This window comes from Alcaligenes sp. PF14, from assembly GCF_037150615.1.
Lineage (GTDB): Bacteria > Pseudomonadota > Gammaproteobacteria > Burkholderiales > Burkholderiaceae_B > Alcaligenes > Alcaligenes phenolicus.
Genome location: NZ_JBAGRS010000008.1, coordinates 1 through 57671, shown reverse-complemented (window position 1 = coordinate 57671; position 57671 = coordinate 1). Strand labels below are relative to the sequence as shown.

Annotated in this window: 50 protein-coding genes (1 of these 50 running past the window's edge); 14 read left to right on the top strand and 36 right to left on the bottom strand. The window is 56.6% G+C overall.

What is annotated here, in order from left to right:
- From WFM49_RS16515 to holB, 3 genes are all read right to left on the bottom strand, one after another.
- On the bottom strand, positions 1-493 hold the 5' portion of the coding sequence (locus tag WFM49_RS16515) for an ankyrin repeat domain-containing protein (protein ID WP_336974365.1). The gene continues 404 nt to the left of window position 1, outside the view; 493 of the gene's 897 nt are visible here — the first part of the coding sequence; it begins with the start codon at positions 491-493; its stop codon lies off the left edge, out of view.
- A 349-nt stretch (positions 494-842) separates the two neighbouring features.
- Positions 843-1613, bottom strand: coding sequence for a TatD family hydrolase (locus WFM49_RS16510; RefSeq protein ID WP_035271697.1), 771 nt, complete (start codon positions 1611-1613; stop codon positions 843-845).
- A 17-nt stretch (positions 1614-1630) separates the two neighbouring features.
- Positions 1631-2680 (bottom strand): DNA polymerase III subunit delta', encoded by a 1050-nt coding sequence (gene holB, locus WFM49_RS16505; RefSeq protein ID WP_060185098.1) that lies wholly within the window; start codon positions 2678-2680, stop codon positions 1631-1633.
- 136 nt (positions 2681-2816) lie between these two features.
- Here holB and WFM49_RS16500 point away from each other — a divergent pair, with 136 nt between their 5' ends.
- Positions 2817-3626 (top strand): deoxynucleotide monophosphate kinase family protein, encoded by an 810-nt coding sequence (locus WFM49_RS16500; protein WP_035271701.1) that lies wholly within the window; start codon positions 2817-2819, stop codon positions 3624-3626.
- Between the two features lie 88 nt (positions 3627-3714).
- On the opposite strand, the gene mltG is transcribed toward WFM49_RS16500, so the two are convergent.
- The gene (gene mltG / locus WFM49_RS16495; protein ID WP_060185099.1) at positions 3715-4722 is read right to left on the bottom strand and encodes an endolytic transglycosylase MltG; all 1008 of its coding nucleotides are present in this window, start codon (positions 4720-4722) and stop codon (positions 3715-3717) included.
- A gap of 268 nt (positions 4723-4990) precedes the next feature.
- On the opposite strand from mltG, the gene ygfZ reads away from it, so the two are divergent.
- Positions 4991-5842, top strand: coding sequence for a CAF17-like 4Fe-4S cluster assembly/insertion protein YgfZ (ygfZ, locus tag WFM49_RS16490; protein ID WP_230940537.1), 852 nt, complete (start codon positions 4991-4993; stop codon positions 5840-5842).
- Here the strand turns inward: ygfZ and mmsB are convergent.
- The 5 genes from mmsB to WFM49_RS16465 form a co-directional block, all read right to left on the bottom strand.
- Positions 5817-6713, bottom strand: coding sequence for a 3-hydroxyisobutyrate dehydrogenase (gene mmsB / locus WFM49_RS16485; RefSeq protein WP_083053492.1), 897 nt, complete (start codon positions 6711-6713; stop codon positions 5817-5819). The two genes, ygfZ and mmsB, sit on opposite strands and share 26 nt — an antisense overlap.
- 58 nt (positions 6714-6771) lie before the next feature.
- Positions 6772-7899, bottom strand: coding sequence for an enoyl-CoA hydratase/isomerase family protein (locus tag WFM49_RS16480; protein WP_115633726.1), 1128 nt, complete (start codon positions 7897-7899; stop codon positions 6772-6774).
- Positions 7896-9044: an acyl-CoA dehydrogenase family protein gene (locus WFM49_RS16475; protein ID WP_336974357.1), complete on the bottom strand. Its 1149-nt coding sequence runs from the start codon at positions 9042-9044 to the stop codon at positions 7896-7898. Before WFM49_RS16475 ends, WFM49_RS16480 begins: the two co-directional genes overlap by 4 nt.
- 149 nt (positions 9045-9193) lie before the next feature.
- Positions 9194-9547, bottom strand: coding sequence for an RnfH family protein (locus tag WFM49_RS16470; RefSeq protein WP_336974355.1), 354 nt, complete (start codon positions 9545-9547; stop codon positions 9194-9196).
- On the bottom strand, positions 9540-9974 hold the full coding sequence (locus WFM49_RS16465) for a type II toxin-antitoxin system RatA family toxin (RefSeq protein ID WP_009454121.1): 435 nt from the start codon (positions 9972-9974) through the stop codon (positions 9540-9542). Before WFM49_RS16465 ends, WFM49_RS16470 begins: the two co-directional genes overlap by 8 nt.
- 59 nt (positions 9975-10033) lie before the next feature.
- Between WFM49_RS16465 and smpB the strand changes: the two genes are divergently transcribed.
- Positions 10034-10498, top strand: coding sequence for an SsrA-binding protein SmpB (gene smpB / locus WFM49_RS16460; RefSeq protein WP_003799781.1), 465 nt, complete (start codon positions 10034-10036; stop codon positions 10496-10498).
- A 32-nt stretch (positions 10499-10530) separates the two neighbouring features.
- Here smpB and WFM49_RS16455 read toward each other — a convergent pair whose 3' ends face one another.
- Positions 10531-11841, bottom strand: a complete 1311-nt coding sequence (locus WFM49_RS16455) for an NAD(P)/FAD-dependent oxidoreductase (RefSeq protein ID WP_009454122.1) — start codon at positions 11839-11841, stop codon at positions 10531-10533.
- A gap of 341 nt (positions 11842-12182) precedes the next feature.
- Between WFM49_RS16455 and WFM49_RS16450 the strand changes: the two genes are divergently transcribed.
- Positions 12183-12824: a TetR/AcrR family transcriptional regulator gene (locus WFM49_RS16450; RefSeq protein ID WP_226349376.1), complete on the top strand. Its 642-nt coding sequence runs from the start codon at positions 12183-12185 to the stop codon at positions 12822-12824.
- 490 nt (positions 12825-13314) lie between these two features.
- Here the strand turns inward: WFM49_RS16450 and ppsA are convergent, their stop codons facing one another.
- On the bottom strand, positions 13315-15681 hold the full coding sequence (ppsA, locus tag WFM49_RS16445; RefSeq protein WP_021446560.1) for a phosphoenolpyruvate synthase: 2367 nt from the start codon (positions 15679-15681) through the stop codon (positions 13315-13317).
- A 169-nt stretch (positions 15682-15850) separates the two neighbouring features.
- On the opposite strand from ppsA, the gene ppsR reads away from it, so the two are divergent.
- Positions 15851-16684, top strand: a complete 834-nt coding sequence (gene ppsR, locus WFM49_RS16440) for a posphoenolpyruvate synthetase regulatory kinase/phosphorylase PpsR (protein WP_035271714.1) — start codon at positions 15851-15853, stop codon at positions 16682-16684.
- 188 nt (positions 16685-16872) lie between these two features.
- Here ppsR and WFM49_RS16435 read toward each other — a convergent pair whose 3' ends face one another.
- The 17 genes from WFM49_RS16435 to rpsB form a co-directional block, all read right to left on the bottom strand.
- Complete coding sequence (locus WFM49_RS16435; protein WP_336974351.1) at positions 16873-18321, bottom strand: amidase; 1449 nt, start codon at positions 18319-18321, stop codon at positions 16873-16875.
- Between the two features lie 258 nt (positions 18322-18579).
- Positions 18580-19362 (bottom strand): TrmH family RNA methyltransferase, encoded by a 783-nt coding sequence (locus tag WFM49_RS16430; RefSeq protein ID WP_336974349.1) that lies wholly within the window; start codon positions 19360-19362, stop codon positions 18580-18582.
- A gap of 10 nt (positions 19363-19372) precedes the next feature.
- Positions 19373-19978 carry a ribonuclease HII gene (gene rnhB, locus WFM49_RS16425; protein ID WP_009454127.1) on the bottom strand — a complete coding sequence of 202 codons (606 nt, stop codon included), beginning with the start codon at positions 19976-19978 and terminating at the stop codon, positions 19373-19375.
- Positions 19975-21156, bottom strand: a complete 1182-nt coding sequence (gene lpxB / locus WFM49_RS16420) for a lipid-A-disaccharide synthase (RefSeq protein WP_336974593.1) — start codon at positions 21154-21156, stop codon at positions 19975-19977. The genes rnhB and lpxB overlap by 4 nt, the downstream gene beginning before the upstream one ends.
- A gap of 77 nt (positions 21157-21233) precedes the next feature.
- Positions 21234-22022 (bottom strand): acyl-ACP--UDP-N-acetylglucosamine O-acyltransferase, encoded by a 789-nt coding sequence (lpxA, locus tag WFM49_RS16415; RefSeq protein ID WP_250755730.1) that lies wholly within the window; start codon positions 22020-22022, stop codon positions 21234-21236.
- A gap of 3 nt (positions 22023-22025) precedes the next feature.
- A complete protein-coding gene (fabZ, locus tag WFM49_RS16410; protein WP_003799758.1) occupies positions 22026-22481 on the bottom strand; it encodes a 3-hydroxyacyl-ACP dehydratase FabZ in 456 nt (151 codons plus the stop codon).
- 12 nt (positions 22482-22493) lie between these two features.
- Positions 22494-23627, bottom strand: a complete 1134-nt coding sequence (lpxD, locus tag WFM49_RS16405; RefSeq protein WP_021446557.1) for a UDP-3-O-(3-hydroxymyristoyl)glucosamine N-acyltransferase — start codon at positions 23625-23627, stop codon at positions 22494-22496.
- A gap of 6 nt (positions 23628-23633) precedes the next feature.
- The gene (locus tag WFM49_RS16400; RefSeq protein WP_003799754.1) at positions 23634-24188 is read right to left on the bottom strand and encodes an OmpH family outer membrane protein; all 555 of its coding nucleotides are present in this window, start codon (positions 24186-24188) and stop codon (positions 23634-23636) included.
- Between the two features lie 61 nt (positions 24189-24249).
- Positions 24250-26592, bottom strand: a complete 2343-nt coding sequence (bamA, locus tag WFM49_RS16395; protein ID WP_009457011.1) for an outer membrane protein assembly factor BamA — start codon at positions 26590-26592, stop codon at positions 24250-24252.
- A 52-nt stretch (positions 26593-26644) separates the two neighbouring features.
- Positions 26645-27967, bottom strand: a complete 1323-nt coding sequence (gene rseP / locus WFM49_RS16390) for an RIP metalloprotease RseP (RefSeq protein ID WP_336974343.1) — start codon at positions 27965-27967, stop codon at positions 26645-26647.
- Between the two features lie 11 nt (positions 27968-27978).
- Positions 27979-29181: a 1-deoxy-D-xylulose-5-phosphate reductoisomerase gene (locus WFM49_RS16385; RefSeq protein WP_250755736.1), complete on the bottom strand. Its 1203-nt coding sequence runs from the start codon at positions 29179-29181 to the stop codon at positions 27979-27981.
- Positions 29182-29221: 40 nt separating this feature from the next.
- On the bottom strand, positions 29222-30076 hold the full coding sequence (locus WFM49_RS16380) for a phosphatidate cytidylyltransferase (RefSeq protein ID WP_254499183.1): 855 nt from the start codon (positions 30074-30076) through the stop codon (positions 29222-29224).
- A 13-nt stretch (positions 30077-30089) separates the two neighbouring features.
- Positions 30090-30854, bottom strand: a complete 765-nt coding sequence (gene uppS, locus WFM49_RS16375; RefSeq protein ID WP_035271876.1) for a polyprenyl diphosphate synthase — start codon at positions 30852-30854, stop codon at positions 30090-30092.
- A 25-nt stretch (positions 30855-30879) separates the two neighbouring features.
- Positions 30880-31440 carry a ribosome recycling factor gene (frr, locus tag WFM49_RS16370; protein ID WP_009457015.1) on the bottom strand — a complete coding sequence of 187 codons (561 nt, stop codon included), beginning with the start codon at positions 31438-31440 and terminating at the stop codon, positions 30880-30882.
- Positions 31441-31459: 19 nt separating this feature from the next.
- Positions 31460-32176 (bottom strand): UMP kinase, encoded by a 717-nt coding sequence (gene pyrH / locus WFM49_RS16365; protein ID WP_003799741.1) that lies wholly within the window; start codon positions 32174-32176, stop codon positions 31460-31462.
- Positions 32177-32269: 93 nt separating this feature from the next.
- Entirely contained in the window at positions 32270-33148 is an 879-nt protein-coding gene (gene tsf, locus WFM49_RS16360; protein WP_009457016.1) for a translation elongation factor Ts, read from the bottom strand.
- A 111-nt stretch (positions 33149-33259) separates the two neighbouring features.
- Complete coding sequence (rpsB, locus tag WFM49_RS16355; RefSeq protein ID WP_021446553.1) at positions 33260-34009, bottom strand: 30S ribosomal protein S2; 750 nt, start codon at positions 34007-34009, stop codon at positions 33260-33262.
- Positions 34010-34612: 603 nt separating this feature from the next.
- Here rpsB and map point away from each other — a divergent pair.
- From map to WFM49_RS16335, 4 genes are read left to right on the top strand one after another with little or no spacing between them, the layout of a single operon-like run.
- Positions 34613-35416, top strand: coding sequence for a type I methionyl aminopeptidase (gene map, locus WFM49_RS16350; RefSeq protein WP_009457018.1), 804 nt, complete (start codon positions 34613-34615; stop codon positions 35414-35416).
- 3 nt (positions 35417-35419) lie between these two features.
- The gene (locus WFM49_RS16345) at positions 35420-37999 is read left to right on the top strand and encodes a [protein-PII] uridylyltransferase (protein ID WP_021446551.1); all 2580 of its coding nucleotides are present in this window, start codon (positions 35420-35422) and stop codon (positions 37997-37999) included.
- On the top strand, positions 37999-38712 hold the full coding sequence (locus WFM49_RS16340; RefSeq protein ID WP_336974336.1) for a MarC family protein: 714 nt from the start codon (positions 37999-38001) through the stop codon (positions 38710-38712). Before WFM49_RS16345 ends, WFM49_RS16340 begins: the two co-directional genes overlap by 1 nt.
- Before the next feature lie 4 nt (positions 38713-38716).
- Entirely contained in the window at positions 38717-39217 is a 501-nt protein-coding gene (locus WFM49_RS16335; RefSeq protein ID WP_021446550.1) for a disulfide bond formation protein B, read from the top strand.
- A gap of 66 nt (positions 39218-39283) precedes the next feature.
- Here WFM49_RS16335 and WFM49_RS16330 read toward each other — a convergent pair whose 3' ends face one another.
- The 8 genes from WFM49_RS16330 to aceE form a co-directional block, all read right to left on the bottom strand.
- The gene (locus WFM49_RS16330; RefSeq protein ID WP_336974334.1) at positions 39284-40501 is read right to left on the bottom strand and encodes a serine hydrolase domain-containing protein; all 1218 of its coding nucleotides are present in this window, start codon (positions 40499-40501) and stop codon (positions 39284-39286) included.
- Between the two features lie 260 nt (positions 40502-40761).
- Positions 40762-42246 (bottom strand): amidophosphoribosyltransferase, encoded by a 1485-nt coding sequence (purF, locus tag WFM49_RS16325; protein WP_009457026.1) that lies wholly within the window; start codon positions 42244-42246, stop codon positions 40762-40764.
- A 23-nt stretch (positions 42247-42269) separates the two neighbouring features.
- A complete protein-coding gene (locus WFM49_RS16320) occupies positions 42270-42758 on the bottom strand; it encodes a CvpA family protein (RefSeq protein ID WP_009457028.1) in 489 nt (162 codons plus the stop codon).
- On the bottom strand, positions 42755-43597 hold the full coding sequence (locus WFM49_RS16315; protein WP_250755741.1) for an SPOR domain-containing protein: 843 nt from the start codon (positions 43595-43597) through the stop codon (positions 42755-42757). Before WFM49_RS16315 ends, WFM49_RS16320 begins: the two co-directional genes overlap by 4 nt.
- Before the next feature lie 38 nt (positions 43598-43635).
- Positions 43636-45027, bottom strand: a complete 1392-nt coding sequence (folC, locus tag WFM49_RS16310) for a bifunctional tetrahydrofolate synthase/dihydrofolate synthase (protein ID WP_009457032.1) — start codon at positions 45025-45027, stop codon at positions 43636-43638.
- Between the two features lie 92 nt (positions 45028-45119).
- Positions 45120-46898, bottom strand: coding sequence for a dihydrolipoyl dehydrogenase (gene lpdA / locus WFM49_RS16305; protein WP_336974330.1), 1779 nt, complete (start codon positions 46896-46898; stop codon positions 45120-45122).
- 9 nt (positions 46899-46907) lie between these two features.
- Entirely contained in the window at positions 46908-48608 is a 1701-nt protein-coding gene (gene aceF / locus WFM49_RS16300) for a dihydrolipoyllysine-residue acetyltransferase (RefSeq protein WP_021446548.1), read from the bottom strand.
- Between the two features lie 11 nt (positions 48609-48619).
- Complete coding sequence (aceE, locus tag WFM49_RS16295) at positions 48620-51328, bottom strand: pyruvate dehydrogenase (acetyl-transferring), homodimeric type (RefSeq protein ID WP_021446547.1); 2709 nt, start codon at positions 51326-51328, stop codon at positions 48620-48622.
- A gap of 267 nt (positions 51329-51595) precedes the next feature.
- Between aceE and WFM49_RS16290 the strand changes: the two genes are divergently transcribed.
- The 5 genes from WFM49_RS16290 to WFM49_RS16270 are packed head-to-tail and all read left to right on the top strand — an operon-like array spanning position 51596 to position 57552.
- Positions 51596-53353: a PAS domain-containing sensor histidine kinase gene (locus WFM49_RS16290; protein WP_009457049.1), complete on the top strand. Its 1758-nt coding sequence runs from the start codon at positions 51596-51598 to the stop codon at positions 53351-53353.
- Complete coding sequence (locus tag WFM49_RS16285) at positions 53350-53973, top strand: response regulator transcription factor (RefSeq protein ID WP_042480818.1); 624 nt, start codon at positions 53350-53352, stop codon at positions 53971-53973. The genes WFM49_RS16290 and WFM49_RS16285 overlap by 4 nt, the downstream gene beginning before the upstream one ends.
- Positions 53974-54837, top strand: coding sequence for a bifunctional methylenetetrahydrofolate dehydrogenase/methenyltetrahydrofolate cyclohydrolase FolD (gene folD / locus WFM49_RS16280; protein WP_026483301.1), 864 nt, complete (start codon positions 53974-53976; stop codon positions 54835-54837).
- A 15-nt stretch (positions 54838-54852) separates the two neighbouring features.
- Positions 54853-56925 (top strand): M3 family metallopeptidase, encoded by a 2073-nt coding sequence (locus WFM49_RS16275; protein ID WP_254499179.1) that lies wholly within the window; start codon positions 54853-54855, stop codon positions 56923-56925.
- Between the two features lie 15 nt (positions 56926-56940).
- Positions 56941-57552, top strand: a complete 612-nt coding sequence (locus WFM49_RS16270) for an SCO family protein (protein WP_250755744.1) — start codon at positions 56941-56943, stop codon at positions 57550-57552.
- The last annotated feature ends 119 nt before the right edge of the window (positions 57553-57671 follow it).

Sequence of the window (57671 nt, the reverse complement as noted above, 5' to 3'; positions counted from 1 at the left end):
CGTCTGGTGCAGGTGCATTCACAATCGCTTTCTGAGACAGCAGATAGCGCACCGTCTCTTCATGTCCTTTGGAAGCGGCATAGTGCAAAGGTGACCAGCCCACCCGATTCACCTGCCCCCCTCGTGCTTGCAGATCACGCAAACGAGCGGTCTCCCCCATCAGGGCCAGATACATCATGGGAGTTTCGCGGGCCTCGTTCTCGATGTTCACATTGGTTTGTCGGTTAGCCAGCAAAGTGTCCACCACTTTCCAGGACTTGTTGCGGATCGCCAGCATCAAGGAAGGATTGCCCTTGGAATCGACTGCGTTGGGGTTCGCCCCCTTGATGAACTCCTGCTCGATGATGTTGGGTCGGTCATTTTCCAGCGCCAAATACCAATTTCGGCTTTCAAGCTCCGGTTCCTGCGCCGACACAGGGGCTGACAGCAGAAAGGCCAAAGGAAGCACCACAGAAAGGATGGTTTTATTGGGTATTTTTCTTTTAAAAATCATGCTGTTAAATCCTTTTCATAAAGTGCTTTATCAGGTTATGAAAGTACAGATAGATGCCGCTTCAGAAATTGCTTCTCTCTATCCAAGCAGGAAGCATTTAACTATAAACAGGTTTAAGAATAATCAATAAACCTTTGATTACTAACAAAAATTGAATATTTTAAGTGAATCCCAACCAAGCCCGAAAGACGGAGAAAATACCATAAAATTCTATTTTTACGCTTAAAATCAAATAGTTAAATCATCTTCTTAAAGTTTTAAATCAACTTTAAACCGCCCTTGTGCAAGATCCTGAATATTGGCTCAAACAGTCACAAAAGCCTTACCAGAACCTCTAAACGAGATTAACTTAAAGCTGTACCTTACTGAATAATTTGAAGAAATTCTCTGCGCTAGCCTCTTCCACTTCCTTTACCGATATCCCACGAAGCTCCGCAATCTTCTCAGCCACATGAATGACCAGAGAAGGATTATTGGTTTTGCCTCGATACGGCACAGGAGCCAAAAACGGCGAGTCCGTTTCGATCAACAAACGATCCAGCGGCACGCGTTGCGCCACATCCTGCAGCTGGGTAGCGTTCTTGAAGGTCACAATCCCGGAGAAGGAAATGTAGAAATTCAGATCCAAGGCCGCTTGTGCCACTTCCCAGGTTTCAGTGAAACAGTGCATCACGCCCCCGGCAATCTGCGCCTGCTCTTCACGCATGATGGCAATGGTGTCCTCACTGGCCGAGCGAGTATGGATGATCAAAGGCAGGCCCGACTCGCGACTGGCGCGGATGTGGGTGCGGAAACGCTCACGCTGCCAATCCAGGGGCTCTTGCAAACGGTAATAGTCCAGACCCGTTTCGCCAATAGCCACCACTTTGGGATCTTGAGCATGTTTGATCAGCTCCTGGACGGTAGGCTCGGTGACTTTCTCATAATCCGGATGCACGCCAACCGAGGCAAACAAATGGCCGTGGGGACGCACCAGCTCCATCAAACCGGGCCAGTCGTCCATATCCACGCTGACCACCAGCGCACAGCCCACCTGGTTCTGGCGCATCTTGTCCAGGATGTCGTCCAGATTTTCAGCAAGTTCAGGGAAATTAAGATGGCAATGCGAATCAACAAACATGATTAGACGGTACTTTTTTAAACACGACGACATGCCTGGTGCAAACGGTCCAGGGCATGATGAATAAACAATTTAGCATTGAGCGGATGATTCCCCAGCCGCTTTTGCTGCACCAGCCACTTCAGAGCTTCCGTCACCGCTGTGGTGTTGGATTGGGCTGCCAAGGCATCAATGCGCTTTTGCAGGGAAGGATAGTAACGCGCCGGTTGGGCAAAACCACCCAGCTGAATATCGACAAACAAGCGTTGCCAATGGTCAATCCACTCTTGAGCAGGCAGTTTTTCCAGCGTATCGGCCAAGGACAAATCCGCCTCACGGCCTGCTTTCAATACCCCATCCATCCAGACGCTTAACCAATCGGGGCACGGCGCATTCATATCCTGGCTGGCGCTTAACGCTTTTAGTGGGGCACCACCCCAGGCAGCCAACCAGTCCGAGGCTTGATCCACCCCTTGTTGCTCCAGCCATTGCACCGATTGCTGAGCATCAGGTGCGGGCAAAGGCAAACGGCGGCAACGCGATACCAGTGTAGGCAACAGCCGATCTGGCGCATCGGCTACCAGCAGAAAAACCGTGCGGTCCGCAGGTTCTTCCAGCACCTTCAGCAAGGCATTGGCCGATACCAGATTCAGAGCCTGAGCCGGATAGAGCACCGCCACTCGCCACCCGCCTCTATGAGTGGCCGTATTGAACCAGTGCTGCAACTGCCGTAATTGCTCCACCCGGATTTCCCGGGAAGGATTTTTGCGGGCAGCCGACTCTTTGGCCAAGTCCCCTTCCTGGGTGTCTGGCCCCTGCTCTTCCAGCGCAACCGCATCCGGGCGCAGCAGGCGCAAGTCCGGGTGATTTCCCCCCCGCACCCACTGACAGGCCTGACAGTGGCCACAAGCCAGACCCTGCACCGGCTGGTCGCACAATAAACTGGCGGCGGCCGCGCGGGCGAATTGCGTCTTGCCGATGCCCGGCAGACCGTGGATCAGCCAGGCATGGGCAAAACGCTCCTGATTGCCCAGCCAATTTTTGGCGGTCGCGATTTGCCAAGGTAGAAAAGTCAAACTATCAGACACCGTATTGCCTCAAGGTTGCACATCAAAAGGCCTGATTCACGCAGGAAAGACCAGGCAATCGCCCCCGCTTGAACAGCTCAGCGCACATTGTAATATGAACCGGTAAAATGCCTGCTCCACTACCAAGGATGATGAAGTGAGCTTATTGATCGGGCTGGCCGCCAAAGCGCGTTCAGGCAAAGATACCGTCGCCAATCTACTACTGGCACAAAACCCTTTATTGGCCGCCTATGCCTTGGCCGACCCCGTGAAAATGGGCTGTGAAGTGCTGTTTGGTCTAAGTCCGGCCCAAGCCTGGACTGACGACAGCCTGAAAGAAGTGCCTATTGCCCTGTGGCAGCGCTCCCCCAGACAGTGTTTCCAGCTACTGGGAACAGACTGGATGCGCCAGCGCGATCCCGATCATTGGCTACGCCGCGCCCAACATGTGCTGGAGTTTGGACCGGGCTCCCCCCTTGCCAGGAGCATTCAGGACTACTCGGTCTGGGCGCTGGCTCTGGCCGCGATTTACGGCATGGTGCCTGAGCACCTGGATGATGAGCGGGCGGATCATGTGGATGCCTTTTGGGGTTTGAGTCCGCGTCAGGCGGCCGAACATCTACGCAATCAGGTTCTGGCCGAATACCCGGATTACGAGCAGCGTCGCCAAACCTTGCCCCTGTTCCTGCCCAGCCACCAGCTTCCTGATATGAGTCAGGCCCGTTGTCTGCTGATTAAAGACATTCGTTACGAAAACGAGGCCAATTTCATCCGTGAACATGGTGGAGAGATCTGGCATATCGAACGCCCTGGCAATCCAGTGATCAGCCAGCACTCTTCCGAATGGGGTGTAGAACGCGCCCCCCAGGACTATCTGATTCGCAATGACGCAGGCTTGGAAGAACTGGCCAGCAAGGTCCATGATTTGTGGACGGGCTTCACGCAACGGCACGGCTTGAAGCTTTGACTCCCTGGCCTTGGATAGCGCTCAGCCATACAAGTGTCACCAAACCGCCCCCAAAAAACATTCAGGCCCCTGATAGGGCCTGAATGGTTTAGCGTTTCAGAATATATTTGGCGACGGCTCGGTTATGTGCAGCCAGATTCGTCGAGAACTCGCTGGTTCCATCGCCACGCGATACAAAATAATAGAAATTATGCTTTTCGGGATGCAAAGTCGCCATCAAGGAAGCCTTGCCAGGACTGGCTATCGGCGTGGGAGGCAATCCATTGCGCGTGTACGTGTTCCAAGGGGTATCCGTCGTCAAATCGCGCTTGCGAATACGGCCGTCATAGGCTGAACCCATGCCATAAATAACCGTTGGGTCTGTCTGCAATGGCATGCCTACGCGCAAACGGTTCATGAACACCCCGGCTACACGCGCTCGATCCTGACTGTGGCCCGTCTCACGCTCCACGATGGAAGCCATGATCAAGGCCTCGTATGGCGTCTTCAAGGGCAAATCCGCATCCCGGTCCGCCCATAGCTGTTCCAGCAGTTCCTGCTGAGCCTGAAACCCGCGCCGCAGGATATCCACATCTGCCGTACCCGGTACAAAAACGTAGGTATCGGGATAGAACAGACCTTCAGGATGTACAGCGTCCAAGCCAAAACGCTGCAGCAAGTCTGCATCACTGATATCACTCAAGGTTTGGCGAACCTGGGGATTGCTCGCCAACGTCTCGCGAATGCGTTGATAGGTCCAGCCTTCAGGAATGGTCAGGCGGGTTTGCAGCATATTACCGCTGGACATGCGCTCCATCACCATCCATGGCGTATCACCACGCACGGCCTCGTAAGCCCCCGCTTGCAAGGAGGTATCCAGGCCAGAGAGACGCGCCATCCAGACAAAAGCATCTTCCTGGATATCGATCCCGGCCTGCTGCATGCTGCGTGCAATCGCACGGGGGCCAGAGCCTGCAGGCACCACATAGTCGATGCGTTCAGCACTCATCGTCACGGGCTGCTTCTTGGCCCAATACCAGGCGCCACCCGCTATCACACAGGCGACGACCACCAGAAGGCCCAACAGGGCAGAGAAGATCTTGACAGTTTTTTTCATGCGAGCGCTATTGTAATCAGAATAAGGCGGCATATTCCTGAATATGTGTCACAGTCAAACACAGAAACCGGGACAGGCCCGCGCTACCGGATTGCGCTATCCAGCTCATGCCCTGATCCCAGCGGGGATATGCCCCTGAAACCGGCCTCACACACGGTATCATTGATGTTTAAATTTATTTTTTCGCTCAGCCATGACCGGAATGCCAGCCCCCTCCTCTTTCGCCCTGCCTGATTTGTGCGTCCTCCAGTTTCAGGGAGCCGATGCCGTGTCCTTTCTCCATGCTCAAGTCAGCAATGATTTGGAGCATCTGGCAGCCGACCGCGCCTGCATCGCGGCCTATTGCACCGCCAAAGGTCGCAGTTTGGCGACCATGGTCTTGTGGCGCGAACAGGACGAGACCGTCTATGCCCTGGTGCGCCGTGACCTGAGCGAGGCCCTGATCAAGCGCCTGCGCATGTTCGTGCTGCGCAGCAAAGTGACGATCAGTCTGGCCGAGTTGCAGGTTTACGGTGTGGCAGATCAATCCGCTGCCCAAGCGGTCTGGAATTTGCAGCGCGATGGTGACGACACCTTAATCCAAGCCCCCGGCGAGCTGGATGGCTTGAATCGCTACTGGCGGATTTCTCCCCAGCAGGACACGAACGCTCAGGCTTCTGAGGGCCGTTGGGAAACGGCGGATATTTTGGCGGGCTTGCCCTGGATCAGCGCCGACACGCAAGATCTGTTCATTCCCCAGACTCTGAACCTGGACCTGATCGACGGCATCAACTTCAAGAAAGGCTGCTATCCCGGCCAGGAAGTGGTGGCGCGCAGCCACTATCGAGGCACGATCAAGCGCCGCATGATGGCCGCCCGCAGCGCCATTCTGGACACGGCACCACAGGTGCAAGAAGCCGCCGATGTGCTCCTGGTCTCGCAAGGCGCAGAGCCGGTTGCGGCTGCGCGCATTATCAACCGCGCCTGGCAAGCCGAGCAGCAGCGTCTGTATGTCTTGATGGAAGTGGTACTGGCGGACCTGGAACAAGGCCAGTTTCAACTGGAGCAAGGACAGGCGCTGGAATTGCAGCCCCTGCCCTATGCTCTGCCAGAACTTAGCTCTTCTGACGGTACAAATTAAGAATGCTGGAGAAATCCAGCCCGGCATTCTGACCCTGTGCGGCATGCAAGGCGAACAGGTTACGGGCCAGTTCGCCTAACGGTGTCGCACTGTTTTGGCTCACGGCCGCATCGGCCGCCAAACCCAGATCTTTCAGCATCAAACCTGTTGCAAACCCACCCTGATAATCACGCGAAGCCGGTACATCCGGCATCACGCCAGGCCAGGGGTTGTACAGCTCGGTCGCCCAGTTACGGCCGGAGCTGCGCGCCATGATGGACGATAGCACTGCCGGGTCCAGACCGTGAGCAACGCCCAGAGCCAGGGCCTCGGCGGTACCCGCCATCAAAATCCCCAAGAGCATATTGTTGCAAATCTTGGCAACCTGGCCCGCACCGGCTTTACCAGCATGAAAAATGTTCTTGCCCATGGCTTCCAGGTAAGGACGCGCCTTTTCCAGCGCCGGATCCTCGCCCCCCACCATAAAGGTCAAGGTGCCGGCCATTGCGCCACCAGTACCACCGGAAACAGGCGCATCCAGCATCAACAGACCCAGCTTGGCCGCCTTGGCCGCCAGATCCTGGCTGGTTTGAGCATCAATCGTGCTGCAATCAACCAGCACTGTGCCGGGGGCCACGGCCTGCAACAAGCCGTTCTCGCCCTCGTAAACCTGACGAACGTGGCGACCAGCAGGCAGCATGGTAAAGACCATCTGCGCGTCTTTGGCGATCTGCACCGCCGACTCGCCCACTTGCGCCCCCGCTGCCTGCAGCTCCTTCATGGCATCTGCATTCAGGTCAAAGACCTTCAGGCTATGGCCGGCTTTGAGCAGATTCAGCGCCATGGGTTTGCCCATATGGCCCAGCCCGATAAATGCAATCGTGTTACTCATTTTGTCTCCTCGTCATTATGAAAACGGCGCCGTCAGGCGCCGCAGCGGTCTGCCTGGATCACAGGTCAGCCAAGGGATGAGTCGTTTCTGCAGGCCAGGCGGGAACAAAAAAACGTTCCACCCAGCGGGCATCAGCCTGTTCCAGCGAGGCCGGATTCCAGCGTGGCTGTTTGTCTTTATCAATCAGCAGTGCGCGTATGCCTTCCTGGAAGTCACCCTGTACGCCACATTGCAGCGACACAATGTATTCCAGGCGGAAGACATCAGCCAAAGACAGGTGGTGTACACGCTCCAGCAGTTCAAAGGACAAACGAGCCGAACCTGGAGCACCTTTGGCGAAGGTCTGTGCGGCACGGGACAGCCAGGGGTCGGCACTGTCCTGCCACTGCTGCAGAGCCTGTGTAATGCGTTCAAACTCACGACTGGCGCAGACATCACGCAGCATGGCGTAGTTTTGCTCCAGCGGGCCGGTATCGGGGCGAGCGCCCTCTGCCAGACTACGCAGGACCTGATGCACGCTGCTATCACGAGCGTCACGTTCATCAGACCAGTTCGTGGCTTGCAAGGCCTTGAGCAAGGCATCGAAATGCACCCGTGGCAAGTAGGCATCGGCCAAGCCCAGGAACAAGCAATCCGAGGCGTTGATTTGCGCGCCGCTCAGCGCCAGGAAATGGCCGATACCCGCAGGCAGATGTGACAGCATCCAGGTGCCACCCACATCGGGGAACAGGCCAATGGAGATTTCGGGCATGGCAAAACGCGTGGTATCAGTCACCACACGATGGCTGGCGCCGTTGAACAAGCCCACGCCCCCACCCATTACAATCCCGTCACCCCAGCACAGGATAGGTTTTGGGAAGGTGTGGATCAGATAATCCAGGCGGTATTCCACATCGAAGAATTCGCGGGCGTACTCGTTATCCCAGGCCGAACCACCCTGGTTCTTTTGCATGGAGGCATACAGCGAATGCAGATCGCCCCCGGCACACAGGGCCTTTTCGCCGGCACCATGCAACACGATCATGGCAATACTGGAATCCTGCGCCCATTCCTGAAACTGCTTGAACAGCAGCTGGCACATCTCCAAATTAAGCCCATTCAGGGCTTGCGGGCGGTTCAGCGTAGCAACACCAATCGCCTTTCCGTTCTGGCCGGGCAGGCGATCAAACAAAACAGAATCCGTCATCGAATATCAGCTCCAAGATCTATGATTTGTCGTGCAATGATGACACGCATGATCTCGTTTGTGCCTTCCAGAATCTGGTGCACCCGAGTATCGCGCACCAGTCGCTCAACAGGATAATCCTTCAGGTAACCATAACCGCCAAAGAGCTGTTGTGCATCCACGCAGGCCTGAAAACCCAGATCCGTGGCCATACGCTTTGCCATGGCGCAGTAGGTGCTGGCCTGACTGCTACCGGCGTCCAGGTGCGAAGCGGCCAGGCGCACCATTTGGCGGGCGGCAACCACGCTGGTCAGAATGTCGGACAATTTGAATTGCAGAGCCTGGAACTGGTCCAGATGCTTGCCGAACTGGCGGCGCTCCTGCATATATTGACGGGCAGCATCATAAGCACCCTGGGCGGCTCCTACCGAGCAGCAGGCAATATTGATGCGCCCGCCGTCCAGGCCCTTCATGGCCAGTTTGAAGCCCTCGCCCTCCTGGCCCAGCATGGCCGAGGCAGGAACGCGTACGCGCTCAAAGGTAATGCCCCGTGTGGACTGACTATTCCAGCCCATCTTCAATTCTTTACGACCGTAAGTGATACCGGCGGCATCGGCAGGTACGGCAAAAGCGGAAATCCCCTTTGCGCCATCCCCTCCGGTACGAGCCATAACCACCAACAAGTCCGTGTCCCCGGCACCGGAGATAAAGGCTTTGCTGCCGCTGATCAGGTAGTCGTCACCATCACGCTCGGCACGTGTCCGCAGCGAGGCGGCATCCGAGCCTGCGCCCGGTTCGGTCAAACAGTAAGAGCCTAGTTTCTGGCCGCTGCTCAGCAGCTCGCCCCATTGGGATTTGACTTCGTCCGTACCCCAGGTGCCGACCATCCAGGTAACCATATTGTGGATAGTCAGAAACGCGGTGGTTGAGGGATCAACTGCCGCCATTTCTTCGAACACCAGGCTGGACTCCAGACGCCCCAGGCCCAGGCCGCCGATGGATTCCGGGGCATACAAGCCGCAAAAACCCAACTCGCCGGCTTTACGGAACGCCTCGGTCGGGAAAATCTGTTCCTCATCCCAACGTGCCGCATGCGGTGCCAGTTCCCCTTGTGCAAACTCGCGAGCCGCTTGCGCAAAAGCGTTCTGATCGTCTGTCAGTATCATGTCTGTCTCCTTATTTTTACCCACCATAATGCGAGCCGCCCCCTTTAGTTGTCGTGCTGATGACAATCAGCCGTTTCATAGGGGGCAGTGCAAGGCAGGAGGCGACAGTCTAGCTGAAAGTAGCGGCCTGATGATCAGGCGCAGACGAACTAGGCGCGGACGGGTTTGCGCCGGGGTCTGGCGGCAGCGCGGGCGGCCAGCTTGTGTGCATAACGTCGCCGGCGGGAATCCATGGGGTCAAAGACCAGCTCGCGATAGACTTCTACCCGATCCTGATCCTGCAAGAGTTGGTCCAGCTGGCAGCGCTGGCCGTAGACACCGACGTGCAGCCCGTCCAGTCCCTGTTCGTCGTCCAGCGGCGGCAAGCCGCATTCACGCAGGCCTTCAGCAATGCCAGCTTTTAACAGGGCATCACGTACACAACTGCCCACAGGCAAACGCAGGGCGGCTTTCCAGACCTGCGCCTGGGTAGCCACAATCACGCTGACGGATAATTCAGTCACCGTAGACCTCTTGGGCACGGCGGGTGAAGGAATCAATAAAGCTGTTGGCAACGCGGTTAAAGATGGGACCGACCACCATTTCCAGCGCGCGGCTGGAGAACTCGTACTCCATGGTGAACACGATCTTGCAACCGTCTTCGCCCAAAGGAGTAAACTGCCAATCCCCCGTCAAGGCCGAGAAGGGCCCTTTGACCAGGCGCAAGACAATACGATTGGGATAATCGTGTTCGTTACGTGTGGTGAAGGTTTGACGAATACCCGCAATGCTGATGGTAACCGAGGCTTCCATCCCCTTTTCGTCACGCTGGTTGACACTGGCGCCACCACACCACGGCATGAATTCAGGGTATTTTTCCACCTCTGCAACCAGGTCAAACATCTGTTCGCAGCTATAGGGAAGGAGGACGGAGCGTTTTACTGTATGCATCAGGTCTGGTTAATAGATAGAATGTTCTGATTTTACAATCTATGGTTGGCAATTAATTCATGAGTATTGTTGATAATCGCAAGGCTACCCACGAATATTTTATCGAAGAGCGTTTTGAGGCCGGTCTGGTCTTGGAGGGTTGGGAGGTCAAGGCGATCCGAGCTGGGCATGTTCAGCTCAAAGAAAGCTATGTCATCGTACGCGAGGGCGAGCTGTTTATTTTAGGGATGCACGTCAGCGCTTTGCCGACAGCGTCCACTCATATCCGGCCCGATGCCACTCGTACACGTAAACTGCTGCTCAAAGCCGAAGAAATCAGCAAGCTGATCGGCAAGGTTGAACAACGTGGTTACGCCCTGGTTCCCCTGAACCTCCACTACAAGAAAGGTCGTATCAAGCTGGACTTCGGTCTGGGACGCGGTAAGAAACTGCACGATAAACGTGATGTTTCCCGCGACAAAGACTGGAAGCGCGAACAAGAACGCTTGATGAAACACGACACCCGCCGTAAGACGAATGAATAAAACGGGCTAAAAAGCCCGTTTTGTTCCAAATCTCAATGTAATTTAACACGAGGGGCGGCCCGTTTGCTGAGCAAGCGGCCCAAAGCCAAGGTTGCCGTTCGCGCAACCCCTAAAATCGCCATGTGGTGCATCAGGTGCAGACTCATGTACATGATGCGAGCCAGCAAACCTTCCACAAACCAGCTCTTGCCGGACAAGACCCCCATCAGGCTCCCTACCCCACGGCTGTGGCCCACGGAAACCAGCGAGCCGTAATCCTTATAGACAAAGGGTGCTTCATCCACAGGCTTGCCCTGGATGCGAGCGGCCAGACGTTTGCGCAAGTAACTGGCTTGCTGGTGCGCGACCTGGGCACGTGCAGGCAGGAACTGACCTTCCTTGTCCCAGGGCACTTGTGCGCAGTCGCCCAAGGCCCAGATATAGGGATCGGGTGTGGACAGACAGGAATCCAGCACCAGCTGATTGATGCGGTTGACGGGCAAACCCAACTGGCCCAAAAAGGCAGGGGCTTCAATCCCCGCCGCCCAAACGCACAAATCGTTGGGATATTGACCACCGTTCGCATCCTCGATGTGGTCCGCCGCCAGACGGCTGACCCGCACCGAGGTCCGTACCGCTACGCCACGCTGCTCCAGCAGACTTTGAGCGGTAGCGGACAGCTTGGGCGGCAGAGCAGACAGAATGCGATCGGCGCCTTCCAGCAAGGTAATGCGCACTTCGCGGTCCGAACTGCTGCCCGGAATGCTGTAAATGCTTAAATCAGCACGGGCTTCCAGCAACTCGGCAGCCAGTTCCACCCCCGTTGCCCCGCCCCCGACAATATTGATGTACAGCGGTGCCCCCGGTTCACGCTGCGCGCGGCGTGTCACACTGATCAGTTCATTGAGCAATTTCAAACGGAAACGCTCTGCCTGATGGGTCGAGTCCAAGGCCAGCGCGTGTTCATGGGTGCCAGGCGTATTGAAAAAATTGGATTTGCTACCCACGGCCATCACCAGGGTGCCATAGGACAGGCTGCGTTCCGGAAAGACTTCTTCATGATCGGGCCCCAGGACAGGAGCCAGCGTAATGCTGCGCTGCTCGCGATCTATACCGGTCATTTCACCTTGAATAAAGGTGAAACCACAGTCTCGTGCCAGCATGAAATATGACAGCCCTTCGCGGTGAATATCCAAGGTGCCGGCGGCAACCTCGTGCAAGGACGGTTTCCAGATATGGTCACTGTCTTTGTCGACCAGAAAGATATGCTGACGCCCGAACTGCCGTCCTAATTTGGCAGCCAGCTCCAGGCCACCTGCCCCGCCCCCCACGATCACCACTTGATACGACTGCGTAGTAGACATCCAGAACTCCTTGGGACTTGTCTTGAGCAAAGAGAGTATCAGAACCGCCACCTTATACTTTAAATCAAAACAGATAAGGACTATAGCGATCTGTAGACGCCGCCAGGCGCGCCCAGCAGCGCCGGCCTGTGCTACCACCCGAATATGTGGCTCTTTTGCGCTTTAATAGGCCTTAGATCAAAGACCGGCGCAAACAAATAGGTCCAGCAGCAGTGCATGTCGTAAAATCAAGGGGTTTGGTCTTGCTTCCCCTTAACGATCGAAATAGAGCAGCAGCACAGCAGCTATTGATACGGTATGATGCTGACTTTGTCCTATTCACTTATTTTTTGCCTGCCATTATGCACGACGATGTTCCCCGAAAATCCCAACGCGCGACTCGAAAAGGGCGCGAACGCCGCGACAAAATCCTGGAAGTGGCTTCCGAGGTTTTTCGCGAAAATGGTTTTGAGGCCACATCCATGTCCCAAATCGCTGCATTGGCAGGCGGCTCCAAGGGCACACTCTACAACTACTTCCCCTCCAAAGAAGACCTCTTGCTGGCTGTCCTGCTGACAGGCGCCCAGGAATTTACCGAACAGGTCTTGACCAAGCTGGACTGCGAAGGCGATATTCGCGAAGAACTGAAGCGCTTTTTGCTGCCCATGCTGCGCAATCTTTACTCCAAGCAAACCGCCCAGCTGTTACGTATCGTCGTCTCTGTAGGTGGCCACAGTGATATCGGCAAGCGCTTCATGGAGATGCTGGATGATCAGATCTGGGACGGCGTAAAGTGCTTTTTTGCCCGCCACATCGAACGCGGCACCTTGCGCAAGCTGGACCCGGCATTGATGGTGGAACACTTCCGCTGCCTGAGCGAAGGCGAAATTATTCTCCTGCTAATGGGTGCTATGGAACCCTGGAGCGAAGAACACATTCAAAGCGAAACCGAACATATTCTGGATATGTTCTTGCACGTTTATCAAAACGACACAGCAAACTAAGGCTGTATCAATCGGCGGCAAGCGCTGATTGCCATCTCCCTACGGTTCCCGGCTTTTATGCTCTACAGCTGACAGCGAACCTTTCAAGACAATCTGAATCCATGCCGCCCGATCCAGGGCGGTGACGGCGATTCCCTTTTCCCCATCACTACCTTTCACCAGCGCCCTGCCCCTGATCGATGCCGGTCGTCAGGATTGAACCTCTGCTTCTCCCTGCCCTACACCACGAGCACTCGGCGATACCTGTACAAGCTCGCGCACCGACTCCAGCCTGCCAATACGGCAACATAGACGCACTATCAGGCTAAAAGAACCACAAAACGAAATCGCCTGAACACGGGCAAGAGCAAGAACAGAAGCGCAGGCAAAAGATGCGCCCGAAAACGACAACACCCCGACATGGAGCTTCCATGTCGGGGTGTTGAGTTTTGACTGGCTTGACCAGCGTACTGCCAGAGACGTTTCCCTGGCAGTGGCTTAAGTCTTAGTCTTAGGCCTTGGCCAGACGCTGCCAGGTGTCCACAACCGTGTCAGGGTTCAGCGACAGCGAAATAATGCCTTCTTCGCTCAGCCACTTGGCCAGATCGGGGTGGTCGCTGGGGCCTTGGCCACAAATACCGACGTATTTGTTTTGTGCCAGACATGCCTTGATGGCACGGCTCAACATGAACTTCACGGCTTCGTCGCGCTCGTCGAAGTCAGCAGCCAACAGTTCCATACCGGAGTCACGATCCAGACCCAGGGTCAGCTGAGTCATGTCGTTGGAACCGATGGAGAAGCCGTCAAAGTACTGCAGGAACTTCTCGGCCAAAATAGCGTTGGAAGGCACTTCGCACATCATGATCAGGCGCAGGCCGTTTTCGCCACGAGCCAGACCGTGGGAAGCCAGCAGCTCAACCACACGCTCTGCCTGACCCAGGGTACGCACGAATGGCACCATGATTTCGACGTTGGTCAGACCCATTTCGTCGCGCACTTTCTTCAGGGCTTCGCATTCCATCTTGAAGCATTCTGCGAAGTCTTCGGACAGGTAGCGAGCCACACCGCGGAAGCCCAGCATTGGGTTCTCTTCCTCGGGCTCGTAGCGCGAACCACCCACCAGTTTGCGGTATTCGTTGGACTTGAAGTCCGACAAACGCACAATGACGGGCTTTGGGTAGAAGGAAGCGGCCAGAGTCGCAATGCCTTCAGCCAGTTTTTCCACGAAGAAAGCACGTGGGCTGGCGTAGCCACGAGCCGCCGATTCCACCGCCTTTTTCAGGTCGCTATCCACATTGGGGTAGTCCAGAACGGCTTTGGGGTGAATCGCGATGTTGTTGTTGATGATGAATTCCAGACGGGCCAGACCTACACCATCGTTCGGGATTTGCGAAAAGTCGAAAGCCAGTTGTGGGTTACCCACGTTCATCATGACTTTCAGGCCGATTTCGGGCATTTGGCCCCAGCTGACTTCTTCGATCTCGGTTTCCAGCAAACCGTCGTAAATACGGCCTTCGTCGCCTTCAGCACACGATACCGTCACTTCCTGGCCTTCTTTCAGCACGTCTGTAGCGTTGTTGCAACCGACCACGGCAGGGATGCCCAGTTCGCGAGCAATAATCGCCGCGTGGCAGGTACGGCCGCCACGGTTGGTGACAATAGCCGAAGCCAGCTTCATGATGGGTTCCCAGTTAGGGTCCGTCATGTCGGTCACCAGCACGTCGCCGGGCTTGACCAGATCCATCTCGGAGGCATCCGCCACAATACGGACTTTGCCCGAACCGATCTTCTGGCCAATGGCGCGGCCTGTAACCAACACGTCGCCGGTGGCTTTCAGGCGGTAACGCTCTTGCACATCGTTGCTGCCTTGCTGGGACTTAACCGTCTCAGGACGGGCTTGCAGAATGTAGATCTTGCCGTCGATACCATCACGACCCCACTCAATGTCCATGGGACGCTGGTAGTGTTTTTCAATAATGGTGGCGTAGCGAGCCAGTTCGATCACTTCTTCGTCGCTCAGGGAGTAACGATTGCGCTCGGACACAGGCACGTCCACAGTACGTACAGCGTGATCGGTGGTACGACCTTCGTCAAATTCCATCTTGATCAGCTTGGAGCCGATACGGCGGCTGATGATGGGGTAGTGACCGGAAGCCAGCGTTGGCTTGTAAACGTAGAACTCGTCCGGATTGACCGAACCTTGCACCACGGTTTCGCCCAGGCCGTAGGAGGAGGTCAGAAAAACCACGTCCTTGAAGCCCGATTCGGTGTCCAGGGTGAACATCACGCCGGCGCTGCCCTTGTCGGAGCGCACCATACGCTGGATACCAGCGGACAGAGCCACTTCAGCGTGGGCGTAGCCCTTGTGCACGCGGTAGGAAATAGCGCGGTCGTTGTACAGGGAAGCAAACACGTGGTGAATCTTGCTCAGCACCTCGTCAATGCCCACCACGTTCAGGTAGGTTTCTTGCTGACCGGCAAAGGAAGCGTCAGGCAAGTCTTCGGCGGTTGCGGAAGAACGCACGGCAAAGGAACCTTTGCCATCGGCGTCCAGCTCAGCAAACGCGTCACGTACGGCTTGTTCAAACTCGGCTGGGAACGGAGTGTCGATGATCCACTGACGGATTTCGGCACCGGCAGCAGCCAGTTCACGCACGTCGTCGGCGTCCAGCGCGTCCAGACGCTGCTGAATGCGCTTGTCCAGATCCTTGTTTTTCAGGAAAACGCGGAATGCTTCGGCTGTTGTGGCAAAACCACCTGGCACGCGCACACCGGCATCAGCCAACTGGCTGATCATTTCACCCAGCGAAGCGTTTTTACCGCCCACTGTGTCGACGTCCGTCATGCGGAGCTTGTCGAAACCAATTACGTAAGACATAAGTCACCTTGAATAGAAAAAAAAGCGTGTTTGCTTAAGGCAGTGATCCCAGCAGCGCTGTCTGTGTGATCTGTCCTAAGCAAACCTGCCTTTCCATCCCCCGATTCGAGCGGTAAATGGTAATCTTGCAAATTGTACCGTTTCCCGAGCATTGTGCACGACTTATTCCATGTCTTCTTCTCCTATTGAGCGTACCGTCTTTGTCGTTTCCGACAGCACGGGCATTACCGCCGAAACTTTCAGCAACTCCGTCCTGTCGCAATTCGCTCAATTCGAATTTCAGGCCATCCGGATCCCCTTCATCGATACCATCGAGAAAGCCCAGTCTGTCGCTGATCGCATCAACCAATGCGCGCAGGAACAGGGCCAGCAGCCTCTGGTCTTCAGCACCTTGGTTGACCCCAAGATGGCGCACATCATTGGCGCAGCCAATTGCACCTTCCTGGACTTGTTTGGTGCCTTTGTACGACACATTGAACGCGCTCTGGGGGTGAAATCCAGCCGTTCCGTGGGCCGTTCGCACTCTGGTGGCATGTCCAAGCGCTACAACAGCCGCATCGAGGCCATCAACTTCAGCCTGGCGCACGACGATGGTCAGTACGTGAATGGTCTGGAACAAGCCGACGTGATTCTGGTGGGTGTGTCCCGCTGCGGAAAAACGCCTACCAGCTTGTACTTGGCAATGCAGTATGCCGTCAAGGCCGCCAACTACCCCATCATTCCCGAAGACTTCCAGCGCGGTACCCTGCCCGCCACGCTGGCTCCTTACCGGAAAAAGATTTTTGGCCTGTCCATTCATCCAGACCGTCTGTCCGAAGTGCGTAATGAACGCCGTCCGGGTAGCAAATACGCCACCATCGAACAGTGCCGCATGGAAGTGGCCGAGGCCGAGCGCCTGATGCGTATGGAAGGCATCCCTTGGCTGTCCACCACCACCAAATCCATTGAGGAAATCTCCACCAAGATTCTGGATGATGTCGGTTTGGACCGCCGCTCCTACTAAGGATTGAACCCCTACCCCTTCGGGCGTATTCGGACAGCCTCAACATCAAAGCCTGAACCCGGTGTGATACCTGGCTCAGGCCTTTTTGTTTGCCGCGGGTACGGTATCAGGTCTGCTGCGCATCCGCTTGCGCCTCTACGGGTGTCGGTTTGCCTATACCGGTTTGCATCCACTATTGTTGCCCCCTCTTAGTCCAGCTTGCCCACCCAAACCTGCGGGTGCTGATCGGCCCAAGGCAAGGCTTGCTCCAATTGCCCAGCCAGCCCGAACAAAAGGCATTCCTGGCCATAGCCGGCTGTAAACATCATCCCTATGGGTAAAGAGGTGGCCACATCCTGCCCAGCAGGCACGGACATGGAGGGCGAACCGCTGATATTGGCCAAAGCAGCAAAAGGCGCTTGCCGGAAGACGTGGGCAATCCAGCCCAGGCCATCCACCTGATCCTGTACCTTGTTGTACTCGCCCACCTTCATGGGCAGCGTAGGTACGGTGGGTGTCATCAGCACATCGTACTTCTGGAAATACGCCCCTAAATTCCGTGAGACTGTATTGCGCACGGCAATCGCCCCCAGAATATCAATCCCGCTAATCTTCTTGCCGTAGGCGTAGGCCGCCAGCGTGGCCTGTTCCAGATACTCCTCGTTCACCGGGCGTCCTGTCGCCGCGGCAATGCTGTCTATCCATGCAGCCGTATTCACGTTCCAGAACTGAGCATTGGCGTGCACAAAAGCCTCCCAACTGACGCCGGAATCAAACACCAGGGGCTCCACCTGATGGCCCAAGGACTCCAACACCGAGGCCATATCAATCGCCTTGGCCGCTATGGTAGATTGGGTTTTATCGCCGCTGGGCGGGTCCATCATCAAGCCGATACGCAAGGAGCCCGGATTCTTCTTGACGGCCGATAAAAAGCTCTGCGGGGGCGCTGCGGTGTAATAGGGCTCGCCGATACCGGGACGACTAATCGCATCCAGCAAGGCCGCACTGTCTCGCACACTGCGGCTGACACCCAGGTGGGCCAGCAGACCACTCCACACTTCATCTTGCTGAGGACCGCTGGAGACACGCCCCCGAGTGGGCTTCAAACCAAACAGGCCGTTCACTGCTGCAGGAACACGAATAGAACCGCCGCCGTCGGTTGCATGCGCCACCGGCACCATCCCTGCCGCCACTGCAGCGGCCGACCCGCCTGTAGAGCCGCCAGCATTAAAAGCCGGGTTCCAAGGGTTCAGCGTAGGGCCTACGCAGCGCGCCTCCGTCGTGGTACTGATAGCGAACTCCGAGGTGGTCGTTCGCCCCAGCGTAACCAGTCCCGCCTCCTTGTAGAGGCTCATCAAGGTGCTGTCTGCATCCATCACCATATCTTGCGCCAGCTTGCTGCCCAACTCGTAGCGCTTGCCCTTCATGGTGATCGCCAAATCTTTAATCAAAAACGGGACGCCGTAGAGTACGGAGTCCCGGTCGGCATGGGGATCAACTTCCCCGTCCCAGCTCTCTACAACCGCATTGATTTTACTGTTCAGGGTGTCGACGACTTTTTTGCCAACTTGGCTTAATTCTTGAACACTGATTTGTTTCTTGGCGACCAGCTCAGCCAGAGCCAGGGCATCATAGGTCGCGTATTCGCTAAGTTTCATTGTTGACCTCATCTGAAAAAGATTAGGAATCCAGCCGGATACAACGATGCAGCGATAAAGGGAGGGAAAGACGACTCTGCACGAGCCGCTAACAGACAAGCGCCTACTGCGCCAGGCACTCCGTGTTAGCGTACCGATAAGCAGGCGCCTTACTAGATGATTTACTTGATTTTACAAACAGAGACAAGTGCTAGATCAAGACAGAATTAGCGCATACAGGCTAACTCTGCTTAATGCTGTGCAATAAAGCCGCTGGAACTAGCGGCTGTGCTGACGACGTTGCTCGTACAGGCACAGTGCAGTGGCAATGGCCACGTTCAGGGATTCAACACCAGGCGCCTGGGGGATGAACAGGCGTTGATTTGCCTTGGCCAGCAAGGCCGGGCTGACACCCTGCCCCTCATTACCAAAAACCCAAATCCCTTGGTCTGGCAAGCAGGACTCATACAAGTCCTGGGTATCCGGGCCCAGAGAGGTCGCCAGTACCGGCAAGGCCGCTTGTTCAAGCAATGCTACGCCATCGACCTGCTCATGGATTTGAATGGAGAAATGAGCGCCCTGCGCACTACGCAGCACTTTCTGCGACCACACGCTGGCACAGCCCGGTGTCAGATACACCGCTTCCAGGCCCACCGCCACTGCGGTGCGCAGCACCGTGCCTACATTGCCAGGATCTTGCACCTGATCCAGCAAGATGGCGCGTTTCGTGGGAGCCGTCCAAGTCTGTCCACGAGGCACGCGGACAATAAAGCCTATGCCCTGCCCCTGGCCGACCTGGGAGACTGCATTCATCAAAGTGGCATTGAAGGTGACGCTGCTATGGCCTGGCAAGAAACGCGCCAGCTCCAGCAACTCGTCGGAGTGGCGGTCCATCTCGAAAACAGCCAGTTCCGGCAAACCACGGCGTTCCAGCCACATTTGGCACAGATGAATGCCTTCCAACCAAATCAGTTGATCGCCCCCGTCCAGCTCGCGTTTATCGTGAGCCAAGCGCTGTACTCGTTTGAACAGCGCATTATCTTTGGATTCAATCAGCCTCATTGTCTTGAACTTACCTAACTAAAGATGCGCGTACCGGCGCGAAACTTCGACGATGCTCGGGACAAGGCCCGTGCTGGGACAAACGATCCAAATGCAAGGCCGTCCCGTAGCCTTTATGCTGGTCGAAACCGTATTCGGGATAGTCTCGGTGCAATTCCAGGCAGACCGCATCCCGCGCTGTTTTGGCCAAAATCGATGCGGCCGCAATGGCGGCATGGCTGGCGTCACCCTTGATGATGGCTTCTGCGGGGCAACACAGGCCGCCTGGAATGCGATTGCCATCCACCAAGGCTTGTTCGGGTTTGACGCTCAGGCCATTACAGGCTCGTTGCATCGCCAACATGGCCGCGTGCAAGATATTGATGTCATCAATTTCTGCCACAGTAGCGCTGGCAATTTCCCAGGCTAAGGCTCTTTCCTTGATCAACACAGCCAGGGCTTCACGTCGCTTGGCGGTCAGCTTCTTGGAGTCGTTCAGGCCTTCAATGGGATTGTTCGGGTCCAGAATAACGGCAGCGGCAAAAACGGGACCGGCCAAGGGACCACGCCCTGCTTCATCCAGCCCCGCCACCAAACCTGCCGAGACATCACTGACTAATAAATCCAGCTGCTTCATGCACGCGCCATATTCAAAATGACCTCGGCCGCCAAGGCGGGGGTATCCCGACGCAAGGTTAAATGCATCTCGGTAAAGACCTGCTCGATATGAGCCACATACTCCTGATCGCTCAAGGCTTTCCAGCACTCCTGCGCCAGCTTCTGAGGTTCGGCATCTTCTTGCAGCAGCTCAGGCACGACAAAATCGCGAGCCAGCACATTAGGCAAGCCCACCCAAGGCACATACGGCCTGTCCTGGCCGGACTTCCAACGTATGATGCGCTCCATCATGGGGCTGAGCACATACGAAATAACCATAGGACGCTTGTACAAGGCCGTTTCCAGGCTGGCGGTACCGCTGGCCACCAGCACCGCGTCACTGGCCTCCATCACCGTCCAGGCGGGTGGACGGACCACTCCTTCCGAATCCGGCTGACGAATACCCGCTGTGTTGGCATCAATAATGTGCAAGTTACGGATAGGATGCTGAACCAGAGCCTCTTCAAATTCCTGACGGCGCTTGGGATTGACCATGGGCACCAGAATCATCAGATCCGGGTCCTGGTCCTGCAAAATCTGTACGGCCTGCAAGAAGCGCGGCGACAGCATCTTGACCTCGGAGGAGCGGCTGCCAGGCAACACGCCCAGAATACGACCCGTCTCGGGCAAACCCAGGCGACGACGAGCGTCGGCCTTGTCCGACTGCAAAGGGATATTCGCTGCCAAGGGATGACCCACATAGGTCACCGGAATGCCTTCCTTTTCGTAGATCTCGGTCTCGAAAGGAAACAGCACCAGCATATGGGAAACCGCTTCGCGGATTTTGTGGATACGCTCGTAGCGCCAGGCCCAGATCGAGGGCCCCACAAAGTGCACCGTAGGCACACCAGCCTGACGCAAACGATGCTCCAGGCGCAGATTGAAGTCCGGGGCGTCAATGCCCACAAACACATCGGGACGTTGCCGCAACCATTGATTGCGCATGCCCAAATAGGTGGAGACCAGACCCGGAATACGTTTGAGCGCCTCGACGTAACCAAATACCGTCAGGGCGTCCATGGGATAGTATTGGTGGAATTGCTGGGCGGCCATCTCGGGGCCACCTATGCCTTCTACCTGCACGCCAGGATTGCCCTGGCGCAGCCCTTGAATGATGCGAGCCGCCAGCAAATCGCCAGACGGCTCCCCGGCCACCATTCCTATACGCAGATCCCGCTTGGCCCCTGTTTGCCCCGACCCGTCTGAACGTGCCGCTAATGGGCTGGAGGCGCTGCTCATGGTCGGCAAATACCCCGGCTGGAGTCATTCAAGAAGTCGATCATGACCTGAACCGCGGCACGGCAGTCAGGCTGCGTTTCCTGCAAGGCTTGCATTTGCTCTACCGCCTGCTCCACCGTCAGCTTGCGACGATACAACAGCTTGTAACTTTCCTTCACCGCCGAAATCGCTTCAGCCGAAAAGTTGCGACGGCCCAAGCCTTCACTATTGACACCGACAGGACGGAAAGGATCGCCTGCACCGATGACGTAAGGAGGAATATCCTGACGCACCGAACTGGTACCACCAATCATGCTGTGCGCACCGATACGACCGAACTGGTGCACGGCAGTCAAACCGCCCAGAATGGCCCAATCGCCAATATGTACGTGGCCGCCCAGCTGGACGCTATTGGCAATAATCGTGTGATTGCCAATCTGGCAATCGTGAGCAATGTGGGTGTAAGCCATAATCCAGTTGTCATTGCCAACACGGGTCACGCCTACATCCTGCACCGTGCCGGTATTGATGGTGACGTATTCACGAACCATATTGCCATCGCCGATTTCCAGGCGAGTCGGTTCTCCAGCGTACTTCTTGTCCTGCGGCATGCCCCCGATGGAGCAGAAACGGTAGAAATGGTTGTTGCGACCAATCGTGGTCACGCCATCTATCACGCAGTGAGGGCCCACTTTGGTGCCCGCCCCCATCGTGACATTGGGCCCGATAATGCTGTAAGGCCCGACCTCGACATCATCTGCAAGCTGAGCGCCTGCTTCGATGATGGCCGTTTCATGAATACGCATAAACTATTCTTCCAATTGACGGATAGCACACATAATTTTGGCTTCGGCAACCACTTGGCCATCGACCAGGGCGCGGCCTGTGTACTTGCACAAAGCGCGGCTGATGCGGTCAGCCGTCACTTCCAGACGCAACTGATCGCCTGGCATCACGGGCTTGCGGAAACGCGCGCCATCCACACCGACCAGGTAATAGGCCAGTTTGTTGTCCACTTTGGCGTACGGATCCTCGGGATCGGTAAAAGAGAACAGTGCGGCTGCCTGAGCCATGGCTTCAATGATCAAGACCCCAGGCATAACCGGCATATGCGGAAAGTGACCTGTAAAAAAGGGTTCATTCATCGACACGTTTTTAATGGCGACGATGCTCTTGCCGGGCACCAGTTCCAAGACGCGATCGACCAACAGCATCGGGTAACGATGAGGGAGGCGATCCATAATTTGTCGAATGTCGAGTTCCATGTCCTGTCCTGCTTATTTTTGTTTATTGATATGTTCAGATGATTCATTTGCCCCATCCGCCTGCTGACGTTCCAAAGAACGCAGGCGACGGCGCAAACCGCTCAATTGTCCCAACACGGCAGCATTTTTCTGCCAGTCCTGGTGTCCTGCAAAGGGATAAACCCCGGTATAACGTCCGGGCTGGCTGATGTTGGAGGTAACAGCCGTACCGCCAGAGACGTGCACGTCATCCCCCAGAACCAGGTGTCCCGAGAGCATGGCTGCCCCGGCAATCGTACAACGTGCCCCAATCTGGGTAGAGCCGGCCACCCCCACACACGCCGCCATGGCGGTATGCTCACCGACCTGCACGTTATGACCGATCATGATCTGGTTATCAAGCTTGACGCCGTTGGCCAGCACCGTGTCGTCCAGTGCGCCGCGATCCACCGTGGTATTGGCACCGATTTCAACATCGTCACCAATACGTACATGACCGATCTGCGCGATCTTGGCCCACGCCCCCTTCCCTTTCACGGGATCCGGTGCGAAACCAAAACCGTCCGCGCCCAGCACCACACCCGAATGCAGAATGGCGCGTGCGCCAATATGCACCTGATGGTAAAGAGTGACACGTGCGTGCAGCAAGCAGTCCTGACCCAAGGTGGAGCCTGCGCCAATTACGCAATGCGCGCCCAAACGGGTGCCCCGTCCGATCTTGACACCGGCCTCGATCACACAGAATGGCCCGACCGACACGCCTTCGCCCAAGTCAGCGCTGGGATCAATCACCGCACTGGGATGAATGCCCTGAGGCAAATCCGCCATGCGTACCTGATCAAAACGTTGCGCCAGCAGCGCGTACATCAGATAAGGTTGCGAGCACAAAACCGGGATAAAGGACGGTGCAAAGCCCAGACCTTCATAGACTTGTGGCGTCAGAATCACCACCGCAGCAGAGGTCTGCTCCAGCAGATCCTGCATCTTGGGATTGGACAGAAAGCTGATTTCCTCCGGGCCCGCAGAAAGCAAAGAGCCTAGGCCCCGAATCCGGGGCATAGGCTCTTTAATGCCTTCTGGCAGCTTGCAATCCAGTCCGGTCTTGTTGATGGCGTCTATAAGTTCAGACAGCTGTACAGCCTGATCAACGTTCAGCAATACCGGCATAGTGCATCAACCGCCCAGTGCTTTCAGAACTTCCTCGGTGATGTCCACACGTGGGCTAACCGTAACGGCGTCCTGAATGATCAGGTCGTAGCCTTGGGAGTCAGCAATACGCTTGATGGCGGCATCAGCCTGCTCAACAATGGCCGAGAACTCTTCGTTGCGGCGACGGTTGAAGTCTTCCTGGAATTCGCGACGCTTGCGCTGCAAATCGGAATCCAGATCAGCCAGCTGACGCTGACGCTTCACACGGTCAGACTCGGACAGAACAGGAGCGTCCTTGTCGAACTTCTGAGCTTGCGAACGCAGGTTGTTGGCCATGCGCTCCAGTTCTTCGTCGCGACGCTTGAATTCTGCTTCGATTTTGGTCTGGGCAGCTTTGGCGGGCTTGGAATCACGCAAGATACGCTCTGTGCTGACAAAACCGATTTTGGTCTGTGCCTGAACAACAGGTGCAGCGGTCATGGCGCCGACACCCAGCGCGGCAGCCAGAACGAGCGCTTTATTGCCACGCGACAAGCTGCGGGCGATGTTTGTAAGTTTTAATGCGATGTTTGACTTCATGAAAAATCTACCTTGCTAATTAGGCTGCAGAATAGTGCAATTGTGCCACTAAACACGAACATCAGAAAGCGGTACCAATCTGGAACTGGAAGGCTTGTTTGTCGTCACCTTCCTTGGCGCGCAAGGCGCGACCGTAGGACAGCTGCAAAGGACCGAGCGGGGATTCCCACGACAAGCCCAGACCTGCAGCGTACTTCCAACCGCATGGGTCTTCCGACAAACGATCAGGGCGACCCATTGCACAACCACCGCTAGTGTTGTCGACCTTACCGGCATCGGCAAAGACGAACCAACGTAACGTGCGGTCACGTGACGCGCCCGGGAAAGGCAGGTACAGCTGGGCGTTGGCGATCATGCGACGCGAACCACCCAGGTAGTCACCGGTCAAGGTGTCTCGACCACCCAAGGATGCGCCTTCATAGCCACGTACCGAACCGATACCACCGGCGTATACGTTCTTGATGACCGGGAAGGTCTTGCCACCAATGCTGCGACCATAGTCAATGGCACCATTCAGAGCCAATGTATACGCACGACCCAATGGAATGTAGTGCTGGTGGCTGGCGCGCAGCATGTAGTAGCGCAGGTCCACGGTACCCATATCCGCCGACAAGCTGGTCAGGCTACCCTTGTTGGGAGCAATCGCGCTGTCACGGGTATCTTTGGACCAACCCAGATTAAAAATAAACGTATTGGTGCGCTCACCGTACTCGTTCACATAATCCTGATAGGCACGTGGCGTGTACTGGGGGCTCAGGCGTGAGAGCTTGTTCTGCTCAAAGTTCACACCCATGAAAATACGGTCGTACTCGGAAATAGGCACGCCAAAGTTCAAGCCCGCACCAATGGCGGTGTTCTGGTAATCACCCCAACCATCATTGGACTGGTAAGGCGTGGTACGACGGTAGTAAATCGAGGTGGTTTTGCTGATGCCGTCACCCGTCCAGAAAGGATTGGTGTGGCTGATCACCGCCGCACGGTTCACCTTACTGGTATTGACCTGCAAGGACAGACTATTACCGCTACCGAAGATGTTGTCCTGGCTGATACCTGCCGACAACATCAGCTTGTCAGTGGAGCCGTAACCAATACCCAGGTTAACCAAGCCGGTGGGCTTTTCTTTCACGTCCACGTTTACGTCGACCTGGTCAGGCGAACCAGGCACAGGCTTGGTGTTCACGTCCACTTCATTGAAGTAGCCCAGACGGTCAATACGGTCACGCGAGAACTTGATGGCGTCCGAGTCATACCAGGCCGCTTCTTGCTGACGCATTTCACGACGTACCACTTCATCACGGGTACGGACGTTTCCGCCCACCTCGATACGACGCACATACACGCGACGACCGGGATCGACGTAGAAGGTCAAGTCAGCCGTGTGATTTTCGCGATCCAGAACCGGATTCGGGTTGGCATTGGCAAACGCATAACCCAGGCCACCCAGGTATTCGGTAATCGATTTCACAGTGGCGCTGGTTTTGTCCGAGGAGAAGACCTCGCCTTCTTTCTGCTGCACCAGAGGCTGGATCTTGTCCTCCAGACCCAGCAGATCACCCGCCAGCTTGACACTGCTCAGTTTGTAGGGCTGGCCTTCGTGGATGGTCAAGGTGATGAAAATATCTTTGCGATCCGGGGAAATCGAAACCTGAGGAGCCTCGGCGGAGTACTCCAGAAAGCCGCGATTCAGGTAGTAGGAGCGGATGCGCTCCATATCGCCTTCCAGCTTCTCGCGGGAGTACTTATCGGTACCGGTGTACCAGGTCATCATGCCCGAAGTCGTCAGTTCCATCTGATCGAGCAAGTCACCTTGCGAGACGGCTTCCGTACCGACGATGCGGATTTCCTTGATCTTGGCCAGACCACCTTCAAAGATGTCAAAGCTGACACCGACGCGGTTACGTGGCAAGGGCGTGATAATAGGTGTGATTTCCACACCGTACTTGCCCTTGGACAGGTATTGTTGTTTCAGCTCGAATTCGGCACGTTCCAGCATGGAACGGTCAAAAACCCGGCCTTCTCCAAAGCCTACCTGAGCCAGGGAGTTGGTAATATTCTTCGCATCGAACTCGCGCATGCCATTAAAGGACACCGACGCGATGGTTGGGCGCTCTTTGACGTTGACGATCAGCACATTGGTGCTGGTGTCAATTTGCACGTCGCTGAAAAAGCCTGTGGCGTACAAACGCTGAATCGCGTCTGCGGCCTGCTCTTCCGAGAAGGACTCACCGACCTTGACAGGCAAGGACGAGAACACGGCGCCGGGGTCGACCCGCTGGATGCCGTTGACTTGAATATCGCGCACGACAAACGGTGCAAATGCATTCGCCAAGGCGGGAGCAAGCAGACTTGCCACCAATACGGGCAGAACACGCAACGCAAAAGTAGGTTTCCGGCTAAACGACATCCTGGACAATCCTTGGTCGGTCAAATGGTTGGAAATTGTATGCCACCCGCCCTCAACTGAAAAGGCGGGTGATGTCATTAAAAAAAGCAATACTCATCAGCAGGGCCAACAAGGCCAGGCCCAGGCGCTGACCGACAAGCATCATACGCTCCGAAGCGGGCTTGCCGCGCACAGCTTCGATGGCATAGTACAGTAGATGTCCCCCGTCCAACATAGGTACGGGCAACAAATTCAGTAAACCGATGCTAATACTGATCAAGGCCAGGAAATTCAGGTAGGCGATCAAGCCAATACGTGCTGTCTGGCCCGCATAATCCGCAATAGTAACCGGCCCGCTGACATTACGTACAGAGACTTCCCCCGTAATCATGCGCCCGATCATCTTCAAAGAGAACCAGAAGGTCTGCCCGGTACGGGTAAATCCGCGTTCCACGCTCTCGATCGGCCCATAACGCACCAGTGTCATGGGCATATCCATAGCCACTTTTGCACCGATACGCCCCTGCGCATTGGCATCACCTTCAGGAGCGAGGAGCAGGCGTTGAATTTCGCCGTCCCGCAGCACTTCAAGCTCCAGTGTCTTGCCTGCGGATTGTTGCACCTTTTGAACGAAAGCCGTGATCCCGGGCTCGATCAAATCATCCAGCCGGATAATAAGGTCACCCTCCCGCAGGCCTGCCTGTTCGGCTGCCGTATCTTTAAACACCTCTTGGACGATGGATCGCGCCGGACGCAGCATCAATCCTGCCTGGGCCATCAAGTCCTGCCCGTCTGGCAAAATCTCGCCCGCCGGTAATCTCAAGTAACGATTTTTTTCCTGTCCAAGCGGGTCCTTGACGCCCACTTCCAGCTCGCCACCCGAGGACAAGGCATCCATAAAGGCCCAACGCGCCTGCAACCAGGAGTCCACCGGCTTGCCATCGACAGAGATCAGGCGATCTCCAGCCTCGAAACCAGCTTGTGCGGCGGGTGTACCTTCTGGAACAGGGCCAATTTGCGCAATAGGCTCTTGAGTACCCAGCAAGCCCACAAAGGCATAGATCACCACGGCCAGAATCAGGTTGGCCATCGGGCCCGCCAGCACAATCGCGGCGCGTTGTCGCAGGGGTTTGTGGTTGAAAGATTCGTCGATCTGCGCCTGCGTGGCATGAGCAGGCGGATCATTTTGCATGGCGACGTAGCCGCCCAAGGGCAAGGCCGAGACGGCCCATTCGGTGCCATTCTTGTCAGAACGGCGGTACAACACCTTGCCAAAACCAATCGAAAACCGCTCTACCCGTACCCCGCAACGACGGGCCACCCAGTAGTGGCCCAGCTCGTGAAAGGTCACGAGCACGCCCAACGCCACCAAGAAAGCCAGCACGGTAAAGAGCATGTTAAGTCCTGTTAAATACGCGCAGAGCTTCGACAGTAATCCAGCGCCAGCGAACGGGTTTCGCTATCGAGCTCCAAGACCCCGTCCAGAGCATCCAAGGCCTGGCTGGCACGGCCATTGAGCTTGTCCAGACAATGCTCGATCACAGCCGGAATCTGAGTATAGCCAATCTGCCGCTCCAGGAAGCGGTCTACGGCGATTTCATTGGCGGCGTTCAAGGTTACGCAGGCGGCCTGACTGCTGCGCAAGGCATCATAGGCCAGTCGCAAACAGGGGAAACGCAGAAAATCGGGCTGCTCAAAATCCAGACGTCCCATTGTGGCCAGATCCAGCAAGCCTACGCCGCTATACAAACGCTCCGGAAAGCCCAGACCGTAGGCAATCGCCGTACGCATGTCAGGCTGACCCAATTGCGCCATGACGGAACCGTCTATGTACTCGACCATGGAGTGAATCACGCTTTGCGGATGCACCACCACATCAATCTGGTCAACAGGCACTGAAAACAGCCAATGCGCCTCGATTACTTCCAGACCTTTATTCAGCATGGTGGCCGAGTCCACCGAAATTTTGCGGCCCATGCTCCAGTTAGGATGCGCGCAGGCCTGCTCGGGGGTCACTCCCTCCAGCTCGGACAGATTGCGCGAGCGGAAAGGTCCACCGGAAGCGGTTACCAGAAGACGGCGCAGAGCCGCAACTGGCTGACCGGGTTCTGGCGGCAGCTCACCCGCCAGGCATTGGTAGATGGCGCTGTGCTCAGAGTCAATGGGCATCAACTGCGCCCCACCCTCTTGCACGGCTTGCATGAAGATACGACCTGCGGCAACCAGCGCCTCTTTATTAGCCAGCAGCACACGCTTGCCAGCACGTGCAGCGGCCAGGGCCGAGGGCAAACCTGCGGCGCCGATAATCGCGGCCATGACAGTAGTGACTTGCGGATCGGCAGCCGTGTCGGCCAGCGCCTGAGCACCTACCCGAATCTCTGGCAAGGCACCGCCCTGCCACGCGGCCAGAAAGCGGCTACGCGCAGCTTCATCCGGCACGAGGACAACACGGGCTGCGCTGTTACGAGCTTGCTCGGCCAACAGCTCCATGCGAGTGTGGCCGCTCACGGCATAAACCGCCATCCGATCGGGATGACGAGCAATCACATCCAGTGTGCTGATACCAATAGAGCCAGTGGCCCCTAACACACATACATGCTGGAAACTCATGAGTTCTTCCTTGACGCAAACACTTTGAATCCACGCAGGACTAAAAGAGCCACGCCCCACTTAGCAGCAAGGCCACGGGAGCAACCGGCAGCAAGGCGTCGATACGGTCGTACACCCCACCATGACCGGGCAATAATTGACTGGAATCTTTAACAGCGGCACGACGCTTGAGCAGGGACTCGAACAAGTCACCCACGATAGACAGAGCCGCCAGCGCAAGGCCCAAAGCAGCCGTGGCGACCCAGCCCCAGCGCTGCTGCACATCGGCACCGAAACTGCCGGCCCAATTTGCGCTGATCAACATCCATGCAGCAGCGGCAACCATACCACCGAGCGCTCCAGCCCAGGTCTTGCCAGGGCTGACACGCGGGGCCAGCTTGGCTTTACCGAAGGCACGTCCAGCGAAATAAGCAGCGATGTCTGCCACCCAGATCAGGACCAGCAAGGAGAGCACATAGACAATGCCCTGCGTATGCAGGAACAGATACAGGCTGGCCCAGGCAACCAAAGGAGCCAGTACACCCATCACGCTGAGCAAGACCCCTTGCGCACGCTGTGTGGCCTGAGCTTGCAGCACCAGCCCGGTAGCGCCGACGACCCACAAGACCGCCATCAGGGGCACCAGACCACGGTAGACCAAATCGGCCGCCTGCCCTTGCGGGCCGGTGTGATACCAGTGCACGCTTAGCCACAGCATCAAGGCACCGTTGAGCATGGCCAGGGGCCAGGCCCAACGCTGCTGCTCCTGGGTCAAACTCAGGCGCTCCCATTCCCAGCAAGCCAGCGTACTCATCAGGACAAAAATAGCCAGCAATGGCCAGCGCACGGGGACAAGCATGGCCGCGCCCAGAATGACCAGCAGGATCAGGGCGGTGATGACTCGTTGTTTCAACATAGATAAGGCTCCGTCAAGGCGCGGGGCTACCCTGCACCTGGGCACTGGTGCGCCCAAAGCGCCGCTCGCGCCCACGATACCACTCGAAGGCCTGCTCCAGCTGCGCCCGGTCAAAATCCGGCCAGTACGCGTCTGTAAAGTACAGTTCGGTATAGGCCATCTGCCAGATCAAAAAATTGGAAATGCGGCGCTCTCCGCCCGTGCGGATGAAAAGATCCGGTTCGGGGGCGTAAGACATCGCCAAATAGGGACTGAACATGGCCTCATCCAGTTGTTCAGGATGATCGACCAAATGGGGATTGGCAGCCAAGGCCTTTCGGGTCGCCTGCAAAATATCCCAACGACCACCGTAATTGGCGGCAATCGTCAAATGCAAGGTGTCGTTATCACGCGTTTGTTCTTCTGCATCGGCAATCAGCCCGCGCAATTCTTCGCTAAATGCGGATAGCTCACCAATAATATGAAGTCGGACGCCGTTTTTTTTCAGTGTTGCCACTTCTTTTTGCAGCATCTTGACGAACAGCCCCATCAACAGAGACACCTCTTCAGGAGGGCGTCGCCAGTTCTCGGAGCTGAAAGCAAACAGGGTCAAATAACGCACGCCGAGCTCGCCACAGGCCTCGACAATACGCCGGACGGTTTGCACACCACGCAAGTGCCCTGCCGTGCGTGGCAAAAGACGACGGGTTGCCCATCGTCCATTGCCGTCCATGACAATCGCCAGGTGGCCAGGAACCTGACCGTGTTCCGGAATAGTTTGGGTAGAACTGAAAGAAATCACCTAGCCACCTGTGCAAAAGCCGTTAGACCGTCATGATCTCGGCTTCTTTCTGGGCGATCAGCTTGTCGACTTCAGCCACATACTTGTCGGTCAGCTTCTGGATTTCGTCCTGGGCGCGACGCTCGTCGTCCTCGGAGATTTCCTTGTCCTTGACTTGCTTTTTGAGCGTGTCATTGGCGTCACGACGCAGGTTGCGAATGGCGACCTTGGCATCTTCGCCTTCGCCACGCACCACTTTGGCCAGATCGCGACGGCGCTCTTCGGTCAGCGCAGGCATGGGCACACGAATGCTCTCGCCCATCGAGATGGGGTTCAGACCCAACTCGTTGTCACGAATGGCTTTTTCAATCGGGCCAGCCATATGCTTTTCCCACACTTGCACGTTCAGCGTGCGAGCATCCACCACCGTGATGTTGCCCACCTGGCTGACCGGCACCATGGAGCCGTAGTACTCAACCTGAATGTGATCGAGCAAGCCTGCAGTAGCACGGCCAGTGCGAATTTTGGCCAGGCCTGTCTTGAGAGACTCGAGGGACTTACCCATCCGGCTGTCGGTCGATGCTTTAATCTCGGAAAGACTCATGGACTAAATTCCTATAACTTTAAACGTGAACCAGGGTGCCTTCATCTTCACCAGAGACCGCGCGCGTCAAGGCGCCGGGCTTGTTGATGGAGAACACTTTGATCGGCAGTTTCTGATCGCGACACAAGGCAAAGGCGGTCGCGTCCATCACTTCCAGACGGCGTACGATAGCCTCATCAAAGCTGATACGCGAGTAACGCGTCGCACCTGGGTCTTTATTGGGATCGGCACTGTAGATGCCGTCGACTTTGGTCGCTTTCAGTACGATTTCCGCACCCACTTCGGCGCCGCGCAAGGCTGCTGCCGTATCGGTGGTAAAGAACGGGTTGCCCGTACCGGCTGCAAAAATAACAACTTTGTTTTCTTCCAGGTAACGCAGTGCCTTGGGACGAATGTAAGGCTCTACGACCTGCTCAATATTCAGGGCAGATTGCACACGGGCATCCAGGCCACGGTGCTTCAAGGCATCTTGCAAGGCCAGCGCATTCATGACGGTAGCCATCATGCCCATGTAGTCGGCTGTCGCACGATCCATGCCCTGGGCACCTGGAGCGATGCCGCGAAAGATATTGCCCCCGCCAATCACGATAGCCAGCTGTACCCCCAACTGGGCAACCTGGGCGATCTCCTCCGTCATGCGAATGATTGTGCTGCGATTAATACCGAACGAGTCCTCGCCCATCAGCGCTTCGCCGGAGAGCTTCAACAGAACACGTTTGTAATGAGGGGTAGTCATGGGTGGGATTCCAAGTGACGAAGACAGAAGAGAGTGTAAAGCAGCAGGGCAGGCACCGCCACTACGGTGCCTGCCCTGAAAAAACAAGCTAGATTAGGCTTGACCGGCAGCGGCAGCTACCTCAGCGGCGAAATCTTCAACACGCTTCTCAATGCCTTCACCCACAACGTACAGGGTAAAGCCAGCGATCGATGCTTTTTTCTCGTCCAGCATTTGCTGCACGCTTTGCTTGTCGTTCTTGACGAAAGGCTGGCTCAACAGAGTCACTTCTTTCAGGAACTTGGCAACAGCGCCGTCAACCATTTTGGTGACGATGTCAGCAGGCTTGCCCGATTCAGCGGCTTTCTGAGCAGCCACGGAGCGCTCGGCTTCGATCTCGGCAGCGTCAACACCCGAAGCGTCCATGGCTTTAGGACGAGTCGCGGCGATGTGCATGGCCAGGTCTTTACCCACTTCTTCGTCACCACCGGCGAAATCAACCAATACGCCGATCTTGCCACCGTGAACGTAGCTGGCCAGTTGGCCGGCTGTTTCGTAGCGCTGGAAGCGACGGATAGAGATGTTTTCACCAATTTTGCCAACCAGAGCAGCGCGCACGGTCTCGACATTGCTGTCGGCCAGTGGCAGTTCAGCCAAAGCGGCCAGATCTGCCGGGTTGTTCTTGGCGACCAGTTGGGCGACGTCGTTGATAAAGCCGATGAAGTCATCGTTCTTGGCAACAAAGTCGGTTTCGCAGTTAACTTCAACTACGGAGCCGGTCTTGGCATCGTCAGCGATGTAAACAGAAACCAGGCCTTCAGCGGTAACGCGGGTAGCTGCTTTGCTAGCCTTGCTGCCCAGCTTCACGCGCAAGATTTCTTCAGCACGTGCCATATCGCCGTCGGCTTCGGTCAGTGCTTTTTTGCATTCCATCATGGGCGCGTCGGTTTTCTCGCGCAATTCTTTAACCATCGATGCGGTGATTTGAGCCACGGTTTTCTCCAATTCTGTAGAACATGCCCCGGCAAGCCGGGGCGATACGAAGGATCACTGTAGCTGTCTGCCATGACAACTGATGGTGTCTGGCAGACAGCGGTGAGCCTGTTACTCCTGGGTGTCAGCCTGAACTTCGACGAACTCTTCGTCAGCGGCGATTTCTTCAACCAGACCGTTCAGGTTCTGTTCGCGGCCAGCCAGCACGGCGTCAGCCATGCCACGGGCGTACAGAGCGATAGCCTTGGCCGAGTCATCGTTACCAGGGATCACGTAATCCAGACCTTCTGGCGAGTGGTTGGTGTCAACCACGGCCACCACAGGGATACCCAGAGTGCGGGCTTCAGCCACGGCAATCTTGTGGTAGCCAACGTCGATCACGAACAGGGCGTCAGGCAGGTTGTTCATGTCCTTGATACCGCCGATGGCCTTGTTCAGCTTTTCCAGTTCGCGTTCGAACATCAAGGCTTCTTTCTTGCTCATGGTTTCCAGACGACCTTCAGCCATCTGAGCTTCCATTTCTTTCAGACGCTTGATGGAAGTCTTGACCGTTTTGAAGTTGGTCATCATGCCACCCAACCAGCGGCTGTCGACGTAAGGCATACCGCAACGTTCGGCCTCAGCAGCCACCAGTTCGCGAGCAGCGCGCTTGGTGCCTACGAACAGCACGTTGCCACCACGGGCAGCCAGTTGACGCACGAATTTGGTTGCTTCTTCGTACTGAACAACCGTTTTTTCCAGGTTGATGATGTGGATGTTGTTACGCTGGCCGAAGATGAACGGAGCCATCTTGGGGTTCCAGTAACGGGTTTGGTGGCCAAAGTGCACACCAGCTTCCAGCATTTCACGCATTAAAGACATAAAGTTCTCCAAGGGTTTGGTCTTGTAACTGCCCGGTATCCGGTAAGGGCCGCAGCCTGTGCTGCATTCCAGACACCCCGAGACGGACAGTCACGCGATTTACAACTATAAAAACGTTGCCCAGCATGAGCGAACGCCTGCACTGCAACGGACTCACGCCTGCAGGCAGACAAGATATCTGCCATCCGGGCCCGAGCCTGAAACTTTTCTGGCTACCGCCTGCATACAGGGTACTGTTCGCAGGTGTATCCTAGAGGATTGCTTGGTCAGCATCACTTGAACAAGAACCGGGCTGCTGCCCTGTTGCTTTCGCAACGCTTGTCATCGTGTTGACCCTGTATGTGTTGTGAATTCTGCGTGTTTTTGCTGACGGGCCATGGCCCGAGGCTTCTTCCAATCTTGGGACACGATTTCCTGATGCCTGGCTTGGCTCATCCAGCCTGAAAATTCAGGCGGCCCAAGAAAAACTGGTCAAACCAGGAAAGCCCAAATTTGGCGCGGTGTTCCGCGACACATGATCCCCCCAAACGGGACGGAGCGTAACTGCAAAATTCACAAAAGCCTATAATTCTACTATTTTTCAATAGACCTGTTCAAGTTGCTATGAGTATTCTCGTCACAGACCCCACTGATCTCGAAAAAATGCGCGCTGCTTGCCAGACCGCGGCATCCATCCTTGATTACCTGACTCCCTTTGTCAAAGCAGGTGTCACGACCGGCGAACTGGATCGCCTGTGCATGGAGCGCATCAATGAACTGGGGGTCAAATCTGCCACCGTAGGCTACGCGCCTCCTGGCTACCCACCCTTTCCAGGCTCTATTTGCACCTCCGTCAACCACGTCATCTGTCACGGCATCCCCGGCGATAAAGTGTTGAAAAATGGCGACATTCTGAATATGGACGTCACCATTATTCAAGACGGCTGGTTTGGCGACACCAGCCGTATGTACTACGTGGGCGAGCCCAGCATCCTGGCCCGCCGCCTGACTGAAACCACCTACGAATGCATGTGGCTGGGTATTGATCAAGTCAAACCCGGCGCCACCCTGGGTGATGTCGGCCACGCCATTCAGCAACACGCTGAAAAACAAGGTTTTTCCGTTGTGCGCGAATACTGCGGCCATGGTGTGGGCCAGAAGTTTCACCAGGATCCGCAAGTGCTGCACTACGGCAAACCCGGCACCGGCGTAAAACTGGAACCCGGCATGATTTTCACCATCGAGCCCATGATCAACGCCGGTCGTCGCGAACTGCGCACGCTGGCTGACCAATGGACCGTGGTGACACGCGACCACAGCCTGTCGGCCCAATGGGAGCACGCGGTGCTGGTAACCGATACCGGCTACGAAGTGCTGACCGTCTCGCCCGGCATGCCTGCCCCTCCAGCCATCATCAACAAGGCCTGAACCATGTCTTTCCTGGCCCAGCTTCGCGACAGAATTGCTTGCCGCCGGGCCAGGGCCTACGAGCGCTTCAGGCAAGACCTGCATTGCGATCGCCTGCTCAAAAGCCTGTGCCAGATTTGCGACCAAGGTCTGCGTGAACTTCTGGTCCGTTACCCCCTGCCCCGCCAAGCCAGCCTGGCGGCCTTGGGGGGGTATGGTCGCGGGGAGCTTTATCCACATTCGGATGTGGACTTGCTGATCCTGTTGCAGCGCGAGCCCAATGCAGAGGATATAGACCGAATTCAGGCTCTGGTCGCCGCCTTGTGGGATATAGGTCTGGCTCCCAGCCATAATGTGGCCACGCCCGCCCAATGCCTGGAACAAGCCAGCCAGGACATCACCACCGAAACCGCCTTGCTGGAAAGCCGTTGGCTGGCGGGTTCCCGATTGCTGCTACGCCATGCCCAACAGCAACTGCAAAGCCAGCTGGACCCGCAGGCTTTCTTCCTGGCCAAACAGGCCGAACAGCAGCAGCGTCATGCACATCTGCAAGACACCCCCTACTCCCTGGAACCCAATTGCAAAGAGTCTCCTGGCGCCTTGCGCGACCTGCAGGTGCTGCTCTGGATGGCACGGGCAGCCGGTTTGGGACGCAGCTGGGTGGATGTCGCGCAATCCGAACTACTGACGCAATCCGAGCTGAAAGCTCTGCAACGCGTGGAAGAAGCCTTCAAGCGTCTGCGCATTGAGCTTCATCTACTGACTGGCCGCGCCGAAGACAGACTGCTGTTTGACCTGCAACCACGTCTGGCTGACATTTACGGTTTTCAACCCACGGCCACCCGACGCGCCAGCGAACTGCTGATGCAGCGTTACTACTGGGCCGCCAAGATTGTCAGCCAGCTCAATCTGATCCTGATGCGCAGCATCGAGGAGCACCTGTTCCCGCAAACCGATCAGGAACCGCTGATTCTGGACAGCCACTTCCAGATTCATCATGGACAGCTGGAACTGCGTCAGCCTGATGGCTTCGAGCAAGATCCCTCTTTGATTTTTGTAGCCATGCTGCATTTGCAGCAACAGCCCAATCTGCGTGGCCTGAAAGCCGACACCTTGCGAGCCCTCTGGCACGCCCGCCGCCTGATCGATGCCAAGTTCCGGGCCGAGCCCCGGAATCGACGTCTGTTTCTGGAAATCCTGCAGCAGAACAAAGGCATCGTGCATACCTTGCGGCTGATGAATCTGCTGAACCTGCTGCCACGCTATTTGCCGGTATTTCGACGCGTCGTCGGACAAATGCAGCACGACCTGTTTCACGCTTACACCGTAGACGAGCACACGCTAAAGGTCATACGCAATCTACGCCGCTTCACCATGGCCGAGCACAGCGAAGAGCTATCCATGGCCAATCAGCTGATGAGCGGTTTTGATCGCCACTGGCTACTGTATATTGCCGCCCTCTTTCACGACATTGCCAAGGGACGCGGCGGCAACCACTCCGAGCTGGGTGCGCAGGACGCCTTGGCATTTTGCCAGGATCACGGCTTGATGCCGGTAGACGCAGAACTGGTGGTGTTTTTGGTGCGCGAGCACCTGACCATGTCGCAAGTGGCTCAGAAACGCGATTTGAGCGACCCGAATGTCATTTTCCAGTTTCTGCAGACCGTAGGTACGGAACGCCGCCTGACTGCCCTGTACCTGCTGACTGTCGCCGACATTCGGGCCACCAGCCCAACGGTATGGAACTCCTGGAAAGGCAAGCTGCTGGAAGACCTGTACAAGCTGTCACTGGCAGCTTTGGGACGGCAGGCCAAGGATGGCGTGTCCGTACTGGATCAACGCAAGCGTGACGCCGCTGGCGAAATTCGCCTGGCCGGTCTGCTGGACGAAGCTCGCGAGGACTTCTGGCAATGGTTGGACAAGCCCTATTTCCTGCGCCACGACGCCAGCGAAATCGCCTGGCATACCATCCAGCTCTACCACCAGTCTCACAGCCCGACACCGGTGGTGCGCATACGTCCCGCCGGACAAACCGATGCGCTGCAAGTGCTGGTCTACACCAAGGACGCCAGCCGCCTGTTCTTGCGCATCTGTCGCTACTTTGACAGCCAGGCCGTCAGCATCCAGGACGCACGCATTTACACGACTCGCCACGGCTGGGCACTGGACAGCTTTGTCGTGATGCTGCCCACCTACGATCACGCCCTGCGACGCGATCCCTTGCTGATCGAAACCGAGCTGTGCCAGGCACTTCAGCAGGATTGGCTCCCCAACGAGCACCCCCACGACCACTACCGCGACATACGCTCCCGCCGGGCCCGCGTCTTCCCCATTCAACCCACCGTGGACCTGCGCCAGGATGAACAGGGTCAGGACTGGATTTTGACGCTAAGTGCCACAGACCGGCGCGGTTTGCTGTACAGTCTCGCCCAAGTATTCGAGCACCACGACGTGCAGCTACGCTCCGCCAAAGTCATGACCTTGGGCGACCGCGTGGAAGACGTCTTTATCCTGAGTGGTGCCGCACTGGAACAAAACCGTAATCAATTGCGCCTGGAGCGCGATGTACGTTTAGCCCTCTCTCAACAAGCCACCCCGTCTTAATGGAAATCTCCTCCGTATTTTCTGATGTCAGCCGCAGCTTCCTGTTTGCATTGGCGACGCTATTGCCCATGCTGAACCCGCCTGCGGCTGCCCCCATCTTTCTGACCCTGACCGAAGGCGCCAGCGTGCCTGACCGTGCCCGCCTTGCCAAGAAAGTCGCCATCAATATTTTCATCATGCTGGCCATTGCCATGGTGGCGGGCAATATCGTGCTGAATTTCTTTGGCATTTCCCTGCCCATCATTCGTATTGGCGGGGGCTTGCTGGTCATAGGCACGGCCTGGCGATTGATCAACGCCTCGGACTTTGATGCGGCGCACGCCCAGAACATGGCCGAGTCCTACTCCTGGGAACAGATTCGCTCCAAAGCCTTCTACCCCCTGACCTTCCCCATGCTCTGCGGCCCCGGCTCCTTGTCTGCAGCACTGACGGTAGGGGCGACCTTGCATGACAACTCGGTCACCGGCACCATGAGCAAGCTGGCTGGCGCGCTGCCAGCTATTGCTGCGGCCAGTTTTATCGTGTTTCTGGCCTTACGTTTTGCATCGCAATTCCTGTACAAACTGGGTAAAAATGGCACGGCTGTCGTGATGCGCCTGTCCGCCTTTATTCTCTTATGCCTGGGCGTGCAGATTACCTGGGCCGGTTTCCATGAACTTTTCCTGGGTTTGCTGCACGAAGCATCTACCTTTCATTCTTTAAGTTCCTCTTGATACCATGGCCGCATCCTCCCGCCAGTCCGCTGCACCCTACTACCTGATCGCCCTGCTCGCCTTTTCCGGCGTAGGCATTGCACTGCTTTCCCAGCATGTATTCAGCATCCCACCTTGCGCCTGGTGCGTCCTGCAACGCCTGATTTTCATTGTGTTGGGCGTATTCAGCCTGGTTGCTGGTGTGTTGCGTCAACTGGGGCATCAGCGCAGCTCTACCGTCGCCAGCTTGCTGGGTCTGGCTACCTCAGTAGGTGGCATTCTGGCTGCCTGGTACCAGGTATCGGTCGCGCAGCACCTGTTCAGCTGCGACCAGACCTTTGCCGATCGCTTCATCACCCAGTCCGGCCTGGAAAGCGGCTTGCCTTGGCTATTTGGTATTTATGCCTCCTGCATGGATGCACGCCAACCTTTGCTGGGGATTGAATACGCTTACTGGAGCTTGGCGCTATTTGTGATCCTGGGCCTGGGTTTGTTGCTGACGCTGTTCAAGCGACGAGGGGCCTGAGCGCCTGGGCAGCCACTACAGCCGTGAAGCCCTGCCTTCCAGCAGGGCTTTTTTGTTCCATCCCGCTCAATCAGGCATCAAACCCAAATCGGTATAAACAGCATCACGAACCTGATCCGGAAATGCACCAAACAGGCCTTCTGGAGCGGTATTGGTCATGCTGACAATGATGAGATCCTGCTGTCGATCAAACATCCACTTCTGCCCGAATGCACCGACCCACTGCAAGCTTCCAGCAGACATCGGCATGGTCCGCTCAGGCGGCTGTCGTGAAATGGCGGCCCCGTAGGTATAGCCCCAATTTGGCCACATGCATTTGGCAGAATATGGCACATGATCGGTAAACAGCGCTTCGCAATACGGTTTGGAAAGCAAACTCCCATTTCGCAAAGCCAGAAGTATGCGCATCAAATCTGCCCCGGACCCAAGCATGGATGCCCCCGCATAGATCGGCCTGGAGCGCTGTGACAGGCTCTGCTCATCAAACCGCAGCACGCCGATACCCAGATCCAACGCACCATCCACCCGCGTCAAGCAAGTCTCATGATTTTGATACGACATGGCCATCTGAAAATCATCGTGCTTGTAAAAGGAACAATGTCTCAAGCCCAAGGGACGACTAATGCTGTCCTCCAGTAACTCCGACAAGCCCCGTCCCGAAGCAATTTGCAAAGCCTGCCCCACCACATCCACTCCCAAGGAGTAACGCCAGCCCGTACCCGGTGCAAAACGTAGTGGTACGGAGCAAATACGTCGAAAATTCTCTTGCCAGCTCAGCTCTGGATCATCCAGCCCATCACTTACCTGGGCGTGAGCGTAGGCACTCTGCTCACCATCAATAAAACGATAACTAAGCCCCGATGTGTGAGTCAGCAATTGATGAATGGAAATAGGTGGACAAATAGAATTGAAACTGGGGCCGAAATGGGGAAGATAGCGCGTGATCCTATCTTTCAAAGAAAGCAGTCCCAGCTCAATCAAACGCAAGGCCAGCCAGGAACTGATTGTCTTGCTCAAGGACCCCAAACTGAAGACCGTATCTTCATGCATGGCTTGGGCCAGCTCCTTATTCGCCCAACCACCACTAAAACGAAATATCAGTTCACCTTGGTAAGCCACCAGCACCACGGCACCCATCACCCGGTTTTGCTCCAGGGCCTGCTCCAGCAAATGATGCAAGGCAGGAAATTCGATACCAGATTGAATACTGACTGGAATCTGCTCAGTGGGATCAGGATCTGTTAATGCCTGATCAGACTCGCTATCTTTACTTGGATTTTTCATCTTTGATTCCAGATAGAATGCGCACCAAGGCGCATGATTTATCGAAAGAAGCAAAGAAAATATAAGCCGATTATTAAATGATATGAAATTAATTCGTAGATTATAAAATCATCAAAAATAAAAAAATAATAGGTTTAATTTATATAAGAGGCTGATAATTAAAGCCTGAAAATAAAATATCCAAAACCACCCCGCAATCATAAATTCAAAAAAACCCGCCATAAAAGCGGGTTTTTCCAATCAGGCACAAGATCAAGCTATCAGTCCGTTACATCAGGCACTTCACGACCATTTTTGCGGCCTTCTGCCAACAGATTCAGATACGCCTCGTCCACATCCCCCGTAACGTACTCGCCGCTAAAGCAGGAGGACTCAAAGCCGGCAAAGCGTGGGTTCAAGTCACGCAAGGATTGCTCCAGATCGTGCAGGTCCTGATAAACCAGGCCATCCACACCAATTTCCTTGGCAACCTGATCCACATCACGACCTGTGGCGATCAGCTCGGAAACCGTAGGCATGTCGATGCCGTACACGTTCGGAAAGCGGACCGGTGGCGCTGCCGAAGCAAAGAACACCTTGTTCGCACCCGCGGCACGGGCCATATCCACAATCTGGCGGCTCGTTGTGCCACGCACGATGGAGTCATCCACCAGCAGCACGTTCTTGCCGCGGAATTCCATGGGAATAGCACTCAGTTTCTGACGCACCGACTTCTTGCGCACTTCCTGACCGGGCATGATAAAGGTGCGGCCCACGTAGCGGTTCTTGATGAAGCCTTCGCGGTAGTTCAGGTTCAAATGTGCTGCCAACTGCATGGCCGAAGGACGCGCCGAGTCAGGGATAGGCATGACCACATCGATATCGGCCAGACGCAGGTTCTTGGCGACGTTCTCGGCCAAGTACTCCCCCATTAGCAAACGGGCGTCGTAAACCGACACACCATCAACGGTGGAATCGGGGCGGGCGAAGTACACATACTCAAAGACACAGGGATTCAGGCGCGGGTTCTCGGCGCACTGGCGGCTGCTGAGATTACCGTCCAGATCCACAATGATGGCCTCGCCGGGCTCAACGTCGCGGACCAGCTCGAAGCCGCAACCGGTCAAGGCAACGGACTCGGAAGCAATCATCCATTCTTCACCCTTGGGCGTCACATTACGACCCAGGCACAAAGGACGAATCCCGTTCGGATCACGGAAAGCCACCAGACCGAAATTGGCGATTTGCGAGACTACCGCATAAGCCCCACGCGCACGGCGGTGCACAGCAGCGACGGCTTCAAACACTTCGTCCTGAGTCAGCTCAGGACCCGTGGCAGCGCGTTGCAGCTCGTGGGCATACACATTCAACAGAACCTCGGAATCCGAGTTGGTATTGATGTGGCGACGATCAATGGTGAACAGTTCTTCACGCAGCTCACGCCAATTGGTCAGATTGCCGTTGTGCACAAAGCTCAGACCAAATGGGGCGTTGACGTAAAACGGCTGCGCCTCCTCCACGCTCTGGCTGGAGCCTGCCGTGGGGTAACGCACATGGCCAATACCGCTATTGCCCGGCAAGGAGCGCATGTTGCGGGTACGGAATACGTCCCGCACCAGGCCAAATGCCTTGTGCATGCTGAAGAACTGGTCGTGCCAGGTCGCCAGCCCCGCTGCATCCTGCCCGCGGTGCTGCAGCAAGAGCAAACTGTCATAGATCAACTGATTTACAGGGCTGCGCGCAACAACCCCTACAACTCCACACATGATTGGTTCCCGTTAGTGTGTTCTCAATAAGGCAGCCATTCTGCCAGAGACGGCGGCAGCATGGCCTTAATCGACTGCACCGCGCGGATCGCAGGCTCGGCCAGCTTGGCCTGCTCCCACCACGGTTCCTTAGGTAAATCGGTATGCCCGGCCAGGATGACCAGAATCAGCACCAGCAGCACCCCGCGAGCCAGTCCGAACAGGCCGCCCAAGCCATGATCGGCGGGCGTCAAACCCGTTTGCTCGATCAAGCTGGCCAACAGCATGTTCAACAGGCCCACCAGCAGCAAGACCATAAAAAAAACGGCTCCGTAGGCCAAAGCCGTACGTAATAAGCCGTTTTCTACCCAGACTTGTATCCAGCCTGATGTGCGTGGCCCCCACCAGATTGCGGCCATGAAGGCCAGCAAATAGGCGCTGAGCGAAAGAACTTCCTTGATCAATCCGCGTATCAGGCCCAGAAGGCCTGATACACCCACAATTCCAAGGACGATATAGTCGAAGCTGCTCACTTAGCCGAGATAAAACTGTTCTCGTAACCGAGCGAGCGCAAGCGGGCCTGGGCTGCCTGAGCCGCTTCACGGGTGGGGAATGGCCCCACACGCAAACGATAGGTTGGCTTGCCACCACTTTGTGCCGTCTCTACATAGGCATTGGTCACGCCGGCCGATACCAGCTGATCACGACGCGACTGGGCATCGTTCTGGTTGGAATAGGCGACAATCTGCAAAATGAAGTTGCCTTGTTGCGTAGCAGGTTTAGCAGCAGCAGGGGCTGGTTTACTCGGTACACGGCCTTCCAGCAGGGCCAGCGCGTAGGAGCCGTCATCGGTACGGCCATTTTGTGCAGGCGCTGGGCTTGGCTTGGGTTTTTCGACAGGCTTGGGCTTCTCAACCGGCTTGGGCGGCTCTGGACGTGTGGTCACGGGCGGCGGCGCAGCGGGAGTGCTAGGTGTCGTGACAGGAGCAGGATCAGTTTCCAGACCGGGATTGACCACGGCCAGACCACCGTCGGTACTGGTGGAAGGATCAGTGACCAGCGGCTCGTCAGGTTGTTCGATGACAGGAGCAGGCGTGCCTTCTTGCACCACCAGCTCGCCAGGACGAGTCTGCACCGTGCCCTGCCCCGTTGTCTGACCGATGGGCCCCAGGGCCAAAGACTGCTCGGGCTCAGGTGGGGTCTTGTCGGCGGTCAGCATGGGCACCAGCACGACGACGGCCAGAACCAGAGCCAGCGCACCGATCAGACGGCGGCGAGCCCGTCCACGCAGTTCCGATAATTGTGAATCGCTGGAAGCACTGCCGCGGCGACCCGACGATGAGGAAGTATCGTTACGTGAAAATAAACCCATGAGCCCTAGACCTATGAAATAAGCAGTCTTACTGATATTCAGGAAGATGAACGGTCGTTTGCGGCTTCAAGTATTGGTCCTACTGTCGCAAACGAGCCAAACACGACAATTCTATCATTGTCACTGGCCTCTTTTAACGCCGCCTCGTAAGCGAGCTGAGGACTGTTGTAACTGGATACGACCGCTGACTCTTTACTGACCGAAGCGCGGGCAACCGGCCGAACACCTGGGCGATGCGAGCCGGATTCGGCCTCGGGTGCCAACACATCATCAGGCGTCTGACCACTGGCCAGAACAGCGCGTACATGATTGGCCAATTCTTCACCCGACATGCTGCGTGGGCCTTCCAGACTGGCACACATCCAGTGGTCGATACGGGTAGCCATGCGGGCGATCACGCCGTCCACATCCTTGTCCTTGTACATACCCACGACGGCAATCGTCTTGGGGTAAGGCGGCATATTGTCCAGGTTCTGCGCCAAGGCAGCCGCCGCATGGGGATTGTGGGCCACGTCAAAAATCACACAAGGCTGGCCAGGTTGAATCTGGAAGCGGCCAGGCATGTGAGCACGCAGCAAGCCGGCACGTACAGCTTGCGCAGGCACAGCCAAACGTGGGTGCAGCGACTCCAGCGCAGCTAATGCCGCAGAAGCATTCAGCAGCTGATTCGCTCCACGCAAGGCCGGGTAAGCCAGGGCAGCGCGGCGCTGATTGCGGCCACCGTAAGCCCATTGCTGACGGTCGCCGGAATAGTTGAAATCTTTGCCAAACAGCCACAATTGGGCACCAATTTCCTTGGCGTAATCCAGCATGGTCTGTGGTGGCACGGGGTCGGCACAGATCGCAGGACGATCGGCACGGAAAATATGGGCTTTCTCCCAGGCCACCTGTTCACGGGTATTGCCCAGGTACTCAGCATGGTCGATATCAATGCTGGTAATGATGGAACAGTCCGCATCAATGATGTTGACGGCATCGAGGCGACCACCCAGGCCCACTTCCAGCACCGCGACATCAACACGCTGCTCCTGGAACAGCAACAAGGCAGCCAGCGTGGAAAATTCAAAATAAGTCAGGGTCAGATCGCCACGAGCTTCGTTGATACGGGCAAATTGCGCCGTGATCTGCGCATCTTCGGCCATCTCGCCATTCAAGCGAATGCGTTCGTTATAGCGCACCAGATGCGGAGAGGCGTACACGCCTACCTTGTACGCGGCGGCCAGCAAAATCGCTTCCAGCATGGCGCAGGTCGAACCTTTGCCGTTGGTGCCCCCCACCGTAATGACGACAGAATCCAGTTTGATGTTCAGACGTTGAGCAACCTCGCGAATCCGGCCCAGGCCCAGATCAATGGCCGAGGGATGCAAAGTTTCCAGATAGGACAGCCAGTCACTCAGCGAGGAGTCGGCTTTCAGAACAGGATGAGTCATGGACAACACCAATTACAAAATAAAAACGGCAGGCGCTGATGATAGCACCTGCCGTGATCCAATACGCCTTAACTATCAGGCGAATACTGGTATTACTTGCGACGTGTGGGTGGCAAGTCCGTGCACGTCCCTTCTGCGACGGCAGCAGCCTTGCTGACCGACTCGCACAAGGTGGGGTGCGGGTGGATGGATTTGGCCAGATCGACCGGGTCCACACCCATTTCGATAGCCAGAACCAGCTCGCCAATCAGCTCGCCCGCATTGGTACCGACGATACCGCCACCCACGATACGGTGGGTTTCAGCATCGAACAGAACCTTGGTAAAGCCTTCGTCGCGGTTGTTGGCGATGGCACGACCCGAGGCAGCCCATGGGAACACGCCCTTCTCGACCTTGATGCCGTCTTTCTTGGCCTGATCTTCTGTCAAACCCACCCAGGCGATTTCCGGATCGGTGTAAGCCACCGAAGGAATCACGCGGGCATCAAAGAAGGATTTTTCACCGGCGATGACTTCAGCAGCCACGTGCGCTTCGTGCTCGGCCTTATGTGCCAGCATGGGCTGACCCACAATGTCGCCAATCGCATAGATGTGCGGCACGTTGGTGCGCTGTTGCTTGTCAACCGGGATGAAGCCACGATCTGTCACCTGCACACCGGCCTTCTCGACACCGATCTTCTTGCCATTGGGCGAACGGCCCACGGCTTGCAGAACCAGGTCGTAACGCTGCGGCTCGGCCGGAGCATTCTTGCCCTCGAAGGTCACCCAAATACCATCTTCGCGCGCTTCGGCGGCCACGGTGCTGGTTTCCAGCATCATGTGATCAAAGCGGTGCTTGTTCATCTTCTCCCACACCTTGACCACGTCGCGGTCTGCTCCTGGCATCAAGCCAGTTTGCATTTCCACCACGTCCAGGCGTGCACCCAGAGCCGAGTACACCGTACCCATTTCCAGACCGATGATGCCACCACCCACGATCAGCATGCGCTTGGGCACAGACTTCAGTTCCAGCGCGCCGGTGGAGTCCACCACGCGTGGATCGTCAGGCAGGAATGGCAGTTTTACCGACTGGCTACCGGCCGCAATAATGGCCGAGCCGAACTTGATCACTTTCTTGGTGCCGTCGTTGGCGGTCACTTCGATGTGGTTGGGGTCCAGGAATTGGCCGTTACCGACCACAACCTGTACCTTGCGGCCCTTGGCCATACCAGCCAGGCCACCGGTCAGCTTGCCGATCACCTTGTTCTTGTAATCGCGCAGCGCGTCGATATCGATTTGCGCTTCACCGAACTTGATACCGTGTGTTGCCAGGGACTTGGCTTCCTCGTAGACCGCTACGGTGTGCAGCAAGGCCTTGGAAGGAATACAACCCACATTCAAACACACGCCACCCAAGGTGCTGTAGCGCTCGACCAGAGCCACTTTCAGGCCCAGGTCAGCCGCTCGGAAGGCCGCGTTGTAACCGCCTGGGCCCGCGCCCAGAACGACCACATCCACGGAATCATCCGCGCCGCCCTGATGGCTGGCCGCCTGCGGAGCAGGTGCCGCAGCCGGAGCGGCAGCGGCCGGAGCCGCCGCTGCTTTAGGCGCTTCTTCTTGTTTAGCGGGTGCTGCAGCGGGAGCGGCTTGGCTCTCGGACGCTTCAATCTTGGCAATGGCCGAACCCTGGGAGACTTTGTCACCCACTTTGACCAGCAACTCCTTGATCACCCCTGCCTGAGCGGCAGGAATTTCCATGGAGGCCTTGTCGGACTCCACGGTGATCAGGCTTTGCTCGACCTCGACCGTATCGCCGACTTGCACCAGCACTTCGATGACATCTACCTCACCGGAGTCGCCGATATCCGGGACCGTCAGATCAATCAGACTCATGACAACTCCTTACAGTGCGATGCGACGGAAGTCGGCCAGCATCGTTGCCAGGAAGGCATTGAAACGGGCGGCAGCGGCACCATCGATAACGCGGTGGTCGTAGGACAGGGACAGAGGCAGCATCAGGCGTGGCTCGAATTCCTTGCCATTCCAGACTGGCTGCATGGAGGAACGCGACAGACCCAGAATGGCCACTTCCGGCGCATTGATAATGGGTGTGAAGTCCGTACCGCCAATACCGCCCAGCGAGGAAATGGTGAAGCAACCGCCTTGCATCTGGGCTGCGCTCAGCTTGCCATCACGGGCAGCGGCAGCCAGTTCGCCCGTTTCGCGAGCGATGTCCAGAATGCCTTTCTTGTCGGCATCACGGATAACCGGCACAACCAGACCGTTAGGCGTGTCAGCTGCAAAACCAATATGGTAGTACTGCTTGAGCACCAGATTGTCGCCGTCCAGCGAAGCGTTGAACTCGGGGAATTTCTTCAGGGCAGCTACGGCAGCCTTGATGACGAAAGCCAGCATGGTGACGCGAGCGCCGGACTTCTTGTATTCCTCGTTCAGCTCTTTACGCAGGGCTTCCAAAGAGGTGATGTCAGCCACATCGTTATTGGTGACATGAGGAATCATGACCCAGTTGCGATGCAGGTTGGCGCCCGAAATCTTCTTGATGCGCGAGAGGGCCTGCGTTTCGACTGGGCCAAACTTGGCAAAATCGACCTTGGGCCAGGCCAGCACATCCAGACCGCCCACTTGAGCAGCGGTACCGGCAGCAATAACCGGAGCAGCGCCGCCCGCCATGACCTGCTTCACAAAGCCACGCACGTCGTCAGCCGTAATACGGCCTTTATCGCCCGAGCCATGAACCTTGGTCAGATCCACACCCAGCTCGCGAGCGAACTTGCGTACGCTAGGCGAGGCATGCGGCAGATTGCGCAAGGAGCCTTCGGTTTCCGCAAAAGCGGCAGTGGGCGAAACACGCTCTGGAGCCGGCGCACCAGCACCGACCACCACCGAGGAGCTGGCAGCAGGAGCGGCCGCTGCTGCAGGAGCAGGTTCGGCTTTAGGGGCGGGAGCAGCCTCGGCCTTGGCTGGTGCCGGGGCTGCAGCAGCTCCTTGCACTGTCAGTTCCAGAATGTCACTACCCTGGCTGACCTTGTCACCCAGTTTCACTTTGATGGCCGTCACCACACCGGCGTGGGAGGACGGCACTTCCATGGAAGCCTTGTCCGACTCCACGGTGATCAGGCTTTGATCCACTTCAATGGTGTCACCCACTTGCACCATGATTTCGATAACGTCCACATCGCGGGCGTCGCCAATGTCAGGCACTTGAACGGTAACTTGCTGTTCACCACCGGCCGGGGCTGCCGCGGCAGCGGCAGGAGCCGCTGCGGGCGCAGCTTCAGCTTCAGGAGCGGGAGCAGCTTCGGCCTTGGCAGGCTCAGCGGCAGGCGCGGCCTGCGCGCCTTCGGCGGCTTCAAGTTCCAGAACCAGACTGCCTTCCTTAACCTTGTCGCCCAGCTTGACCTTGATCGACTTGACCACGCCAGCATCGGACGAGGGGATTTCCATGGAGGCCTTGTCGGACTCCACGGTAATCAGACTTTGCTCGACCTCAATGGTCTCGCCTTCCTTGACCAGGATTTCGATCACTTCGACAGCGTCGTCAGCACCGATATCCGGGATTTTGACTTGAATGATATTGCTCATGGTTCAGTCCCTTATGCGTGCTGCGGGTTGGCCTTGGAAGGATTGATGCCGTATTTGGCAATCGCCTCGGACGCTTTGCTGAACGGAAGCTTGCCGTCTTCAGCCAGCGCGCGCAGAGCAGCCAGCACCACAAAGTGACGATCAACCTCAAAGTGCTCGCGCAGCTTGAAGCGGTAGTCGGAGCGGCCAAAACCATCGGTGCCCAACACTTTGAAGGTGCGATCCTTAGGCACGAACGGACGAATCTGGTCGCCAAAGGCCTTGACGTAGTCGGTGGAGACCACGATAGGACCGTCCGTTTTAGCCAGTTGAGTCGTCACGTAAGGCACGGGCAGATCCTTACCTTCAGGATTCAACAGCGCAGCGCGTTCGCAATCCAGACCATCACGACGCAGTTCGGTAAAGCTGGTCACGCTCCAAACGTCGGAGCCAATGCCCCAGTCTTTTTCCAGCAGTTCCTGTGCTGCGATCACTTCGCGCAAAATCGTGCCCGAACCCATCAGCTGAACGCGCAGCTTGCTGTCCTTGGCCACGGACTTGAACTTGTACATACCGCGCAGGATGCCGTCTTCGTCGCCTTCGACCAGACCGGGCTGAGCGTAGTTCTCGTTCATCAGGGTGACGTAGTAGTACACGTCTTCCTGGTCCTGAACCATGCGCTTCAAACCATGCTGCATGATGACAGCCACTTCGTGAGCGAAGGTGGGGTCGTAGGATACGCAGTTAGGAATCAGCGAGGACTGAATATGGCTATGGCCATCTTCGTGCTGCAAACCTTCACCGTTCAAGGTGGTGCGACCGGCAGTGCCGCCCAGCACGAAACCGCGTGCCTTCATGTCACCCGCTGCCCAGGCCAGATCGCCAAAGCGCTGGAAGCCGAACATGGAGTAGTAAATGAAGAACGGAATCATGATGCGGTTGCTGTTGGAGTACGACGTGGCCGCCGCAATCCAGGAGCTGAAAGCACCCTGTTCGTTAATACCTTCCTGCAACAACTGACCATTGGCCGTTTCGCGGTAGTACATGACCTGGTCTTTATCGACCGGGGTGTACTTCTGGCCTTCCGGTGCGTAAATACCGATCTGACGGAACAGACCTTCCATACCAAAGGTACGGGATTCGTCTGCCAGGATAGGTACGGCACGAGGACCCACTTGCTTGTCGCGCAGCAAGGTGTTGAAAAAGCGCACAAACGCTTGCGTCGTGGAAATCTCACGGCCTTCGGCAGTGGCTTCCAGCATGGGCTTGAATGCGTCCAGGGTCGGCACGGTCAGCTGTTCATCGGCCTTGGTGCGACGCTTGGGCAAGTAGCCGCCCAATGCCTGACGGCGGGCGTGCAGGTACTGCATTTCTGGAGAGTCATCAGCGGGCTTGAAGTAAGGCAGCTCTTCCAGTTTGTCATCAGGAACCGGGATGTTGAAACGGTCGCGGAATTCGCGCACGGCGTCCAGATCCAGGCTCTTTTGTTGGTGCGATGGGTTCTTGGCCTGGCCCACGTGGCCCATGCCGTAGCCCTTGATGGTCTTGGCCAGAATAACGGTAGGCTGACCTTCGTGCTTGGTGGCAGCGTCAAACGCAGCGTACACCTTGTGAGGATCGTGACCGCCACGGTTCAGACGCCAGATGTCCTCGTCGCTCATGCGGCTGACCATTTCCAGCAGCTTGGGGTGCTTGCCAAAGAAGTGCTCGCGAACATAGGCACCGTCGTTGGCCTTGTAGGCCTGGTATTCGCCGTCCACGGTTTCTTCCATGACCTTGCGCAGGATGCCTTCCTTGTCACGGGCCAGCAATGGATCCCAGTAACCGCCCCAGATCAGTTTCAGCACGTTCCAGCCAGCACCACGGAAGGTACCTTCCAGCTCCTGGATGATCTTGCCGTTACCGCGTACAGGACCGTCCAGACGCTGCAAGTTACAGTTCACGATGAAAATCAGGTTGTCCAGTTTTTCACGTGCTGCCAGACCGATGGCGCCCAGGGATTCGGGTTCGTCCATCTCGCCGTCGCCCAGGAACACCCAGACTTTACGGCCGCTGGTATCAGCGATGCCACGGGCATGCAGGTACTTCAGGAAACGAGCCTGGTAGATCGCCATCAATGGGCCCAGACCCATGGATACGGTGGGGAACTGCCAGAATTCGGGCATCAACTTGGGATGCGGGTAGGATGGCAGGCCTTTACCATCAACTTCCTGACGGAAGTTATTCAGTTGATCTTCGGAGATACGGCCTTCCATGAAGGCGCGGGCGTAAATACCGGGCGAGGAATGGCCCTGGAAGAACACCATGTCGCCGCCGTGATCTTCGGTTTCAGCGTGCCAGAAGTGGTTCTGACCGCAGCCAATCATGGTGGCCAGCGAAGCAAAGGAGGCAATGTGACCGCCCAGACCACCGCCATCAGGAGGGGTTTCGCGGTTGGCGCGCACCACCATGGCCATGGCGTTCCAGCGAATGTAGGAACGGATACGCTCTTCGAGCATCAGATTGCCAGGGTGGGCAGGTTCCAGACCGGGAGGAATCGTGTTCTCGTAAGCCGTGTTGGGCGAGAACGGGATGTGAGCACCGGAGCGACGGGCCAGATCGATCAGCTTTTCGATCAGATCATGAGCACGGGCCGGGCCTTCACGGTCCACCACTGCTTCCAGGGCGTCAAGCCACTCTTTTGTTTCTAGGGCTTGGTCTTGACTGACCTGAGCCGAACTATTGTCTTGGGTTGAGGACATATAGTGTCTCCATATATGTGGTAGTAGTCCGGTCTTGCTCGACGCTGAGCCGCCCATCTAATAAGAAGTAAAGCGATCCTGACCGAAGCGGGTTTTGCGGACTGTGAGCGTTCAAGGCGGGGTACGCCTGCACCAAACCATTCTAGGAAAGAACACAGAAACGCTCAAGCAAAATTTCATTTTATGGTATGTGTTTTCATAATACGAAATATCACTAAAAAAAATAGCCCTACATTACAATCCAGCCATACTTCTTTTCTTGCTGTTATGGCTACTCATCCCAAAAAGTCTCTGATCCCTTCAACCTTCTATGATCAGGCCAAGCAGAATCGGCGTGGATTCTATTGGCTGACACCGGTTGTCGTGCTGTTTCTCTACCTCTGTGTCATGGGGGTATTCCTGTGGCTGCAGCGTTTGCAGAACGATAGCGTCATGTTTGTGACCATCGATCAGGAAACGCGCCAGCAACGCCTGATGATGGTGATTCTGGCCCTGTCCCTGGTGATTGTGGTCAGCTTGCTGGCCCTGTGGCGCTATACCCGCTTCCGCACCCACGCCGAGGCAGCACAAACCGCCGAGACGGGTTTCCGGCGTGCCATGGAAAACTCCATGTCCACGGGGATGCGCGTTTTTGACATGCAGGGCCGCATTGCTTATGTGAACCCGGCTTTTTGCAGAATGATCGGCTGGAACGAGGCCGATCTGGTCGGTCGCACCGCCCCCTTCCCTTACTGGCTACCCGGTCGTCACCAACAACACCAGGAAACCCTGGACCTTTTGCTGTCCGGCCGCACGCCCAGCAGTGGTCTGGAAGTGGAGGCTCAGCGCCGTGATGGCTCGCGCTTTACGGCCCGTATGTATGTCTCGCCCTTGCGTGCCCCTAATGGAGAGCAGATCGGCTGGATGACTTCCATGACGGACATTACCGAACCCAAGCGTATTCGCGAAGCCCTGACCGCCGCCCATGAACGCTTCATGACGGTGCTGGAAGGTCTGGATGATGCCATTTCCGTGGTGGCCGATACATCGGAAGGTCTGGAACTGCTGTTTGCCAACCGTACCTATCGTCGTTTCTTTGGCGCCCAATCCAATGGCCACGCTGAATTGCTGGGTGGCCGCCTGGGTCGTTTTACGGATGAAACCGTAGAGATCTACTCCGAATCGGCGGCTCGCTGGTTCGAAGTTCATCACCGTATGCTGGCCTGGACAGACGGCCGCCGTGTCCGTCTGCAAGTGGCGCGCGATATTACCGACCGCCGCAAGCACGAAGAAGCCTCGCGCATTCAGCAGGAAAAGGTGCAGCTGACCAGCCGCCTGACCACCATGGGCGAAATGGCCTCCTCGCTGGCGCACGAATTGAACCAGCCGCTGACGGCCATCAATAACTACAGCATGGGCGCAGTAGCCATGCTGAAATCCGGTCGCTACCAGCCTGAAACCTTGCTGGCCGCACTGGAAAAAGCGGCCCAGCAAGCCGAGCGCGCGGGCAAGATCATCAGCCGTATTCGTGAATTCGTGAAACGTAGCGAACCGCGCCGCGTCCGCGTCAAGGTCATGCGTATTGTGGAAAATGCCGTCGGCTTTGCCGAAATCGACGCCCGCAAGCGCCAGATCGAGATTGAATTGAGCATTCCGGACCCCGTTCCTGACGTCATTGCCGACCCCATTCTCATAGAACAGGTATTATTGAATCTGCTCAAAAATGGGATCGAAGCCATGGAACACAGCGAGCATCATGTGCTTCAATTGGTGATTACCCAACAAGAATCGCTTTTGGAGATGGCCGTCATCGATCGCGGTCATGGCTTGAAAGACCCCGAGCGCCTCTTTGAACCGTTTTACAGTACCAAGTCCGAAGGCCTTGGGATGGGCCTGAATATCTGTCGCACAATTATTGAATCGCATCACGGCCGCCTGTGGGCTGTCGGCAATCCAGAGGGTGGAACGATTTTCCGTTTCAGTCTACCTTGTGCGGCACCGGATGTAACGGACACCCTTGATAACAAACTGGAGATACCCGAATGACCAGCCCGCAAATGCCATGCACCATTTACGTAGTCGATGACGACGAAGCCGTACGGGACTCCTTGCGCTGGCTCCTGGAAGCTAACGGCTATCGGGTCCGCTGCTTTGCATCGGGCGAAGAGTTTCTGGGCGCCTACGACCCGGCCCAGGTGGCTGTCCTGATTGTGGACGTGCGCATGCCCGGCATGAGCGGCCTGGAGCTGCAGGAAGCCCTGATCGCTCGCAAGTCGAACATCCCGATTGTGTTCATTACCGGCCACGGTGACGTACCCATGGCCGTGAGCACCATGAAGAAAGGCGCTATCGACTTTCTGGAAAAACCCTTTAACGAAGCCGATCTGCGCACCATCGTCAGCCGCATGATCGAACAGGCTACGGCTCGTGCCTCCCAAGCGCAGGCACAGAAAGATCAACAAGAAGTCCTGGGCCGCCTGACAGCGCGCGAGCAGCAAGTGCTGGAACGCATTGTTGCCGGTCGCCTGAACAAGCAGATTGCTGGGGACTTGAACATCAGCATTAAAACTGTCGAAGCGCATCGCGCCAATATCATGGAAAAACTGGAAGTCACTACGGTTGCCGACCTCATGAAAATCGCCCTCACCAAGTCCGAGGATGCGTAAATGAGTGCTCGCATTATTGATGGAAAAAAGCTGTCCACCGCCATCAAGGCGGACGTTGCAGAACGCGTTGCCAAGCTGAAACAAACCCACGGCATTCAAGCCGGTTTGACCGTGGTGCTGGTCGGTGAAGATCCGGCCTCCCAGGTCTATGTACGCAACAAGGGCCTGGCATGCGAAGCCGCTGGCCTGAAATCCGAAATCATCCGTCTGCCTGCCGACACCACCGAAACCAAGCTGCTTGCCCTGATCACTCGTTTGAATCAGGACAGCTCGGTGCACGGCATTCTGGTTCAGTTGCCCCTGCCCGCCCATCTGGACGAGCACAAGGTGATTGAAACCATTGCACCGCACAAGGACGTTGACGGTTTTCACGTCAGCAATGCTGGCATGCTCATGACGGGCAAGCCGCTATTTGCACCTTGCACGCCCTACGGTGTCATGAAAATGCTGGAATCCGAAAACGTGGCACTGCGCGGTGCAGAAGCCGTAGTCGTGGGCGCCAGCAATATCGTGGGCAAACCCATGGCCATGCTCTTGCTGGCTGCGGGCGCTACCGTCACCCTCTGTAACTCCAAAACGCGCGATCTGGCCGCCCAGACACGCCGTGCCGATGTGCTGGTCGCTGCTGTAGGCCGCCCTGGCATCATTACCGGCGATATGGTCAAGCCCGGTGCCGTCGTGATCGACGTGGGTATCAATCGCGGAGCAGACGGCAAGCTGTGCGGCGACGTGGACTTTGCCAGTGCCAGCGAAGTGGCCTCGGCCATTACGCCCGTACCCGGCGGCGTGGGCCCCATGACCATTGCCATGCTGCTGGTCAACACCTTGGAAGCGGCCGAACGTTCGGCCAACATCAGTCTTTAATTTAATCAACGGTTTATGACGACAAATCCCTTACTGGTTCCTATCGACAGCCTTATTGACTATCCCGCCATCCAGCCCGAGCACATCGAGCAGGCGGTGGACCAACTGCTGGCCTTGGCCCGCCAAGCCGTAGACACAGTCTCCAACGACGATAGCGAACCCACTTGGGACAACATCGTCGAGCCCATTACCGACGCCACCGAAACCTTGTATCGCGCCTGGTCGGTGGCCGGTCACCTGAACTCGGTCGTCAACACGCCCGAACTGCGCACGGTGTACAACCAGTGCCTGCCGCGCATGAGCGAGTTCTCGACCTGGGTGGGCTTGAACCGTCCTTTGTTCCTGCGTTATCAGGCGCTGGCCGACAGCCCGGCCTTTGCCACCCTGACGCCCCAGCGCCAACGCATCATTACCCTGGCCCTGCGTGATTTCCGCTTGAGCGGCGTGCAACTGGAAGGTCAGGCGCGTGAAGACTACGCCCGTATTTCCGAAGAGCTGGCGCAAACCTCGCAGCAGTTCTCCGAGCATGTACTGGATGCGATTGATCAGTGGCATTACCTGGTCACCGACCAGGCCGAACTGGACGGCATCCCGGACGACGTGCTGGCCGCCGCCCAACGCGCTGCTCAGGAACACGATCAGCAAGGCTGGCGTCTGACATTGAAAATGCCTTGCTACCTGCCTGTCATGCAATACGCACGCAACCAGACCTTGCGTGAGTTGATGTACCGGGCCTACACCACCATTGCCTCCGATCAGGGCGATGCCCAGTTTGATAATTCCCAGGCGATTGAAACGCTGCTGGATCTGCGTGCCCAGGAAGCCAGCCTGCTCGGTTTTGCCAGCTACGCCCATATGCGTCTGGAAACCCGCATGGCCGACACCCCGGAACAGGTGATGAGCTTCTTGCGCGATCTGGCTGCCAAGGCTCGCCCTTACGCCCGCCAGGACCTGGACGAGCTGCAAGCCTTCGCCAAAAAGGAGCTGGGCCTGGACACCCTGCAAGCCTGGGATGTGCCGTTCAGCGCTGAACGCCTGCGTGAACAGCGCTACGCCTACTCGGAAGACGAGGTCAAACAGTACTTCACGGAACCCGCCGTTCTGAACGGCCTGTTCAAAGTCATTCAGCGCTTGTTTGACGTGACACTGCGCGCCGCCGACGTGCCTGCCTGGCATCCTGCCGTACGCCCCTTTGAAGTCATGGCTTCCGACGGCAAAGTTCTGGGTTATCTGTACATGGACCTGCACGCCCGCCAGGGCAAGCAAGGCGGTGCCTGGGTCGATAGCGAACGCAGCCGTCGCCGCCTGGGTGAACAGCTGTGCCTGCCTATTGCCTACCTGGTATGCAATTTTGCCGAACCCCAGCCCGGTCGCCCCGCCCTGCTCACGCATGACGATGTGATCACCCTGTTCCACGAGTCCGGCCACGCCCTGCACACTCTGCTCTCGCGTGTGGATGATCCAGCCGCCTCGGCCTTCTCCGCCGTGGAATGGGACGCCATCGAATTGCCTTCGCAGTTCATGGAAAATTTCTGCTGGGAATGGCCTGTGGTGCAAATGTTGACGGCCCATGTGGAAACCGGTGAGCATCTGCCCCGTGCGCTCTACAACAAGCTCAATCTGGCCCGCAACTTCCAAAGCGGCATGCAAATGGTGCGCCAGCTGGAGTTCTCCCTGTTTGACATGCTGATCCACTCGCGTGACAGCGGTCTGAGCATTGAAGCCGTCATGGAGATTCTGGATCAGGTTCGCCAGGAAGTCGCCGTGCTGTTTCCGCCTGAGTGGCACCGTTTCCCGCATCAGTTCTCACACTTGTTTGCGGGTGGCTACGGCGCGGGTTACTACAGCTACAAATGGGCTGAAGTCCTGTCCGCCGACGCCTACTCGGCCTTTGAGGAAAAAGCCTATACCCACTCGGATGGAGCACGTGATACCCTCGACAGCAATACGGGCCATCGCTTCTGGCGCGAGATTTTGTCCGTAGGGGGCGAACGCCCGGCTGCCGACTCCTTCCGGGCTTTCCGTGGCCGCGATCCTTCCATTACCGCCCTGCTCCGTCACAGCGGGCTCACTCCAGAGCCAGCTTGAACCCAGAGGACGTCCATGACACCCAGCCCAGTAAAGTCCATTCTTGTCTTGTTTAAACAGTTTGGCCTGACACTGGCGCTGGGCTTGTTCCTGCTAGGCAGCGCTGCCGCTGCCAATCTGCATCCCGTACGTGGCTTCCTGCCCGATCTGCGTTTTTCCCTGCAAGCCGCTGGCCCCAAAACCGTCACCCAGGATGACTTCAAGGATAACGTCGTCATGATGTTTTTTGGCTATGCCAGTTGCCCGGATATTTGCCCCACCACCTTGGCTCAACTGGGCCTGGTCATGGAAGAGCTGGGGAACGATGCCGAGCAGGTGCGCATCATCTTTGTCAGTGTGGACCCCCACCGCGATACACCCGACTCCCTGGCCCGTTATGTGGCCGCCTTTGATGGCAAGCACACCACAGGCCTGACAGGCTCTGAAAAGCAGATTGCCGATCTGGCCCGTCGTTACCGAGTGGCCTTCCAGATTGAAAAACCCGATCCCAAAGCACCCGAAAACTACGAGGTCTCGCACAGCCGTGGCGTATATATCTTCGATCAGCAAGGCCGAGCGCGATATCTAGCACCGGATACCGAGTCGGTGCAGGTTCTGGCGGATGGGGTACGCAGTCTGCTGAACTAAGCGGGCTTGGGCCTGAATCAAACCTCAGATCAGACTGGCCAACAGCGCCCTCAGCACAACAACAACAACAACAACAACAACAACAACAACAACAACAACAACAACAACAACAACAACAA

What these genes read in the sequence shown, in the direction of transcription:
- WFM49_RS16510 (WP_035271697.1), bottom strand. Translation starts at nt 1,613, where the DNA reads ATGTTTGTTGATTCGCATTGCCATCTTAATTTCCCTGAACTTGCTGAA.
- mltG (WP_060185099.1), bottom strand. Translation starts at nt 4,722, where the DNA reads ATGAAAAAAACTGTCAAGATCTTCTCTGCCCTGTTGGGCCTTCTGGTG.
- mmsB (WP_083053492.1), bottom strand. Translation starts at nt 6,713, where the DNA reads ATGAGTAACACGATTGCATTTATCGGGCTGGGCCATATGGGCAAACCC.
- WFM49_RS16480 (WP_115633726.1), bottom strand. Translation starts at nt 7,899, where the DNA reads ATGACGGATTCTGTTTTGTTTGATCGCCTGCCCGGCCAGAACGGAAAG.
- WFM49_RS16475 (WP_336974357.1), bottom strand. Translation starts at nt 9,044, where the DNA reads ATGATACTGACAGACGATCAGAACGCTTTTGCGCAAGCGGCTCGCGAG.
- WFM49_RS16465 (WP_009454121.1), bottom strand. Translation starts at nt 9,974, where the DNA reads ATGCATACAGTAAAACGCTCCGTCCTCCTTCCCTATAGCTGCGAACAG.
- smpB (WP_003799781.1), top strand. Translation starts at nt 10,034, where the DNA reads ATGAGTATTGTTGATAATCGCAAGGCTACCCACGAATATTTTATCGAA.
- WFM49_RS16455 (WP_009454122.1), bottom strand. Translation starts at nt 11,841, where the DNA reads ATGTCTACTACGCAGTCGTATCAAGTGGTGATCGTGGGGGGCGGGGCA.
- WFM49_RS16450 (WP_226349376.1), top strand. Translation starts at nt 12,183, where the DNA reads ATGCACGACGATGTTCCCCGAAAATCCCAACGCGCGACTCGAAAAGGG.
- ppsA (WP_021446560.1), bottom strand. Translation starts at nt 15,681, where the DNA reads ATGTCTTACGTAATTGGTTTCGACAAGCTCCGCATGACGGACGTCGAC.
- ppsR (WP_035271714.1), top strand. Translation starts at nt 15,851, where the DNA reads ATGTCTTCTTCTCCTATTGAGCGTACCGTCTTTGTCGTTTCCGACAGC.
- WFM49_RS16435 (WP_336974351.1), bottom strand. Translation starts at nt 18,321, where the DNA reads ATGAAACTTAGCGAATACGCGACCTATGATGCCCTGGCTCTGGCTGAG.
- WFM49_RS16430 (WP_336974349.1), bottom strand. Translation starts at nt 19,362, where the DNA reads ATGAGGCTGATTGAATCCAAAGATAATGCGCTGTTCAAACGAGTACAG.
- rnhB (WP_009454127.1), bottom strand. Translation starts at nt 19,978, where the DNA reads ATGAAGCAGCTGGATTTATTAGTCAGTGATGTCTCGGCAGGTTTGGTG.
- lpxB (WP_336974593.1), bottom strand. Translation starts at nt 21,156, where the DNA reads ATGGTGGCCGGGGAGCCGTCTGGCGATTTGCTGGCGGCTCGCATCATT.
- lpxA (WP_250755730.1), bottom strand. Translation starts at nt 22,022, where the DNA reads ATGCGTATTCATGAAACGGCCATCATCGAAGCAGGCGCTCAGCTTGCA.
- fabZ (WP_003799758.1), bottom strand. Translation starts at nt 22,481, where the DNA reads ATGGAACTCGACATTCGACAAATTATGGATCGCCTCCCTCATCGTTAC.
- lpxD (WP_021446557.1), bottom strand. Translation starts at nt 23,627, where the DNA reads ATGCCGGTATTGCTGAACGTTGATCAGGCTGTACAGCTGTCTGAACTT.
- WFM49_RS16400 (WP_003799754.1), bottom strand. Translation starts at nt 24,188, where the DNA reads ATGAAGTCAAACATCGCATTAAAACTTACAAACATCGCCCGCAGCTTG.
- bamA (WP_009457011.1), bottom strand. Translation starts at nt 26,592, where the DNA reads ATGTCGTTTAGCCGGAAACCTACTTTTGCGTTGCGTGTTCTGCCCGTA.
- rseP (WP_336974343.1), bottom strand. Translation starts at nt 27,967, where the DNA reads ATGCTCTTTACCGTGCTGGCTTTCTTGGTGGCGTTGGGCGTGCTCGTG.
- WFM49_RS16385 (WP_250755736.1), bottom strand. Translation starts at nt 29,181, where the DNA reads ATGAGTTTCCAGCATGTATGTGTGTTAGGGGCCACTGGCTCTATTGGT.
- WFM49_RS16380 (WP_254499183.1), bottom strand. Translation starts at nt 30,076, where the DNA reads ATGTTGAAACAACGAGTCATCACCGCCCTGATCCTGCTGGTCATTCTG.
- frr (WP_009457015.1), bottom strand. Translation starts at nt 31,440, where the DNA reads ATGAGTCTTTCCGAGATTAAAGCATCGACCGACAGCCGGATGGGTAAG.
- pyrH (WP_003799741.1), bottom strand. Translation starts at nt 32,176, where the DNA reads ATGACTACCCCTCATTACAAACGTGTTCTGTTGAAGCTCTCCGGCGAA.
- rpsB (WP_021446553.1), bottom strand. Translation starts at nt 34,009, where the DNA reads ATGTCTTTAATGCGTGAAATGCTGGAAGCTGGTGTGCACTTTGGCCAC.
- map (WP_009457018.1), top strand. Translation starts at nt 34,613, where the DNA reads ATGAGTATTCTCGTCACAGACCCCACTGATCTCGAAAAAATGCGCGCT.
- WFM49_RS16345 (WP_021446551.1), top strand. Translation starts at nt 35,420, where the DNA reads ATGTCTTTCCTGGCCCAGCTTCGCGACAGAATTGCTTGCCGCCGGGCC.
- WFM49_RS16340 (WP_336974336.1), top strand. Translation starts at nt 37,999, where the DNA reads ATGGAAATCTCCTCCGTATTTTCTGATGTCAGCCGCAGCTTCCTGTTT.
- WFM49_RS16335 (WP_021446550.1), top strand. Translation starts at nt 38,717, where the DNA reads ATGGCCGCATCCTCCCGCCAGTCCGCTGCACCCTACTACCTGATCGCC.
- WFM49_RS16330 (WP_336974334.1), bottom strand. Translation starts at nt 40,501, where the DNA reads ATGAAAAATCCAAGTAAAGATAGCGAGTCTGATCAGGCATTAACAGAT.
- purF (WP_009457026.1), bottom strand. Translation starts at nt 42,246, where the DNA reads ATGTGTGGAGTTGTAGGGGTTGTTGCGCGCAGCCCTGTAAATCAGTTG.
- WFM49_RS16315 (WP_250755741.1), bottom strand. Translation starts at nt 43,597, where the DNA reads ATGGGTTTATTTTCACGTAACGATACTTCCTCATCGTCGGGTCGCCGC.
- folC (WP_009457032.1), bottom strand. Translation starts at nt 45,027, where the DNA reads ATGACTCATCCTGTTCTGAAAGCCGACTCCTCGCTGAGTGACTGGCTG.
- lpdA (WP_336974330.1), bottom strand. Translation starts at nt 46,898, where the DNA reads ATGAGTCTGATTGATCTGACGGTCCCGGATATCGGCGACTCCGGTGAG.
- aceF (WP_021446548.1), bottom strand. Translation starts at nt 48,608, where the DNA reads ATGAGCAATATCATTCAAGTCAAAATCCCGGATATCGGTGCTGACGAC.
- aceE (WP_021446547.1), bottom strand. Translation starts at nt 51,328, where the DNA reads ATGTCCTCAACCCAAGACAATAGTTCGGCTCAGGTCAGTCAAGACCAA.
- WFM49_RS16290 (WP_009457049.1), top strand. Translation starts at nt 51,596, where the DNA reads ATGGCTACTCATCCCAAAAAGTCTCTGATCCCTTCAACCTTCTATGAT.
- WFM49_RS16285 (WP_042480818.1), top strand. Translation starts at nt 53,350, where the DNA reads ATGACCAGCCCGCAAATGCCATGCACCATTTACGTAGTCGATGACGAC.
- folD (WP_026483301.1), top strand. Translation starts at nt 53,974, where the DNA reads ATGAGTGCTCGCATTATTGATGGAAAAAAGCTGTCCACCGCCATCAAG.
- WFM49_RS16275 (WP_254499179.1), top strand. Translation starts at nt 54,853, where the DNA reads ATGACGACAAATCCCTTACTGGTTCCTATCGACAGCCTTATTGACTAT.
- WFM49_RS16270 (WP_250755744.1), top strand. Translation starts at nt 56,941, where the DNA reads ATGACACCCAGCCCAGTAAAGTCCATTCTTGTCTTGTTTAAACAGTTT.